54 protein-coding genes and 2 pseudogenes (1 of these 56 running past the window's edge) are annotated in these 57,671 nt (G+C 66.6%); 30 read left to right on the top strand and 26 right to left on the bottom strand.

Going from position 1 to position 57,671, the window contains the following annotated elements; all coding sequences use genetic code 11:
• A protein-coding gene (locus A5706_RS02930; protein ID WP_156766934.1) for an EAL domain-containing protein crosses the window boundary here: on the bottom strand, positions 1-830 show its 5' portion. The gene continues 442 nt to the left of window position 1, outside the view; the window shows 830 of its 1,272 coding nt (coding positions 1-830); its start codon is at positions 828-830; the stop codon falls past the left edge of the window.
• Between the two features lie 197 nt (positions 831-1,027).
• Between A5706_RS02930 and A5706_RS02925 the strand changes: the two genes are divergently transcribed.
• On the top strand, positions 1,028-1,390 hold the full coding sequence (locus tag A5706_RS02925) for a VOC family protein (protein ID WP_068126865.1): 363 nt from the start codon (positions 1,028-1,030) through the stop codon (positions 1,388-1,390).
• Positions 1,391-1,467: 77 nt separating this feature from the next.
• On the opposite strand, the gene A5706_RS02920 is transcribed toward A5706_RS02925, so the two are convergent.
• Together A5706_RS02920 and A5706_RS02915 are read right to left on the bottom strand one after the other, a co-directional pair.
• Positions 1,468-1,818, bottom strand: coding sequence for a DUF1036 domain-containing protein (locus tag A5706_RS02920; RefSeq protein ID WP_068126863.1), 351 nt, complete (start codon positions 1,816-1,818; stop codon positions 1,468-1,470).
• A 398-nt stretch (positions 1,819-2,216) separates the two neighbouring features.
• Complete coding sequence (locus tag A5706_RS02915) at positions 2,217-3,827, bottom strand: MFS transporter (protein WP_231984977.1); 1,611 nt, start codon at positions 3,825-3,827, stop codon at positions 2,217-2,219.
• A 272-nt stretch (positions 3,828-4,099) separates the two neighbouring features.
• Between A5706_RS02915 and A5706_RS02910 the strand changes: the two genes are divergently transcribed.
• The 5 genes from A5706_RS02910 (at position 4,100) to A5706_RS02895 (ending at position 8,266) form a co-directional block, all read left to right on the top strand.
• Complete coding sequence (locus A5706_RS02910) at positions 4,100-5,575, top strand: biotin carboxylase (RefSeq protein ID WP_068126860.1); 1,476 nt, start codon at positions 4,100-4,102, stop codon at positions 5,573-5,575.
• Positions 5,572-6,765, top strand: coding sequence for a serine hydrolase domain-containing protein (locus A5706_RS02905; RefSeq protein WP_068126858.1), 1,194 nt, complete (start codon positions 5,572-5,574; stop codon positions 6,763-6,765). The genes A5706_RS02910 and A5706_RS02905 overlap by 4 nt, the downstream gene beginning before the upstream one ends.
• A 183-nt stretch (positions 6,766-6,948) precedes the next feature.
• Entirely contained in the window at positions 6,949-7,344 is a 396-nt protein-coding gene (locus tag A5706_RS31970) for a thiol-disulfide oxidoreductase DCC family protein (protein WP_082964158.1), read from the top strand.
• A 62-nt stretch (positions 7,345-7,406) separates the two neighbouring features.
• Complete coding sequence (locus A5706_RS02900; protein ID WP_369831787.1) at positions 7,407-7,952, top strand: FKBP-type peptidyl-prolyl cis-trans isomerase; 546 nt, start codon at positions 7,407-7,409, stop codon at positions 7,950-7,952.
• 110 nt (positions 7,953-8,062) lie between these two features.
• Positions 8,063-8,266 carry a cold-shock protein gene (locus A5706_RS02895; protein WP_068105991.1) on the top strand — a complete coding sequence of 68 codons (204 nt, stop codon included), beginning with the start codon at positions 8,063-8,065 and terminating at the stop codon, positions 8,264-8,266.
• Between the two features lie 78 nt (positions 8,267-8,344).
• Here A5706_RS02895 and A5706_RS02890 read toward each other — a convergent pair whose 3' ends face one another.
• A complete protein-coding gene (locus tag A5706_RS02890; protein WP_068126855.1) occupies positions 8,345-8,575 on the bottom strand; it encodes a DUF167 domain-containing protein in 231 nt (76 codons plus the stop codon).
• 78 nt (positions 8,576-8,653) lie between these two features.
• On the opposite strand from A5706_RS02890, the gene A5706_RS02885 reads away from it, so the two are divergent.
• On the top strand, positions 8,654-9,502 hold the full coding sequence (locus tag A5706_RS02885) for an isocitrate lyase/phosphoenolpyruvate mutase family protein (RefSeq protein ID WP_068126853.1): 849 nt from the start codon (positions 8,654-8,656) through the stop codon (positions 9,500-9,502).
• Positions 9,503-9,544: 42 nt separating this feature from the next.
• Here the strand turns inward: A5706_RS02885 and A5706_RS02880 are convergent, their stop codons facing one another.
• From A5706_RS02880 to A5706_RS02865, 4 genes are all read right to left on the bottom strand, one after another.
• On the bottom strand, positions 9,545-9,856 hold the full coding sequence (locus tag A5706_RS02880) for a type II toxin-antitoxin system PemK/MazF family toxin (RefSeq protein WP_068126851.1): 312 nt from the start codon (positions 9,854-9,856) through the stop codon (positions 9,545-9,547).
• The gene (locus A5706_RS02875; protein ID WP_068126849.1) at positions 9,846-10,079 is read right to left on the bottom strand and encodes a hypothetical protein; all 234 of its coding nucleotides are present in this window, start codon (positions 10,077-10,079) and stop codon (positions 9,846-9,848) included. Before A5706_RS02875 ends, A5706_RS02880 begins: the two co-directional genes overlap by 11 nt.
• Positions 10,080-10,149: 70 nt before the next feature.
• Positions 10,150-10,578, bottom strand: a complete 429-nt coding sequence (locus A5706_RS02870) for a nuclear transport factor 2 family protein (RefSeq protein ID WP_068126847.1) — start codon at positions 10,576-10,578, stop codon at positions 10,150-10,152.
• A 75-nt stretch (positions 10,579-10,653) separates the two neighbouring features.
• Complete coding sequence (locus A5706_RS02865) at positions 10,654-11,046, bottom strand: hypothetical protein (protein ID WP_068126845.1); 393 nt, start codon at positions 11,044-11,046, stop codon at positions 10,654-10,656.
• Positions 11,047-11,396: 350 nt separating this feature from the next.
• On the opposite strand from A5706_RS02865, the gene A5706_RS02860 reads away from it, so the two are divergent.
• The 6 genes from A5706_RS02860 to A5706_RS02835 all read left to right on the top strand — a co-directional run bounded on the left by A5706_RS02860 (position 11,397) and on the right by A5706_RS02835 (position 20,730).
• Complete coding sequence (locus A5706_RS02860; protein WP_068126842.1) at positions 11,397-12,242, top strand: alpha/beta fold hydrolase; 846 nt, start codon at positions 11,397-11,399, stop codon at positions 12,240-12,242.
• 247 nt (positions 12,243-12,489) lie between these two features.
• Positions 12,490-15,258: a LuxR family transcriptional regulator gene (locus A5706_RS02855; protein WP_068126841.1), complete on the top strand. Its 2,769-nt coding sequence runs from the start codon at positions 12,490-12,492 to the stop codon at positions 15,256-15,258.
• A 72-nt stretch (positions 15,259-15,330) separates the two neighbouring features.
• Positions 15,331-16,029: a DUF899 family protein gene (locus A5706_RS02850; protein ID WP_068126838.1), complete on the top strand. Its 699-nt coding sequence runs from the start codon at positions 15,331-15,333 to the stop codon at positions 16,027-16,029.
• A complete protein-coding gene (locus A5706_RS02845) occupies positions 16,026-16,502 on the top strand; it encodes an SRPBCC family protein (RefSeq protein WP_068126837.1) in 477 nt (158 codons plus the stop codon). Before A5706_RS02850 ends, A5706_RS02845 begins: the two co-directional genes overlap by 4 nt.
• A gap of 256 nt (positions 16,503-16,758) precedes the next feature.
• A complete protein-coding gene (locus tag A5706_RS02840; protein ID WP_068126835.1) occupies positions 16,759-17,847 on the top strand; it encodes a diguanylate cyclase in 1,089 nt (362 codons plus the stop codon).
• Positions 17,848-17,970: 123 nt separating this feature from the next.
• Positions 17,971-20,730: an AAA family ATPase gene (locus A5706_RS02835; protein ID WP_068126833.1), complete on the top strand. Its 2,760-nt coding sequence runs from the start codon at positions 17,971-17,973 to the stop codon at positions 20,728-20,730.
• A 299-nt stretch (positions 20,731-21,029) separates the two neighbouring features.
• Here A5706_RS02835 and A5706_RS02830 read toward each other — a convergent pair whose 3' ends face one another.
• A complete protein-coding gene (locus A5706_RS02830) occupies positions 21,030-22,388 on the bottom strand; it encodes an NAD(P)/FAD-dependent oxidoreductase (protein WP_068126830.1) in 1,359 nt (452 codons plus the stop codon).
• A gap of 286 nt (positions 22,389-22,674) precedes the next feature.
• On the opposite strand from A5706_RS02830, the gene A5706_RS02825 reads away from it, so the two are divergent.
• The gene (locus tag A5706_RS02825) at positions 22,675-23,880 is read left to right on the top strand and encodes an FAD-dependent oxidoreductase (RefSeq protein ID WP_082964156.1); all 1,206 of its coding nucleotides are present in this window, start codon (positions 22,675-22,677) and stop codon (positions 23,878-23,880) included.
• Between the two features lie 15 nt (positions 23,881-23,895).
• On the opposite strand, the gene A5706_RS02820 is transcribed toward A5706_RS02825, so the two are convergent.
• Together A5706_RS02820 and A5706_RS02815 are read right to left on the bottom strand one after the other, a co-directional pair.
• Positions 23,896-24,336: a nuclear transport factor 2 family protein gene (locus A5706_RS02820; protein ID WP_068126828.1), complete on the bottom strand. Its 441-nt coding sequence runs from the start codon at positions 24,334-24,336 to the stop codon at positions 23,896-23,898.
• Positions 24,337-24,451: 115 nt separating this feature from the next.
• On the bottom strand, positions 24,452-25,687 hold the full coding sequence (locus A5706_RS02815) for an osmoprotectant NAGGN system M42 family peptidase (RefSeq protein ID WP_068126825.1): 1,236 nt from the start codon (positions 25,685-25,687) through the stop codon (positions 24,452-24,454).
• A 115-nt stretch (positions 25,688-25,802) separates the two neighbouring features.
• On the opposite strand from A5706_RS02815, the gene A5706_RS02810 reads away from it, so the two are divergent.
• Together A5706_RS02810 and A5706_RS02805 are read left to right on the top strand one after the other, a co-directional pair.
• Complete coding sequence (locus A5706_RS02810) at positions 25,803-26,582, top strand: fructosamine kinase family protein (protein ID WP_068126958.1); 780 nt, start codon at positions 25,803-25,805, stop codon at positions 26,580-26,582.
• 104 nt (positions 26,583-26,686) lie between these two features.
• On the top strand, positions 26,687-27,277 hold the full coding sequence (locus tag A5706_RS02805; protein ID WP_068126822.1) for a cyclic nucleotide-binding domain-containing protein: 591 nt from the start codon (positions 26,687-26,689) through the stop codon (positions 27,275-27,277).
• Positions 27,278-27,292: 15 nt separating this feature from the next.
• On the opposite strand, the gene A5706_RS32845 is transcribed toward A5706_RS02805, so the two are convergent.
• The gene (locus A5706_RS32845) at positions 27,293-27,718 is read right to left on the bottom strand and encodes a hypothetical protein (RefSeq protein ID WP_156766932.1); all 426 of its coding nucleotides are present in this window, start codon (positions 27,716-27,718) and stop codon (positions 27,293-27,295) included.
• 85 nt (positions 27,719-27,803) lie between these two features.
• Positions 27,804-28,682: a CoA ester lyase gene (locus A5706_RS02790; protein ID WP_068126817.1), complete on the bottom strand. Its 879-nt coding sequence runs from the start codon at positions 28,680-28,682 to the stop codon at positions 27,804-27,806.
• Between the two features lie 92 nt (positions 28,683-28,774).
• On the opposite strand from A5706_RS02790, the gene A5706_RS02785 reads away from it, so the two are divergent.
• Complete coding sequence (locus A5706_RS02785) at positions 28,775-30,007, top strand: alpha/beta hydrolase (protein ID WP_068126955.1); 1,233 nt, start codon at positions 28,775-28,777, stop codon at positions 30,005-30,007.
• On the opposite strand, the gene zwf is transcribed toward A5706_RS02785, so the two are convergent.
• Complete coding sequence (gene zwf / locus A5706_RS02780) at positions 30,004-31,503, bottom strand: glucose-6-phosphate dehydrogenase (protein ID WP_068126953.1); 1,500 nt, start codon at positions 31,501-31,503, stop codon at positions 30,004-30,006. The two genes, A5706_RS02785 and zwf, sit on opposite strands and share 4 nt — an antisense overlap.
• An 83-nt stretch (positions 31,504-31,586) precedes the next feature.
• On the opposite strand from zwf, the gene A5706_RS02775 reads away from it, so the two are divergent.
• The 3 genes from A5706_RS02775 to A5706_RS02765 all read left to right on the top strand — a co-directional run bounded on the left by A5706_RS02775 (position 31,587) and on the right by A5706_RS02765 (position 32,729).
• Positions 31,587-31,772, top strand: coding sequence for a hypothetical protein (locus tag A5706_RS02775; RefSeq protein WP_068126814.1), 186 nt, complete (start codon positions 31,587-31,589; stop codon positions 31,770-31,772).
• 97 nt (positions 31,773-31,869) lie between these two features.
• On the top strand, positions 31,870-32,451 hold the full coding sequence (locus A5706_RS02770; RefSeq protein ID WP_068126812.1) for a TetR/AcrR family transcriptional regulator: 582 nt from the start codon (positions 31,870-31,872) through the stop codon (positions 32,449-32,451).
• A complete protein-coding gene (locus tag A5706_RS02765) occupies positions 32,448-32,729 on the top strand; it encodes a hypothetical protein (RefSeq protein ID WP_068126811.1) in 282 nt (93 codons plus the stop codon). Before A5706_RS02770 ends, A5706_RS02765 begins: the two co-directional genes overlap by 4 nt.
• On the opposite strand, the gene A5706_RS02760 is transcribed toward A5706_RS02765, so the two are convergent.
• Complete coding sequence (locus A5706_RS02760; protein WP_369831786.1) at positions 32,730-34,202, bottom strand: FAD-dependent monooxygenase; 1,473 nt, start codon at positions 34,200-34,202, stop codon at positions 32,730-32,732. It lies immediately after the preceding gene.
• Positions 34,203-34,546: 344 nt separating this feature from the next.
• On the opposite strand from A5706_RS02760, the gene A5706_RS02755 reads away from it, so the two are divergent.
• Positions 34,547-35,545 (top strand): GGDEF domain-containing protein, encoded by a 999-nt coding sequence (locus A5706_RS02755; protein WP_068126950.1) that lies wholly within the window; start codon positions 34,547-34,549, stop codon positions 35,543-35,545.
• 82 nt (positions 35,546-35,627) lie between these two features.
• On the opposite strand, the gene A5706_RS02750 is transcribed toward A5706_RS02755, so the two are convergent.
• The 6 genes and pseudogenes from A5706_RS02750 to A5706_RS02730 form a co-directional block, all read right to left on the bottom strand.
• The gene (locus A5706_RS02750) at positions 35,628-36,134 is read right to left on the bottom strand and encodes a YbhB/YbcL family Raf kinase inhibitor-like protein (protein ID WP_068126948.1); all 507 of its coding nucleotides are present in this window, start codon (positions 36,132-36,134) and stop codon (positions 35,628-35,630) included.
• 206 nt (positions 36,135-36,340) lie between these two features.
• Positions 36,341-37,333 (bottom strand): amidohydrolase family protein, encoded by a 993-nt coding sequence (locus A5706_RS02745; protein ID WP_068126807.1) that lies wholly within the window; start codon positions 37,331-37,333, stop codon positions 36,341-36,343.
• Positions 37,334-37,409: 76 nt separating this feature from the next.
• Positions 37,410-38,270, bottom strand: a complete 861-nt coding sequence (locus A5706_RS02740; protein WP_068126805.1) for an LLM class F420-dependent oxidoreductase — start codon at positions 38,268-38,270, stop codon at positions 37,410-37,412.
• A 19-nt stretch (positions 38,271-38,289) separates the two neighbouring features.
• Positions 38,290-38,718: a MarR family winged helix-turn-helix transcriptional regulator gene (locus tag A5706_RS02735; RefSeq protein ID WP_068126803.1), complete on the bottom strand. Its 429-nt coding sequence runs from the start codon at positions 38,716-38,718 to the stop codon at positions 38,290-38,292.
• A gap of 171 nt (positions 38,719-38,889) precedes the next feature.
• Positions 38,890-39,042, bottom strand: a pseudogene (locus tag A5706_RS34000) (IS3 family transposase); the annotation flags it as partial.
• 185 nt (positions 39,043-39,227) lie between these two features.
• Positions 39,228-40,478, bottom strand: coding sequence for an HNH endonuclease signature motif containing protein (locus A5706_RS02730; protein ID WP_068126800.1), 1,251 nt, complete (start codon positions 40,476-40,478; stop codon positions 39,228-39,230).
• Positions 40,479-40,700: 222 nt separating this feature from the next.
• On the opposite strand from A5706_RS02730, the gene A5706_RS02725 reads away from it, so the two are divergent.
• Entirely contained in the window at positions 40,701-42,290 is a 1,590-nt protein-coding gene (locus tag A5706_RS02725; RefSeq protein WP_082964168.1) for a PPE family protein, read from the top strand.
• On the opposite strand, the gene A5706_RS02720 is transcribed toward A5706_RS02725, so the two are convergent.
• Positions 42,287-42,610, bottom strand: coding sequence for a WhiB family transcriptional regulator (locus A5706_RS02720; RefSeq protein ID WP_068126796.1), 324 nt, complete (start codon positions 42,608-42,610; stop codon positions 42,287-42,289). The two genes, A5706_RS02725 and A5706_RS02720, sit on opposite strands and share 4 nt — an antisense overlap.
• A 200-nt stretch (positions 42,611-42,810) precedes the next feature.
• Between A5706_RS02720 and A5706_RS02715 the strand changes: the two genes are divergently transcribed.
• The 5 genes from A5706_RS02715 to A5706_RS02695 all read left to right on the top strand — a co-directional run bounded on the left by A5706_RS02715 (position 42,811) and on the right by A5706_RS02695 (position 49,945).
• Complete coding sequence (locus A5706_RS02715) at positions 42,811-43,464, top strand: response regulator transcription factor (RefSeq protein WP_068126793.1); 654 nt, start codon at positions 42,811-42,813, stop codon at positions 43,462-43,464.
• Positions 43,464-44,651, top strand: coding sequence for a sensor histidine kinase (locus A5706_RS02710; RefSeq protein WP_068126790.1), 1,188 nt, complete (start codon positions 43,464-43,466; stop codon positions 44,649-44,651). Before A5706_RS02715 ends, A5706_RS02710 begins: the two co-directional genes overlap by 1 nt.
• A 67-nt stretch (positions 44,652-44,718) precedes the next feature.
• The gene (locus A5706_RS02705) at positions 44,719-45,258 is read left to right on the top strand and encodes a hypothetical protein (protein WP_068126788.1); all 540 of its coding nucleotides are present in this window, start codon (positions 44,719-44,721) and stop codon (positions 45,256-45,258) included.
• 10 nt (positions 45,259-45,268) lie between these two features.
• Positions 45,269-46,915, top strand: a complete 1,647-nt coding sequence (locus tag A5706_RS02700; protein WP_068126785.1) for an Hsp70 family protein — start codon at positions 45,269-45,271, stop codon at positions 46,913-46,915.
• Between the two features lie 123 nt (positions 46,916-47,038).
• Entirely contained in the window at positions 47,039-49,945 is a 2,907-nt protein-coding gene (locus A5706_RS02695) for a heterodisulfide reductase-related iron-sulfur binding cluster (RefSeq protein ID WP_068126783.1), read from the top strand.
• 756 nt (positions 49,946-50,701) lie between these two features.
• On the opposite strand, the gene A5706_RS02690 is transcribed toward A5706_RS02695, so the two are convergent.
• Positions 50,702-51,787 (bottom strand): PPE family protein, encoded by a 1,086-nt coding sequence (locus A5706_RS02690; protein ID WP_068126781.1) that lies wholly within the window; start codon positions 51,785-51,787, stop codon positions 50,702-50,704.
• A 197-nt stretch (positions 51,788-51,984) separates the two neighbouring features.
• Between A5706_RS02690 and A5706_RS02685 the strand changes: the two are divergent.
• Together A5706_RS02685 and A5706_RS02680 are read left to right on the top strand one after the other, a co-directional pair.
• Positions 51,985-53,273: pseudogene (locus A5706_RS02685) on the top strand (pyridoxal phosphate-dependent aminotransferase).
• 35 nt (positions 53,274-53,308) lie between these two features.
• Positions 53,309-54,598, top strand: coding sequence for a YibE/F family protein (locus A5706_RS02680; RefSeq protein ID WP_068126776.1), 1,290 nt, complete (start codon positions 53,309-53,311; stop codon positions 54,596-54,598).
• Here the strand turns inward: A5706_RS02680 and rfbA are convergent.
• Genes rfbA through A5706_RS02665 form a run of 3 tightly spaced genes read right to left on the bottom strand, consistent with a single transcriptional unit; the run spans position 54,546 to position 56,587 of the window.
• Positions 54,546-55,415 carry a glucose-1-phosphate thymidylyltransferase RfbA gene (gene rfbA / locus A5706_RS02675; protein WP_068126774.1) on the bottom strand — a complete coding sequence of 290 codons (870 nt, stop codon included), beginning with the start codon at positions 55,413-55,415 and terminating at the stop codon, positions 54,546-54,548. The two genes, A5706_RS02680 and rfbA, sit on opposite strands and share 53 nt — an antisense overlap.
• Before the next feature lie 19 nt (positions 55,416-55,434).
• Positions 55,435-55,803, bottom strand: a complete 369-nt coding sequence (locus tag A5706_RS02670) for a nuclear transport factor 2 family protein (protein WP_068102693.1) — start codon at positions 55,801-55,803, stop codon at positions 55,435-55,437.
• Positions 55,804-55,831: 28 nt separating this feature from the next.
• Positions 55,832-56,587 carry a maleylpyruvate isomerase family mycothiol-dependent enzyme gene (locus A5706_RS02665; protein ID WP_068126771.1) on the bottom strand — a complete coding sequence of 252 codons (756 nt, stop codon included), beginning with the start codon at positions 56,585-56,587 and terminating at the stop codon, positions 55,832-55,834.
• A gap of 101 nt (positions 56,588-56,688) precedes the next feature.
• On the opposite strand from A5706_RS02665, the gene A5706_RS02660 reads away from it, so the two are divergent.
• Positions 56,689-57,671: PE family protein (locus tag A5706_RS02660; RefSeq protein ID WP_156766931.1), on the top strand; the 983-nt coding region annotated here is incomplete at its 3' end.

Here is a 57,671-nt window from a genome sequence, read left to right as displayed (position 1 = left end):
ACGGCGACTGGACTGTCGCTGGGGATGCCGTGAGCAGCGCTCAGGATGGTGCACAGCGCGACATGTTCTAATTCGATACCTCGGCCCAGGCGCCGGGCAACGCTGAACCATTGCGACGGGGTCAACTCAGGCGACGCGGGAAAGCGGATCAACCCTTCGTAGGCGAACGTCGTGCCGCTCACCAAATGGACGATGGGTTGAAAAGCCGCGCTGAGAGCGTTCGGCTCGGACAACAGTGCGTCGAGTTGGCCTCGCAAGCCCTCAGTTTCGGCTGCCTCGGGCAACATCACCGAGGCGATGAATCGCGCCGTTAGGGCGCGTTGCCCGCGATCGGCGCAATCGGTCATTACGTGGGTCAGCAGGGTGGACAGTTGTGACTGAGAGCCGATCACAGCGGAGACGAATTCACTGATAGCCAGCATCGCGTCGACATCTGTTTCGGTGAACGCGCCGGGGGCCGTCGCGGCCAGCAGCAGCGAACCGATGGCGTGGTCGTTGTACATCAGGGGTATCGCCGCCCACGAGCGGGTCCCCCACTGCTTGTTCATCGCCCGAACACGTGCCGATAGTCGTCGATCTACCAGGGCATCGTCTATCAGCTTTGGGTGTTTTTCCCGCGCCGCGACGCCCTGAATACTGCTCTGTCTGGGCACCACAAAACCCGGCGTAGTGGCTAGGACACCGTATCCGGAAACGGTCACGTAAGCGTTATCAGAGGCGCGAAGCAGCGTGACGGCCGCTCCATCGGCTTTCTGCATAAACGCGCAAGCCTGCTCAGCAATGCGTCCCATCAAAGACACTGGGTCCATCGACGCGGCCAGTGACCGCACCAGGCTCTCCACATTCACCCCGATCGCAGCGGCGTGTGAGCGTTGCGGGGTTTACGATAACGGCCGTCCACCCGACGCGGGCGATATTCGAGGTCGGACCCAAGATCAGAGTTGTCGAGCAGTCGCGACCCCATGACAGCGAATGGACGACGAATGGACAAGGTACCCGGCGCAATCGAATGCGACACACTTGACACGTGACACTCCTTGGCGCCGACCCGGTCCTGGCCGTGCATGACCTCGACCGTGCGACGAAGTGGTTTGCCCGAATATTGAATTGCACAGTGACTGAGCCTGATCCCGGTAATTGGGCTTTCTGCTCCGCTGGGTCGGTGACGTTCAGGCTCGGCCGCTGTCCGGAGGCGTTGCCGGCATCGGACCTCGGTGACCACAGCTACATCGCGTATTTAAACGTTGTAGGTCTCGATGAGTACTACCGGCGCGCTGTCTCTGAGGGCGCCGACATTCTGAAGCCGCCGACGACCGAGCCGTGGGGTCTGCGCGAGATGGGTCTGCGCTCGCCTGAAGGACACCGATTTATGCTCTCCGAACGACAGTAGAGGTGAGCTGCATCCGGACTTTCGAGCACAATGGGGCTCCCGCGCGAACGCCGACCACCTCGGTGAGCTCGTTCCTTCTAAGGCACGAAGGTTAGCGTGTAGTCGTCGTTGTCGTTGATGTCGAGTTCGCGCATACCGATCTCGAATGAGTTGCTGTTTGCGGTATTCGAGCACCAGTCGAACGCGATGTACGGAACGATCTCGTCGTACGGGCCGGCCCAGTACGCGCCGTCGGCGGCTTGGGCGTAGAAGTACCAATACCTATTCACGTCTTCGAGATCGTCGCCGTAGACAATCGCCGAGCCCCCGGGATCGATCTTCCACCAGCCCGCCTTCTCCCAATCTCCTCCATCGGGACAGCCGGGGTGGTACCACTCGATCATCGTCCAGATGGTCGACGGATAGCCGTTTTTGAACCGAAGGCTCATCGCGAACCCCCTGCCCGTGGCGCACGGCGAGCCGCGCCGGCCGTGTCATCGGAATCGGATCGCGGCGCCTCGACGTGGCCGGGCGGATGCTCGCTGGCACCCGGCTTGTGGTGCGCGGCGACTACCGGCAGATCCGCCGTTGCTGCGTTGGCCAGCAGACCTTTATCCGTGTCGGTCGTCTTATCAGAGCTTGCGGGTAGTGTCATCGCATGTGCCTTTCCCCTGACGGCCGACCCACCCGCGGGCTGGCCTGATTGGATCGTGTCACTGTCGCCGGGGCGGCCGCATGCGTAGTGCGCTACCTGCTTTTCGCCCCGGCACCTGCTGTAAACCCACTCACGCGAAACTGCCAGGCGCACAGCACATAGCGCGTGCCAGTTGTCCCGGCCGCCGCGGAATCATCGAGGAACACGGACCGCGAGGTAATACTCGGGGCGCCGCTTCTTGTCGACCGTATAGCCAATGGCCTCCGCAGTGCCCTGTGAGTCATAGGCCAACCAGCGCTCCGTACGCTGACGCTCGAATTCGGTCCACGACGCCACGGTGAACCGTTCGATGAACGTGTCCGGTTCTCCCACACGCTGATACAGCTGCCAACTGTGGCCGCCCGTGCGCAGCCGCGACCGCCTGACCGCGCCCATCGCCGTCACAAAATCGTTGAGATTCTCGGCCGGTACTTCGTAACGGACACTCACTAGTACCGGCCCATCGTTGGCAGAGGGCTCTGTCATCAGCGTCGGCACCGGCAAGGTCGAGGAAACGTCGAAGACGTTCACCTTGCCGGTCGCGGGGCGCAAGGGAAACGGCCAGACGCTGAGTGCGACCGCCGCCAACAAGATGGCAGAGGCGGTCATCGCGACGTCGAGTCCCGCACGTGTGGCGACGAGCCCCCAGACATAAGAGCCGATCGCTTGCGAACCCGTGAAGACCAGAAGATAGATCGACAGCGCGCGGGCTCGAACCCATCGCGGCAAGGACAACTGTGCCGCGGCGTTCAACGTCGTGAGGGTGATCAGCCACGCCGTCCCGGACAATATGAGAAACGGCGTCGCGGCGACGAACGGCAGCCACACCGCGGCCAACGGGGCAAAACCGTAGACGACGGCGCACGCCGCCAACAACACGTTGTCCGAGAACCGCCGGCGCAGGGGCGTCGCTACCGCGACGGCCAGGACTGCACCAAGCCCGATGGCGCCCAACGCGACACCGTAACCGCTGGACCCGGTCTCCCACCGCTGTGCGGCCGCCACCGGCAACAGCGCCGTCAGGGCCGACGCGGGAAACAGGAAGAGCGCTGCGCGTAGCAGAATCCTGCGAAATATCGGCCCATGGCGGACGTATCGGAGTCCGCTGACGACGGCTTGACTGAAACGTTCACGCTCCAGGGGCGTTAGCTGCCGGGACCGCTGCCACTTCATCAGCGCGACGATGATGCCCGCAAACGACACCGCATTCGAAGCAAACGCCGCGGCGGGTCCGACGAGAGCAACAACGACGCCGCCGAGCGCAGGCCCGAGCGCACGGCCGACGTTGACCGAAACGCTGGCGAGTGTCGCGGCAGCAGATATCTGCTGACGTGCCACGACCTCGGGTTGGATCGCTTGCCAGGCCGGAGCAGTGAGGGCCGAGGCACAACCGATGGCCACGGTGAACGCCAATAGCATTGCCGGGCTGAGCCGTCCGAGGTAAGTCACCGCGGCCAGCGCCAGCGCTACCAGCACTGCATAGGACTGCAGGACGATGAGGAGGCGGCGCTGGTCGAAAAGGTCGGCGAGCGCTCCGGCGAACAACCCCAATAACAGGGTCGGCCCAAGACTCGCCGTCTGAACCAGTGCCACGACGACGTCGCTGCTGTGCGATTCCACCAGGAACCACTGGGCCGCCACGATCTGCATCCAGGTGCCGATGTTGGAGGCGAATTGGGCAATGAACAGAGCGCGAAATACGCGACTCCCCAACGGCGCCCAGGTAGACGGATGCGCTCCGTCGTCGCGTTCTTGCTGAATCACCTTGGAAGATTTGTCGGCGACCTGGACACCCCCCTCCGGTCCGGGCCACATGACGCCGCACTACCGCGAGTTTTGCACACGTGCTTAATCGCCAAGGCGGAAACGTCGATTTCAGAAAGCGTGCGGCGCGGGCTCGGGGACTCGCCACTTTCCCCGCCGATCGGCATCGAGCACACTTGTGCAATGCAGATTTGTCATGTCGTCTCGCTCGCGCCCACCACTGAGCTGCTGCCTCCGCCGTCCTCACGCCCATCCCAGGCGCCGACGTCAGCATGGGTGGTGTGACCATGCAGCCGCAGCCGCGTCGCAAGCTGAACGGCCTCTCGGATGTGCGGGCGTTTTTCCACACCAACAAGACGCCGCTTTTCTTCATCTCCCCGACCCCGTTCAACCTGTTGGGCGTGGACCGCTGGATACGAAACTTCTTCTACCTGACCTACTTTGACTCGTTCGAGGGCTCACACTCGCGCGTGTTCGTGCCCCGGCGACGCGACCGTCGTGATTTCGACTCCATGGACGAGGTATGCAGCCACCTCTTGTCCGATCCCGAGACGCTCGAGTTCATCGCGGGTAAAGGTCCCGGAGGCAAGTGCTGCTTTGTGATGATGAACGAGGAGATCCAGGCCCTCGCGCGGTCGGCGGGTCTCGAGGTCATGCATCCGCCGATCGAGCTGCGCAATCGCCTGGGCTCCAAGATCGTCATGACGCGCCTGGCCGACGAGGCGGGCGTACCCAGCGTGCCTAACACGATCGGACGGGCCGGCTCCTACGACGAATTACTGGCGCTTGCCCAAGACGCCGGCTTGGGAGATGACCTCGTCATCTCGATCGCTTACGGCAACGCCGGCAGCGGGACGTTCTTTGTGCACGGTCAGCGCGACTGGGACCAGCACGCCGGTGACCTGGTCGGGCAGGAGCTCAAGGTCATGAAGCGGATCCGCAACGTCGAAGTGTGCCTCGAGGGTGCCGTCACCCGCCACGGCACCGTGGTCGGCCCCGCGATGACGAGCCTCGTCGGTTACTCGGAGCTGACGCCGAGCCGGGGCAGCTGGTGTGGCAACGACATTTGGCACGAGGTGCTGCCGCCCGCTCAGACGCACGCCGCCCGAGAAATGGTGACAAAGCTGGGCGACGTCATGCGCCGCGAGGGTTATCTCGGCTATTTCGAGGTGGACCTTTTGCATGACCTCGACTCCGACGAGCTCTACCTCGGCGAGGTGAACCCGCGCCTGAGCGGCGCCAGCCCGATGACGAACCTGACCACCGAGGCCTACGCTGACATGCCGCTGTTCCTCTTTCACCTGCTCGAGTACATGGACGTGGAGTACGAGCTCGACATCGACGAGATCAACTCGCGTTGGGAGCGGGGCTATGGCGAGGACGAGGTCTGGGGCCAGGTGATACTCACCGAGACCTCGCCGGACATCGAGATTTTCACCGCGACGCCGCGCACCGGGGTCTGGCGCATCGACGACGAGGGCCGGGTCTCCTTTTCGCGGACCGCCAACGACTGGGCCACGCTGCTCGACGGCTCCGAAGCGTTTTACATGCGGGTCGCGGCGCCCGGCGACTTACGTTCCGAGGGCGCCCAACTGGGCGTGCTGGTCACTCGCTCGCACCTGCAGACGGATGACTATCAGCTCAGTGAGCGCTGCCAGCGCTGGGTCAAAGGCATGAAAGCGAAGTTCATCTCGACCCCCCTGACGCCGGCCGCGCCGATCGTCTCGCGGCTCGTCGCACGCGCGTGAGCCGCCCGGACGGCATCTCACTGGATAACTGGCTGGCGCCGCCCTACGCGCATTGGTCGTTTCAACACGTCGAAGACTTCGTGCCGACCGCGCGAATTTCGCGTGGGACCGGACCGGTCGCCGCGATCGCCGCCGCCCCGGCTCCCCTGTCCGAGATCCCGGTGACCACCACCAACGGGACGCCCACCACCGTCGGCGCGGTGATGGCCGCCACGGCCACCGACGGCTGGGCCGTCGCCTACCGCGGATCGCTGATTGCGGAGGAGTATCTGGACGGCATGGGGGCCGAGACCCGGCACCTGCTGTTTTCGGTGAGCAAGTCGCTGGTCGCAGCCGTCGTCGGCGCGCTCCATGGCGCCGGCGCGATCGATCTTGGTTCGCCGGTCACGAGATTCGTTCCGGCCCTGGCGAATTGCGGCTACGCCGGCGCGACGGTGCGCGACCTGCTGGACATGAGATCCGGCATCGCCTTCTCCGAAAACTACGACGACCCGGCCGCGGAGATCCACCTGCTCGACCAGGCGATGGGTTGGACGCCCAGGACTCGGCCGGACGCACCCGCCGCGCTGCAGGAGTTCCTGCTGACCTTGCGGCAGAAGTCGGCTCACGGTGGGCCCTTCCAGTACCGCTCGTGCGAAACCGACGTCCTCGGCTGGATCTGCGAAGTCGCCGCCGCCCAGCGGATGCCGGAGCTGATGTCCGAACTGCTGTGGAGCCGCATCGGCGCCCAAGACGACGCCACGATTGCCGTCGACGCGGCGGGCACTGGATTCTTCGACGGCGGCGTGAGCGCCTGCCTCACCGACATGATCCGGTTCGGGTCGCTCCTCCTGCACGACGGCGCCTCGTTGACCGGCCAGCAAGTGGTGCCGGCGGCGTGGATCGCCGATACCCTCGACGGCGGTCCCGACTCACGCGAGGCTTTCGCCGCCAGCCCCGACGACACCGAGCTGCCCGGCGGCATGTACCGCAATCAAGTGTGGCTGCCCTATCCCGACAGCAACGTCGCGCTGTGCCTGGGCATGTGCGGTCAAATGATCTACGTCAACCGCGGCGCGGAGATAGTTGCTGCCAAGCTATCCACCCAGCCTCACTCGCACGAGCCGCACATGCTGGACACGTTACGTGCATTCGATGCGGTGGCGGGCGAACTGGCCGACTCCCCCACCGCGGCTATCTCTGACGAATAAAAGTGACCCGCTCTGGCCTCCGCCGCTTGACTACCCGGCTTTCCTGGCGTTTGCGCTCCCACCACGCCCGCAGGGCGTGAACGTCGATCGGCGCGGTTGGCCTGTCAAAGGGTGCGTCGATAAGAGTTGCCAGTGACGGTCGGTACATCGCGCTCCAGGCGCCAGAGGGACACACTCAAAATTATGGATGGCGTTCTGATTTTCGATGGACACTGCGGGGTGTGCACTCGTGCGCGCAACGGCCTCCTGCGGCTCGACAGGACCGGGCGGCTGCGAACCGAGCCCATGCAGAAGCCAGGAGTGCCCGAGCGGCTAGGAGTTGCGTCCGAGCGCGTGCCGGAAACTAGCTGGTGGCTCGATTCGTCTGGCGCGGTGTTCGCAGGCGCGGAGGCGATGAACGCGGCGCTATCGACGGCGCTGGGAACGCAATTGCCGCTGCGTATCTACCGCGTGCCGGGAATCCGTTCGGTGCAAGAGGCGGTCTACCGCTGGGTCGCCGCGCACCGGTATCGATTCCGCGGAGTCACACCGTTGTGCGAATCTCAACCCGAGGAGTGCCTCGCTCCTCAAGCATCCTGATTGAAGAAACCAAGTGTGGGCCACCGGTAAGGGAGGCGGTACGCGACTGTAGCGTGACGGCCGTGAAGTCCTCCTCCATCACGCTCGCCGTTTGCGTCGCGGCACTCGTCATACCGCTGGCCGCACCGGGGACTGCAACCGCGGCCGGCTCGTGCCCGACCGCCGCACCGCCGAGCGGTGGAACTCCCGAATGGACACTGACCGGAACCACTGGCAGCGTCGCAGTAACCGGATCAACGGATACGACGGCTCCGCGGGTGAACGTGACGACGCCGTTCAGCGTGACCCAGACCCAGGTGCAGACGCTGCACGCCGGCGACGGACCGGTGGTCCCGGCGACGGCCAAGGTTTCCGTCTGCTACATGGGGGTCAACGGCCGCGACGGGTCCGTGTTCGACAGCAGCTACGAACGGGGCGCGCCGGTCGACTTTCCACTTGGCGGAGTCGTGCCGGGCTTCCAGAAGGCCATCTCCGGGCAAAAGGTGGGATCCACCGTCGCGGTGGCGATGACCTCCGCGGATGGGTACCCGAACGGTCAGCCCAGCGCCGGCATCCGGCCGGGCGACACACTCGTCTTCGTAATCAAGATCCTCAGCGCCTCGAGCTGAGCATCGATTTTCCAGCGCCGGAATCATTTTCAACAACTTCGCCAAAGCGTGCTAACCTGGTCGCTTGGATGTTTTTGGTACATCCATATTTGAATGAGGGAAGTAAGTAAATGGCACAGGGAACTGTGAAATGGTTCAACGGGGACAAGGGCTTCGGCTTCATCACCCCGGACGAGGGTGACAAGGACCTCTTCGTCCACTACTCGGAGATCCAGGGCAGCGGCTACCGCACCCTCGATGAGAACCAGCGGGTTCAGTTCGAGGTTGGGCAAGGAGCGAAAGGTCCTCAGGCAGTTGGAGTCACAGCCGTCTAGGAAACTCACAAACCTGACTGTGGGCTGGTGCGGTAATCCGCACCGGCCCACTGTAGTTTTCGAGGCTTTACCTAATGTTCAACGACTCACCCGAAAACGCTTGACCCGTGACGTCGTCCCCGATACCAATTCGACTCGGCTTCTTGGCAATTGAAGGTGCCCCGCCAGCAGGCGGGTGACCGCTTCGTTGGCCTTGCCATCAACCGCTGCCTCCCGGACGTAGATGGTCAGCTCACCGTCGGGGCCGACCTCGACGAGGGGCCCCTTGCGGCTGCCGGGCTTGACCTTGACGACGACAAAGTCGTTCATGCCGCGTAAGGCTACCGACGTTCACGCGGTTGTCGGTGGCTGCTGCTATCCCTTAAGCAGCAACAGATTGGAGTCGGGATGGACAGCGCAGCTCTGGCCCAGCGTGGCGAACGGTTCCGTCAGCTACACGACGGCGACGAGATGCTGGTGCTCCCAAATCCCTGGGACGTTGGCACCGCACGGTTGTTCGCCAACCTCGGATTTCAGGGACTGGCGACTACCAGTGCGGGACTGGCGTTTTCGTTGGGTCGGCGCGATGGCGATGGCGCGGTCAGCAGGAGCGAAACCCTCGAGCATGTGCGCACCATCGTCGACGCGACGTCGTTGCCGGTGACTGCGGATTTGGAGAACGGTTTCGGAGCGTCGCCCGAGACCGTGGCAGAGACGGTGCGTCTCGCGGGCAACGTCGGCCTGGCGGGAGCCTCGATCGAAGACGCGACGTACCGGCCTGACGACCCGATCTTCGAACGCGAACTGGCGATCGAACGAATCGAGGCCGCCGCGGAGGCGGCGCGGTCCCTGCCGTACCCCTTCACCCTGACGGCTCGCTGCGAGAACTTCATCCGCGGCCGACCCGACCTCGAAGACACGCTGTCACGTCTTCAGGCCTTCGAAGCCGCCGGCGCCGACGTGCTTTACGCGCCCGGCATTCCCGACGAAGCGGCCCTTCGCCTCGCGTGCAGCAGCGTTTCGAAGCCACTCAACTACGTTGCCGGCATCGGGCCGGCCCGTTTCACCGTCGCCGAGCTCAAGGAATTCGGGGTGCGCAGGGTGACTATCGGGACCTCGTTTTGCCGCGCAGCGCTGACCGCCGTCGTCCGTGCCGCGCGTGAGGTGCTCGACAGCGGGTCGTTCAACTATCTCGATGGCGTGTACAGCGTGGCCGAGTTCAACGCTCTCATCGATCCCCGCGTGGGCGACCGCTGACGTCGCCGGTCCAGTCGATTTCGTCAATCCCTGGCAGGGCCGCTACAGGTCGAGCACGATCCGCAGAGCGGCGTCGACGCGTCGCGACTCTTCGAGGCTGAGATAACCCACGCTGTTGCCGAGGCGACCGGGATCGACCGCCGCGGTTTGTTCGGCGAGCACCCGTGTGACTTGGCCCTCGATCTCGACTTCGGGCCGAAAGCTTGCGGCCCGAGCGGATGCGGAGGTGGGTGCTACTAGCCATGTCGACAACGGCAGTTGGTCGGATTGAATTACGACGGCGTATCGCGAGCCGGCCTGCTCGTGTCCGCGTCCCCGCCGAGGAGCATGAAGCCGGAAAACCTCACCACGCACGCAGGGTCTCCATGTCGCGCAGCACCTGCAATGCCTCGGCGCGGTCTGCCTTGTCTGCGGCGAGCTTTTCGGCTTCGGCGTGCACGGCCGCGGCGGCCTTCCGACGCGCGGCCTCGATGAGCGCTGCCCGCACAGCCGCAGAAACTGGTGTGCCATCCCTGGTCAAGAAGGCAAGCGCGCGGGACGCATCCTCGTCCGGGCGGAAGGTGATCGTGTCAGCCACAGAATCGAGTGTAATACAAAATGTAAGACACGAGCGTCGCCCCAGCGGCCTGACGGCGAAGCCGCCGGTGTCACGACTCACCGGCGCGAGCGCGCCACCATCGCCACCATATTGACGGGTGCCGAAGGAGCGTGGGCAGGATCGCGAGAGGATCGAAATACGTGACGCGTTCGATTGCCTTGCCATCGTGTAGCACGAGCCGGTTCACGTTGGGCCACTCGATGATTCGGCCCCCAATCGGGGCACGTAGCCGGAACTCGATGAACAACAGGTCGCCATCTCCGCACCAACGGTCGACGCCACCTCGTAAGTCTGGAAGGCAGCACCAGATGCGTTGGAACTCCGCTTGCGCGGCCTCGATCCCGATCATCCGACCCACGAGAGGTTGCACGAGAACCACATTGGGGTGCAGAAGTTCCGGCAGCCGCTGCGGTGACGGGTCGTGCCAGAAATCGGCGAACTTGGTGACGAACTCTTCAGGCTGGGAGTGTGGGTTCACTCCCCCACGATGCCGATCGGGGTGCTGCCATCTCGACGCGCGACACTGCCAGGAACCGCCAACCCGAAGGCGGGATTAGCCGGGCGCCGGCACCAGCGGCGGACGGCACGCGTTGGCGGTCGGATCCCACCACCAGCCGTTGTCGCATGCCAGCGGCTGCGGACCGACACCGAGCGGGCGGCACACGTTAGCCGTCGGATCCCACCACTGGCCGGCAACGCACGCTAGGGGTTGCGGCCCGACGCCCAGCGGCCGGCACGTGTCGGCCGTCGGATCCCACCACTGTCCTGCGTCGCATTGCAGCGGGATCGGCGCCCCGAGCGGTCGACAGACGTTGGCCTTCGCGTCCCACCACTCGCCGTTCGCGCAGTCGGCCCGACTCACCGCCGGCATCGCGATGGTCACGGCCGCCATCGACCCCAACGCCACGCCCGCGGCGGACACCGCACGGGTAATCCACGTCTTCATTTCGAGCCTCCCCCAGTCGACATATGCATCAATCGAACCGAGCCGAGACATCGAGGTCAAGGCCGCAGCCGGCACCGCTCCGGCGCGGCTACCGTGAATCCCGTGACCTTTGCTACCGAACGCTCGGATGACGAGGCCGACATTCGACAGCGAACTGGCCGCTGGTTCATCGCCCACGACCACGTGTCGGCTCCTCTGGATGTGCCCGACGGGCGCCGGGCTGCTGAACGTGGAGCCCTGAGGAGGACATTGGCAGTAGTTGGCAGTTCATCGGGTGGACCTGGCAGCGGCCCTGAGGTGCGATGACAGACAAGGGTCGGGACGGAACGCTCAGGGGAGGAACAACCGACATGCCGCAGCTCGCACTTCGCCAGGCCACGATCGAATACCAGGAATTCGGACCGCGGGATTCACCGCACCCGCCGGTACTGTTCGTCCACGGCATCCTGGTCGACGGGCAACTGTGGCGCGATGTCGCCGAAGGCCTGGCGCGTCGGGGCTTCCGCTGCATCGTGCCGACGTGGCCGCTGGGCTCGCACACCATCCCGGTCAATGACGCCACCGCGCTGTCGCTGCCCGGGGTTGCCGAGATGGTCAACGACGCGCTCGTCGCCCTCGACCTCTCCGATGCGACGCTGGTCGGCAGCGACACCGGAGGTGGAATATGCCAACTGGTCGTCGACGCTCATCCGGACCGAATTGGCCGTCTGGTACTCACCAACTGCGACGCCTTCGACAAGTGCCCGCCCTTCCCCTTCGACGTCGCGTTCGCGGCGCTACGGGGCCCCGCCTCGATCAAGGCGCTGGCCCAACCCCTGCGGTTCCGCGCGGTGCGACAGTCGCTGTTAGGGTTCGGCCTGCTCGTCAGCAAAGCCGATCCGGACCTCACCTTGGCCTGGTTGCAACCCTGCCTGAAGGACTCACGCATCCGCCGCGACATGGCTGCGTTGGCGCGTAGCGTGGCGCGCTTCGATCTGACCGATGTTGCCACCCGGCTCCCCCGGTTCACCAAGCCCGTCACGCTGGTGTGGGGCCAGCGGGACCGCTGCTTCACCCCCGGCCTGGGCCGGCGCCTGGCCGGGTTGTTCAGCAGCGCGAAGCTGATCGAGGTGCCCGACGCGAAAACGTTTGTCGCCCTTGATCAGCCGGATGCGGTGATCGACGCGATAGCGACGATCACCGCGGTGAGCGCGTAGCGCCGTTCGCCCGGCCCCGACGCCCGTTCACCGGCCCGGTGAACTTTCCTGATAAGCGGCGCCAAATCGCGCGCTGTCTTAGCCTGTCTAATGGATAGTCGTTCCCGCAGGGCGGCGCCGCGAGGTGCGCCGGTGAGCGGAAGGTTGCCGGGAATATGGGCGTCGGTGTCGGGCCTTGGCAACGGCAGCCGTCAAATTCCCCGCATGCCGGCGTATCGGTCTGACGGTTCGGACGCGGGGATTCGATATGGCAGAGCGAGTCGTCGGACGGCGAGCTGAAGAACAGGCCGTCATCGACTTTCTCGATCGCGTGCCGCATGAGGCTTGCGCCCTCGTCATCGAGGGCGAGCCCGGCATCGGCAAGACCACCCTGTGGTTGGACGCCGTAGACCGGGCTCGCAGCCGCGGTTTCCGCGCGCTGAGCTGTCGCGCGGCCTCCGCCGAATCCGTGTTGGCTTATACGGTGTTGGGCGATCTGCTCAGCGATGTCGACGATTCAATATTGGCCGACCTGCCGGTCCCCCAGCAGGAAGCGTTGGACGGGGCGCTGCTGCGTCGCCGAATCGAAGCACACGACATCGACCCCGGGGCGGTGGCGGCGGCGTTTGTGACCGTCATCGGCCGGCTCGCCACCGAAAATCCGCTGGTACTAGCGATCGACGACTTGCAGTGGGTCGACACGTCCAGTGCGAGCGTGGTGGCGTATGCCGCGCGGCGGCTTCCGCCCGGGGCGGCCATGGTGTGCACGACGCGTACTGAAGAGGCGGCGGCGCGCCTGCAGTTGCCCAGTCCCGATGGAGTGCAACGAATCCGACTGCGGCCGTTGACGGTTGGCGAATTGCACCAGGTCATGGTACTTCGGCTTGGTCGCTCGGTCGCCCGCCCCGCCTTATTGCGTATTCACCAGATCGCCGGCGGGAACCCGTTTTTCGCGTTGGAGTTGGCCCGGGAACTCGGCGCCCAGAGCCGCGGCACCGTGTTGAGCCTGCCGAGCAGCCTCAACGAGGTGGTCCGTTCGAGGATCGGCCGGGTCGGTGCCGAGGACGTGCTGCTGGCGATGGCCAGCCTGCCCGCTCCAACGATGCCCTTGGTCGCGCGTGCCACGGACTTGACACCGGATCAAGTGGCAGAGTTACTCGGTGAAGCCGAGATTCAAGCCGTGGTGGCCATCGAAGGAAATCAGCTTCGCTTTACGCATCCGATCCTGGCGCACGGTGTCTACGGTGGGGCGTCGGCTTACCGCCGCCGCGAAATGCACCGCCGTCTTGCCGAACTCGTTGACGAGCCCGAGTTGCGCGCCCGCCACCTTGCCCTGTCGGACGCGACCGGTGAGCCCCAAACCATTGAAGCGCTCGACGCCGCGGCGGAACTGGCGCGCAGCCGCGGAGCCCCCGCCGCCGCGGCCGAACTGCTGGAGCTGGCGATCGGTCTCGGCGGGGATACACCTGAACGCCGGATCCAATCGGCCACTTACCATTTCAACGCCGGAGACGCCGAGCGCGCCCGGGCCGTGCTGGAGGAAACGGTTGACCGACCCGCGCCGGGAAGACTGCGGGCGGCGGCCTTGCGCCTCCTGGGGCAATGGAGCCTGCTGGACGGCAGCTCGCATGAGGCCGCCGAACTGCTGGACCGCGCGCTCGGCGACGTGGGAAACGATCTCGCGTTGCGCACCCTGATCTTGGTCCCGCTGTCATTCGCGCTCCTCAATCTCGGCCAGCGCGATCGTGCCGCGCTGAGCGTCGACGACGCCGTCGCCAGCGCGGAGGCGCACGGACAACCCGACCTCCTGAGCCAGGCGTTGGGCATGCAGGTCCTGGTGCGGTTTCTGCTCGGCGCCGGCCTCGACGAGCCACGTCTGCAGCGCGCACTCGAGCTGGCGGATCCACAAGTCCCGGTCTCGGCTCAGCTCAGCCCGAGGATGCACAGCGCGATCCTGGCTGCCGGAACCGGTCGCCTCGACCGGGCGCGACTGGAATTGCAGGCGATGCGACGCAGCCACATAGAGCGCGGCGAGGAGAGCGAACTCCTGCTGTTCGCGTTCCACAGCGGTCTCAACGAGATTTGGCGCAGCGACTTCGCCGAGGCAACGCTGATCGCGGACGACGCCATGGAGCGCGCGCTACAGCTGGGCCGGGACCTACCGCTAGCGGTGGCCCTCATGCTGCGGGCCGCCATCGCGGCGTACACCGGTGCGGAGCACGAGGCCCGGCGCGACGCCGCCGAGGCCCTCGCCGTCGGCGCGCGGTGTGATTCCCCCGGCTTGGTGACGGTGTGGCCGATCACAACCCTGGGCTTTCTCGATGTCTCCGTCGGTGACTACGACGCCGCGCTGAAAACACTTGAGCCCCTGCTGGATACCTTCAAAGAGGCGCCGGAGGGCACCGAGATCTTTGTCGCGCCCTTTCTTCCTGACGCCATCGAGGCGTTGACCGGTCTGGGACGCTTCGATGACGCCGAGCCGTTGGTCGAAGCCCTTGAGCGCAACGGCCGACGATTGGATCGTCCCTGGATGCTGGCCACTGGCACGCGCGGCCGGGCCATGTTGCAGGCGGGGCGCGGCGATCTTCGGGCGGCCACCTCGAGCACCAAGCACGCCATGGCCGAGCACGAACGGCTGCCGATGCCATTCGAGCGGGCGCGCACCCAACTATTGCTCGGTCAGCTGCAACGCCGACAACGGCGTCGCGACACCGCCGCCGCGACCCTGCACCAGGTATTGGAGACATTTCGCCGGCTCGGCGCCTCGGCGTGGGCCGCCCGTGCCGAAGCCGAACTGGCACGCGGCATCCAGGGCAGAGCGCGCGGGCCGGGATTGACCGCGACCGAAGAGCGTGTCGCCGAGTTGGCCGCCTCGGGCATGACCAACCGCGACATCGCCGCCGCGCTGTTCGTCAGTCCGAAGACGGTGGAGGTCAACCTCGGTCGTGTCTATCGCAAACTCAACATCCACTCGCGCGCGGAGCTCTACCAGGCACTGCAAGCGTGGAAAGCAGATGTGCCCGATCATCAGCGATGAGTTCCGGGCGTGCCGGCAGTCATAACTCTGAGATCGGAGTAATCGACAGCGCCAAGAAAGAGGTTGAATCCCATGCCCTCCACCAACACGGCACTACCACCAATCGCTGACCAGCGGACCTGGCGCGCGGCGCTCGACGATCTGCGCAAGCGTGAGAAGGCCGCCACCCGGGAGCTTGATGCGATCGCCGCCCAGCGACGCCGGCTGCCCATGGTCCAATTGCCCGACTACACCCTGATCGGGGCCGACGGACCCGTCCGCCTGGCCGATGTGTTCGACGGCCGTTCGCAGCTCATCGTCTATCACCACATGTGGTCCGACGGCGCCGAGTGGCAGTGCGGTGGGTGCACGGGCTTCACGTCGCAGTTCACCCGGCTCGAGTTCCTCGACAATTACGACGCCCGGTTCGTCATCGTCACCAACGGACCGATCGACGAGGCACTCGCCTACAAGCGCAAGGTCGGTAACCGGATGGAGTGGTATTCGTCGTCGGAGAGCTCGTTCGGAGCCGACATGGATGCCCCGCCGGGCGGGGGCTTCGGGGTCAACGTGTTCCTTCGCGACGGCGACACCGTGTACCGCACCTGGCATACGAACGGGCGGGGCACCGAGCAGCTCAGCCACTCGTTCGGGCTGATCGACATCCTGCCGTGGGGCCGGCAGGAGGAATGGCTCGATTCGCCCGCAGGCTGGCCCTCCCGGCCGACATACTCGGGTTGGCTCGGTTCCCCCGATATCGCCGCGGCCTATGGACCCAAGGACAACGCATGACCACGACCACCGAACGCTTCGTCGTCACCCGCACCATCGCCGCGAGGCCGGACCAGATTTTCAGCGTCCTCGCCGACCCCGCCCGCCACTGCAACACCGAGCCCACCGACTGGGTCCGCGACGCGGTGGACACCAGACCGATCACCGGCCTGGGACAGATGTTCGCGATGAACATGTTCCTCACCCAGGCCGGCGGTCACTATGTCGTCCACAACCTGGTGAACGTGTTCGACAAGGACCGCGCGATCGGGTGGATCCCGGGCCAGCTCGACGAGGCCGGCAACCACAATCCCGGCGGCTGGTTCTGGCGCTACGACCTCGCACCGAACGGGGACGGCACCGACGTCACCCTCACCTACGACTGGAGCGGTACGCCGCGGGACTTCCGCGAGCGCGTCGGCGAGATGCCGATGTTCGGCGAGGACTACCTCGCCGCGTCGCTGGCGGCCCTGGAAAAATCCGTCGCGAATTGACAATCGCCGCGCAGCCCTCGGGTACGTCAAACCGGCGTTCAAGAAACCCATTTTCCGGTACGGGCGCCGAATGAAGTCGACCGGATCGAATTCTGCGGTTTTCGCTTAGACCAGGTGTTTTGGGCGCGCATTTGCGCGAGAACGGCGTTCCCGAATTGGTCTCCCCAATTCGCGCCATCCGGTTTACTTTGGTAGAAATCCAAGCCCAGTTTCAGCGACGTCGGTCGATGAATGCACACAGTTGGGAAGGCTCGCGATGAGTTGGTTGGCGGCGTCGTGGCGACGGCCTGACCACTTCGACTGGCTGACTGGTTACCTGCAGGCTCACGGACTGAGCACCCCCACGCGCCGCCTGATGGCGGGGGTTTCGGCATCGCTGGCCTTATGGCCGGCAAACGTCCTGTTGGGAGTGACGCCGTTTTTCCCGGGCCTCACGCTGGCGGTGTCGGTGCTGGCCGGATTGATGGGGCTAGTCATGGCGGCGCTCTGGCTGACCCGCTGGCCCACGCGCCGCCAATCGATCTTCTTTGCGATGACGGGCAGCGCCAGCATCGTGATCGGCTGCGTGACGCAGACCCGGCCGATGGTCGCGCTGATGGCATGCTCGGCCTTGGCCGTGTCGGGCGGTTACCTCGCGTTTTTCCACACCGCCCGATATATGGTCGTGAATTTCTTGCTGGCCGGCGCGGCGGGCGGTGTCGAGGTGGCTCGCCTGGTCATGGCTGGCGAGACGACGCTGGCCCTCACTGGCTACTTTCTGGTTCTCGAACTCAACGTGATCGTGCCCTTCGCTATCCATATCGTCGTCCGGGCGCTGGGCGTAGATCTGTTACGCGCCGACCGCGACCCGCTCACCGGTCTGCTGAATCGGCGCGCCTGCGATCGCGCCATCATCGGCCGGATGCTTGCCGGCCACGACCACATGTTCCTGGCGGTGGCGATGGTCGACCTAGACCGCTTCAAAGCGGTCAACGACAGCAGAGGACATGCCGCGGGCGACGAGGCGCTCGTCGCGGCGGCCCGCGCGATAACCGCCGTGTGCCGAGAGAGTGCGGTCGTCGGCCGCGTCGGCGGAGAGGAATTCCTGATCGCAGACGTCGTCGCGACACAACGGCCGCGGGGATGGGGTCATAAGTTCTGCAAAGCGGTTGAGGCGATTCCCGCGTCGGTAACGGCCAGCGTGGGGACCGCCACCCTGCCGTTGCGCAGCGTGGGCTGCGACGACGTCGAACAAGCGCTGCGCCAGCTGGTCGCCGATGCCGACACCGCCATGTACGAAGCCAAGAGATGCGGCGGAAACCAAGCTCGACACCACCGCTCCCCCGCGCCGGCGACGATGTCCTGACGGCAGGGCTCCCCACACCCGCCGCGAAGCCCAGATGGAGCGCCAAACGGCGCGCTCTGTCTTAGCCTGTCTAAAGGCAGTGGTGCATACGATGACGGGCGCGGCTGGGCGTGGGGATTCGACATGGCGGAGCAGGTCGTCGGACGGCGAGCTGAAGAACGAGTCATTGCGGAATTTCTCGATTGTCTGCCGCATGAGTCATGTGCACTGGTCATCCAGGGCGAGCCCGGCATCGGCAAGACGACGCTCTGGTTGGACGCGGTAGGCCGCGCCAGCGCGCGTGGGTTCCGGGTGTTGAGCTGTCGTGCGGCTTCCGCCGAGTCGGTGTTGGCCTATACCGTGTTGGCCGACCTGCTCGGCGATGTCGACGACTCGATTCGGGCGAACTTGCCTATCCCGCAACAGCAAGCCCTGGACGGCGCGCTGTTGCGTCATCGCGTCGAGGCCCACAACATCGATCCCCGAGCGGTGGCGGCGGCCTTTGTCACGGTCATCGAGCGGCTCGCCGCCGAAAATTCGGTAATCATTGCGATCGACGACCTGCAGTGGATGGATACCTCCAGCGCAAACGCGGTGTCCTATGCCGCGCGTCGGCTCCCGGCCCGGGCCGCGTTGCTGTGCACGACGCGCACCGAGCAGGCCGCTTCACGCCTGCAGCTGCTAAGTCCCGACGGGATGCTCCGAATCCGACTGCGGCCCTTGTCGGTTGGTGAACTACATCAGGTCTTGCTGCTGCGATTGGGTCGCTCGGTCGCCCGTCCCACGTTGTTGCGTATTCATGAGATCTCCGGCGGGAATCCGTTTTTCGCGTTGGAACTGGTCCGGGAACTCGGTGCCCACGGCCGCGCCTTCGAATTGGGCCTGCCTAGCAGTCTCACCGATCTAGTTGAGTCGAGGATTCGACGGGTTGGTGCCCCAGATGTGCTGCTTGCGATGGCCAGCCTTCCCGATCCGACGGTCCCGGTGGTGGCTCGCGCCACCGACTCGACGCCGGAAGAGGTAGTGCGGTCGCTCGGTGAAGCAGAGAACGAAGCCTTGGTGGCCATCGAGGGGCACCAGCTGCGATTCACCCACCCGATTTTGGCGCACGGGGTTTACAGCGCGGCAGCGCCGCAGCGGCGGCGCGAAATGCACGCGCGCCTGGCCGAACTCGTCGCCGAGCCCGAGTTGCGCGCCCGCCACCTCGCCCTGGCCGACACGTCTGGACAGCCAGAGACGGTGGCCGCCCTCGACGCGGCGGCAGACGCTGCGCGCGACAGGGGGGCACCGGCGGCTGCCGCGGAACTGCTCGAGCTTGCCATCGGCCTCGGGGCCGACGACCCGCAGCGCAAAATTCGTTGTGCAACACATTATTTCGACGCGAGTGACCCGGGACGCGCGCGGCAAATCCTCGAGGGTGTCGTGGCGGCGCTGCCCGCCGGCCCGATCCGTGCCGAGGCTCTCCATCAGCTGGGGTTGGTGCGCCTCTATGACGACAGCTTCCCCGAGGCGGCCGAGGTACTCGAGGCCGCATTACGCGACAGCGGTAATGACGCGCACTTACGGGTGAGTGTTTTGATCAGCCTATCGTTCGCCCTCCTCAACGCCGGGCGGCCGATGCATGCCTATGAGCGTGTTCAGCAGGCCGCGGCTGACGCCGAGCGCCTCGGCGTCAGGGCGCTGCTGAGCCCCGCCCTCTCGATGCGGGCGGTGATGGACTTCATGGGTGGCCAGGGCTTCGACCATTCCGCCCTGCGTCGAGCTGTCGAGATGGAAGAGCCCGGCTCCCGCATTCCTGTGCCGTTCCGGCCTCACGTGCAGATGACACTCTTGCGCGCTTGGACGGGTGAACTCGAGCAGGCGCGTGCGGACCTTGCGGAGCTAGGTCAGCAATGTCTCGTCCTTGGCGAGGAAGCTGAGCTGATCTTCGTCGCCTTTCACCTTGTTTTGGTTGACATCTGGCTCGGCCGACTGGACAGCGCGGCCAGCATCGCCGACGAGACGATGGAACGAGCGGCACAGCTCGGCGGTGACTTACCGCTGTTTATCGCGCTGACGCTGCGCGCTGCGGTCGCCGCCTACGTCGGCCGACTCGACGACGCCCATCGCGATCTGGGCGAGGCCATCGCGGCCGGCCAGCGCTGCGGCTCAACGCGTTTGGCCGAGTGGCCCCCGACATTGGCCGGGTTTGCCGAGGTGTCACGTGGTGACTATCGAGCGGCTCTCAATGCGCTCGAACCGTTGATACCGATGGTGCAGAGTTTTCCGGAGACCAGCGAGATCATCTCGTCCTCTTTCGTTCCCGAGGCCGTGGAGGCGATGATCGGCCTGGGCCGCTTCGAAGATGCCGAGCCATTGATTGAAGCCCTCGAGCGCAACGGCCGTCGGCTCGATCGTGCGTGGACGCTGGCCGTCGGTATGCGATCCCGCGCGATGCTGCAGGCGGCACAAGGCGATGTCGCCGCCGCCGCCGCGACCGCAGAGCTCGCCATGGCCGAGCACGAACGCTTGGCAATGCCGTTCGAGCGCGCCCGCACCCAGCTGTTGCTCGGTCAGCTGCAACGCCGCCAGCGGCGCCGCGATGCGACTCCGACCCTGCGCGAGGCCCTCCGGACGTTCCAGCAGCTCGGTACCACGGTGTGGGCTGCCCGCGCCGAGGCCGAATTGGCGCGTCGGGCCTCGGGCAGGCGGCGCGAGCAGGGATTAACTGCGACCGAAGAGCGTGTCGCGGAGCTGGCCGCCTCGGGCATGATCAACCGCGACATCGCCGCCGCGCTGTTCGTCAGTCCCAAGACGGTGGAGGTCACCCTCAGCCGCGTCTACCGCAAGCTCAACATCCGCTCGCGCGCGGAGCTCTACCAAGCCCTCCAGGTCTGGAGATCAGAATCGGATATGAGTAGGTAAACCCCTGATGTAAGCGGCCGCCATCGTCTATAGCGTGGCCGGGGTGGCGACCATCGACGCGGGTACACACTCATTTCTTGTCGAGTGGTATGGCCCCCGCGCGCCCGCGCACTGGATCGGCGAAACCGCTCAGCGCCTCAACGACCACGCCGCGGCAATGTCGGCCCGCGGTGGACTGGTCAGATTGCTCATGGCCGTGGCGGTTCCCGCGGACGACTACGCGTTCGGGGTGTTTGCCGCCGATTCTGCCGAGGTTGTCGTGCAAACCTGCACCGACGCCGGTGCTCCCCCGGAGCGGATCAGTGCCGCCGTCGGCTGGTGGCAAGGGCAGGATTTTCGATCGCGGACTGAGGCTTAGGGACTCGCCGCGCTGCGATGCGCGCCTGCCGAGAACGGAGCGAATCCCGCCTCCCGGCGGCGACGATCTCCTTGGCCGTTGCGATCAGCCGGTCCGGCCGATCCCGCAGTGCGCGCGCGGCGGCCCGGACGACACGGCGCGTCGTGAAGAGCTGTGATGGGCGGACTTCATGGTTAAGGACGCGAAGCAGCGTCTGTGTGGCTTCGGGATCCGCGGCGATATCCTTCATCAAGCGGGTATTGAACGGCGTCGACGCACCCGGCGTACCGAAATCGCTTGCCATCCAGTGCATTTCATAAGCGTCATCGTCGCGCCACTGCCACCACCGCTGCATTGCCTCGTCGGGAGTCGTGTCGCCCAGCCCGCCCTCAATGGAATCGGCCAGCCGACGGGCCTGGCGGAACGCGTCGCCGATGCCCTGCCCGGGCGATGGATCCTTGAAGTGGCCGGCGTCGCCGACGAGAACCCATCCGGGGCCGGAGGCCTCTCGGAAGTACCCGTGCCACTTCGTCACTACCCGGATCGGCCCGACGCGCCGCCCGTCTCCGATCACGTCGGCGAGTTCCGGCCACGCTCGCAGACCGGCGGCGAAGTTCGCGTCACGATTCGCGTGGAACTCGGCTTGCTTCGCCATATCGATCCCGATCGCGGCCATGTAGAGATCCCCGTCGGTGGGCCCGGCGAGAAAGGCCAGATCTCCGCGGCGCCCAAGCCGCGCGTGCCCTTCCCGATCGCACACCTGCTCGAAATATGCCCAGGCAAACATCTTTCCCGGCTCGGCAACGTGGTATTCGCGAGCCCCGGCCAGCGCGGCGATCGTCGAGTGGCGCCCATCGGCGCCGACCACCAACTGCGCCTTGATGGGGCCGGCGACAGTGTCCACCCCGGTGATGCGCCCGCCTTCGGTGACGAGGTTGGTGACGCGCAGACCCGTGCGGACGTCGGCGCCCGCCGCAGCCGCCGCCTCGACCAGCAACGCATCCAGCGTCACCCGCCGGACGCACAGGCCGCGGGGGGCCTTGAGCGCGGGGTCGACCGTCGCCTCGATGCGAACGGCGTCGTCGATCACCATCGTCATGCGGTCGAGCGGTACGGCGCCGGCCGCCAAGACATCGTCCAGCACGCCGAGCTGCTCGAGCACCTGCACGCCGCTGGACTGGATTATGTGGGTCGATGGCGTCTCCGACGGAAACTGCGCGCGGTCGATAAGACAGACGCTCAACCCTCTGCGCGCGAGCATCGTCGCCAGGGGCGAGCCGGCGCAGCGCGCACCCACCACCACGACATCGAATCGGTTCACATCGCTCCCCAATCGCTCCACGAACCACTGCCGTCGACGCTACCCGAAACTTAAGGAAATCGTAAGAGCCTCTTAGATAACGTTTAGATCGAGCGGGGATGCCCACGCCCCTGCGCCACCGTCACGACCATCCCGCGTGCCCGAACCCGTTCGGTGGCAATGTAATTCGTCGTCGCCTTACCGAGCGGCCCTGAGACGTGAGGCGCGGTATCGCGCCCTGCGGGGCGCGTGTAGTTCTTAGAGAAGCAGAGAGTGGCACGACGGCGTCCCCGGGTAGGGTCAGCGCATGACCGCTCTGCGAACCCAGGTCTGTGTAGCCGGCGGCGGTCCCGCCGGACTCGTTCACGCTCTTCTGCTCGCACGTGCCGGCGTCCAGGTTGTCGTCTTGGAGAAGCACAACGACTTCTTGCGCGACTTCCGCGGCGACACCGTGCACCCCACCACCCTTCGGATCATGGACGAGCTGGGGTTCATCGACGAGTTCTTGCGTCTGCCCCACACCAAAATCACGCGTGTCGCCTTCGACACCGACGGAACCCTTCGCACCTTCGGTAACTTCAGCGCGCTCAAACGGCTGGGTTTCAACCAGCCCTACATCGCGCTGATGCCGCAGTGGGACTTCCTCGACTTCCTGGCCGAAAAGGCAAGCGCCTACCCAGAATTCACTTTGATCCGCAACGCCGAGGTCAAGGAGCTGATCTTCGACGGCGGCCGGGTCACCGGGGTGCGCACACCGGAACTGGAGGTGCGTGCCGAGCTGGTGGTCGGCGCGGACGGACGCAAGTCCGCCGTGCGAGAGGCCGCCGGTCTGAACATCGCCGCCGCGCACTCCCCGATGGACGTCTTGTGGTTCCGGCTGAAATGGCGTCCCGGCGACCCACAAGAGCTCTTCGGAGTCCTCCGCAAGGGCCTGCTGATGGCCATGATCTACCGGGGGGACTATTGGCAGGTCGCCCATCTCATGCCCAAGGGAACCGATCCGCGCGACGGTTCGCTGGAGGCGTTCAAGGAACGCCTGGTCTCCGCGCTACCGCGGCTGCGCGAACACGTCAACGACCTGCACTCCTGGGACGACACCAGTCACCTCGACGTGCGCGTAGACCGCCTCGAAACGTGGTGGCGCACAGGCCTGCTCTGCATCGGCGACGCCGCGCACGCCATGTCGCCCGCCGGAGGGGTCGGCATCAACCTCGCCGTCGCCGATGCGGTCGCCGCGGCGAATATTCTGTGCGCCCCGCTTCGCGAAAAGCGGTTGACCGATGCGGATCTCGCCAAGGTTCAGCGCCGCCGCGAGCTACCCACGCGAATCATCCAGGCCGGCCAGGTCTTCATCCAGAACCGGGCTGTCGAACCCAATTTGACCGGCGACCTCTCCCCGATCAAGATTCCCAGCTTCATCGGTCGCGGTCCCTTGCAGTTCATCCCGCCGATCATCGTCGGACGCGGCTTCCGCCCCGAGCACGTGCGCACCCCGGACGTACACGCTTCCTAGGCAATCGATCGTTTTTCAGCCGGCGAGCGGGGCGAACATGTGCGCCGGGTCGATGCCGAGTTGCTGAGCGACGTGGCTGGTGTCCCAATACTCGCGCCAGTGGGTGATCGCGCCGTCGCGAACCTCGAAGAGGGCGGTGACGTTGAACGTGACCGCGACACCGTTCATCGCATTCACGTCGACCCGTTCGACCACCACCGTGTCCGCGTTCGACACGACCGTGCGAATCTCGCTCCCCTCGATCATCCCGGTCGAGAGGCTGCTGTGTTTTTCCAGCTCTGCGCGGGCGGCGTCGCGCCCCACGACCACCGGTGAGAGAGGCACATGAAGCTGCCAAACGAAGTCGTCCGCCATCAACGCGGTCATCGCGTCCACGTCCATCCGCTCGCCGTACGCCGCATGCAGGAAGTCGAGCACGAGCTGTTCGTTCTCATTTTTCGCAACGGCAGGCGGCATGGGCTTTCCTAACTCGCGATGCGCTTACGCTAAATCAACTGCTTGATTTAATCCCAGGCAAAACACGCTATCCCGTGGAGCGGGTCGGGTAAAGAGCCAGCGCGACGATGGCGACTCAGGCCTGGGGCCCCTCCGAGGGCGGCCAGTGCGCGCCCGGTGACGCATCGCCGGGTTCGGCGTGCTCGCCCCGCGACAGTGGCACCCACTGCTCGCTCGGCGCGGGCTGCTTCGAAGACGGGAAGTCACGCAGCGGACCCGACGGCTTCGCGTCCCACTTGGCGAAGGTCAGCGGCGTCCGCAGCCAGCAGTGCAGCAGGTTGTAGGCCGCCTCGAGCGAGTCGATGTGGGTGCGCTCCCACCCGTGACTGCCGTCCAGCCCGAACCCGACCAGTGCGGCCCTCGTGCCCGCACCCGCTTCGATCGCCGCGGCGGCGTCCGAGCGGTAATAGCGAAACACGTCCCGCACGAAGCGAATCCCTTGCTCCTCGGCGAGCCGGCACAGCTTCCGCGTCAGGTGGTAGTCGAAGGGGCCGTGCATGTCGGCCATGGGGATCGTGACGCCGTCTTCGATGGAGTGCTGACCGGGCGCACACACCGCGTTGTCGACCGAGATCAGCTCGGCGACGTCGGCGGGCAGACCATGGCTGGCGCCGTGGCCGACCTCCTCGGTGATGGTGACCATGATCGTGGTGCGGTGCGGCAGCACGACTTTGTTTTCCGAAAAGTGCTTGGCCAGGGTGAGCGCGATCGCGACGCCGGCCTTGCCGTCGAGGTGACGGGAGACGATGAAGCCGTCGGCGGTGAGTTCGGGGCTGGCGATCAGCGCGACGAAGTCGCCGACGTTTACGCCGAGCTTGACCAAGTCCTCCCGCGAGGACACCTTGCGATCGACGCGGACTTCGACGCTTTCCCAGTTGGTGGGTTGGGTGTCGATCTCGTCGCCGAACCGGTGCCCACTTGCCTTGAGCGGTAAGACCGTGCCGGTGATGAACTCGTCGGGGTCGTCGATGAAAATCCGCACCCGGGCGCCCGTGGCGAACCGGGCCGAAAAGGTGCCGACCGGAACCAGCTCGAGGCGGCCGTTGTCCTTGAGGCTGCGCACCATGCAACCGATGGTGTCGGCGTGAACGGCCAGCGCCCGGTCGATGGTCGCGGACTCCCCCGGCAGTTCGGCGGTCAGCGCGCCGCGGCGCGTGAGGGTGAACGGCACCCCGAAGTCGTCGAAGATGTCGCCGATCACCTGCATCACCGCGTCGGTGCGTCCCGCCGGACTCGGGGTCTGCAGCAATGCGAGCAACGTGTCGATCATCCACGCGCGGTCGGCCTCTGCCATGGCCGCGGTCTGGGGCACAGCCTCTCCTCCCGGTTCGTTCGGAATCCGGGTTCAACCTACCGGGTCGCGCGGGGGCGGAAGGTCGCAGCCGTAACTACAGTTGGAGCGCGATGAACGCGTCAGCGATTACCGGGTGAGCGACTTCGTCAAGCGCCGTCCGGGCGCACCCGCGGGCTACTTCGCGTGGGAAGCAGCGGGGCTGCGATGGCTTTCCGCCGTCGCGGGTGGCGTGCCGTGCGCGACGGTTGTCTCTTTCGGCGCCGACCACCTCACGCTGGGGCGACTGGAGTCGGTGCCTCCCAGCCAGGAAGCGGCGTACGAATTCGGTGGCCGACTCGCCGTCACGCACGACGCGGGCGCACCCGCATTCGGCGTCGGGCCTGACGACTGGGACGGTCCCGGGTTCTTCGGCCCGTTGTCCCAGCCGCTGCCCATGTCGCTGCGGAGCCACCCAAGCTGGGGTGAGTTCTACGCCGAGGAGCGGCTGGTCCCGATGGCCGAAATAGCGGCGCCGAGCCTCGATGCTTCCGTCCGCGCCACTATCGACGCCGTCGTCGCGCGTTGCCGCGCCGGCGACTACGACTCCGATGACGACTTTCCGGCGCGGTTGCACGGTGATTTGTGGAGCGGCAACGTGATGTGGACACCCGACGGTGTGGTGCTGATCGATCCGGCCGCCCATGCCGGTCACCGCGAGACCGACCTGGCGATGCTCGCGCTGTTCGGCTGCCCGCACTACGACGCGGTCCTCACCGGTTACCAGCGCGTGCGATCGCTGAAGCCGGGCTGGCGCAACAGGATCGGATTGCACCAGCTTTACCCACTGCTGGCGCATGTTGCGTTGTTCGGCGGAGGGTATGCCGCGCGGACCCATGCAGCGGCGCGCGCCGCATTGGACGCCCGTTCGAAGTAAGCCCAGCTGCCGCACCTTTTGCCGCAAAAATTTGTTTCCGGAGTTGCTGCAAATTGGAGTTAGGCTCCTCGATGTCCGGTCAGATCGCAGATTAGGAGCCCGCTATGAAAGTGGATGCGCAGGGACACGAGGAAAAAGACATCCGCCGGCTACGGGAATTCGCCACATTCGACAAGCTTTCGGATAATGATTTGCGGCGCATTGTCTCGGCGGCACATCACACCTCCACGTCCGCGCCACTGCCGCTCATTCACGAGCAGACTCCGTCGGACGCCTGCTACATCCTGCTGACCGGCGAGGCCGGCGTCTATGTCGGCCGGGACCGCGTTGCCGTGGTGGGGCCGGGCGAAGTGATCGGCGAATCCGCGCTGCGCCGTGGGAAACTGCGTTCCGCGACCGTCACGACGACCGGGCCGGCCGAGGTGCTGCGCATCGAACGCGACGATCTGGGCCGCTTGCTCGACGAGATGCCGGCACTGCGCGAAACCATGGACGCCACCGCGGCGCGGCACGCGGCCGCAGCCGCCCCCGAGCAGCCGCCGAAGCCGAAGCCGACGCACCGCAGGGTGGACGCGCAGGTCCCGACGGAGTTGGTCGAGCGGTTCGAGCAGGCCGCGGAGGGCGCCGGGGTGCGGGTTTCGGCCGCGCTCGAAGATGCGCTCACCCAGTGGATCGAGCGAAACGGCACAGGGTAGCCGGCAGACGGCCGCCTATGGGTTCACATTCGGGCAGATCTGCTTGATCCAACCGGTGATCGAGTCCCTGTTGGAGTTCAGGTCGGGGTCGTCGGGCCGGGCGCCGACGGTGGTGACGAAGTGCTCGATCGCGGCCTTCACCGGATCGGGCGGACCGTACTTCTCCAGCGTGTCGGCCCACTTGCGCGCGTTTTCCGGTTTCGCCGCCACCATCAAGTTGTCCTTGGCGAACGAGATGTCCAGGCAGGTGGATTGGTCGAGCGGCGCGGCGGGCGCGGACGAGGCGGGTGCCGTCGTCGGCTGGGACGAGGCCGCGGTCGGCGAGCTCGAGGTCGACGTCTCACTCGACGTCGATGCCGACTGAGTATTGCCGCTGGAGCAGCCCGCGGTGATGACCGCGACGGCGACCACTCCCGCGAGCACGGTTCCGTTTAGCCGCACCAGACACTCCTTTGCCCGAGGATCCATTTGCTGCGGGCACCTTACCGGCAATTCCGCGTCGACGCCGTTTGACGGCCCAATCCGGTTATGCCGATTGCATTTCGGCGATCAGGTCGCCGAGGACGAGGATGCGCTGGGCGTCGCGCACGTGCAGGCTCTCGATCATCCGGCCGTCGACCGTGATCACGCTGTTCCCTGCGGCCTGGGCCTCTTCATAGGCGGCGACGATCTTTCGCGCATCGGCCAGCTCCTCGTCGGACGGACCGAACACGTCGTTCGCCGGCCCGATCTGCGACGGATGAATGAGGGTCTTGCCGTCGAAACCGAATTCCCGGCCTTGCCGGGCCTCGGCCCGAAAGCCGGCCTCGTCGGTGATGTCGTTGAAGACACCATCCAGGACGACCTTGCCGGCCGCCCTCGCCCCCAATACGGCTAGCGACAGCGACGTGAGAACCGGAGCCCGGCCGGGCAGGTGCAATCCGTGCAGATCGTTCACCAGATCGTTGGTGCCGACCACCAACGCCGCCAACCGATCGCTGGCCGAGGCGATCTCTTCGGCTCGCAAGATGGCCCTGGGCGTTTCGATCATGACCCACAGCCGCAACGACTCCGGCGCGCCGGCCTGGTCGAGCGCGGCGATCAGCGCCCGGACCTGTTCGCCCGTCTCGACCTTTGGCACGAGCACGCCGTCGGCGGCCGAACCGGCCACGGCCGCCAGGTCGTCGTCGTGCCAATCGGTGCCCAACCCGTTGATGCGCACCACGATCTCGCGAGGGCGGTAGGCCCCGGAAGAGACGGCGTTACATACTCGCGAGCGCGAGTCGGCCTTCGCGTCGGGCCCGACGGCGTCCTCGAGGTCGAAAATGAGCACATCGGCCGGCAGCGTGCGGCCCTTCTCCAGGGCACGCGCGTTATTGCCGGGTAGGTACAGGGCGGATCGGCGCGGGCGCAGCGTCGGTGGCATGTCACGACAGTAGGGCCTGTGGGATAAGCCTCGCCCACAGTGGGAAACCCCCCCGAATGGGAATCCCCGGTGGGAACAGGGAGGAGCAGCTCATGCAGCGAGGCGAAATCCGGTCACTCGCTGACTTGGCCGGTGAGGGCACCCGCGTGTTGACCACGCTCGTGCGTGATACGCACAGCGGCATCGCGCGGCGCGTCTTCGGCGCCGTCGGTCCGGTGTCGAAACCCGTGGAGGTCGTCCACAACACGACCGCCGCGGCGACCTACTACGCCGTCGACCGCGCGCTGCGGGGCGCCCTGCGTGCCGCCGGTGAGTTGGCCGCCGAGACGCGCGGCAGCGACGAGGACGAGTCGGTCGAAGCCAATCCGAGGGTCGCCGGGGTCATTGCGGCGCTCAACGGCATCTACGGCGACGAGCTGACCGACCGCGGAAACGGCTTCGCGCTGACCATGCAGGTGCGCCACCGCGGCAAGCCGGTCGCGATGACCGGCCCCGACATCGCGGCGGCGTTCCCGCGGGCAACGGGACGGATCGCGGTCTTCGTCCACGGCTGGTGCATGACCGAGATGTCGTGGTGGCGACGCCCGCGCGACGGCGAGGAGGTGAAGTCCTACGGCGCGCGGCTGCGCGACGACCTGGGATTCACCCCCGTGTACCTGCGCTACAACACCGGCCTGCATATCTCCGACAACGGGAAAACGCTCGCTGCCCTGCTCGATCGGCTGCGCGCGCTGTGGCCGGTGCCCGTCGATGAGATCGCGCTGATCGGTCATTCGATGGGCGGCCTGGTGATCCGGAGCGCCTGCCACTACGGAACCCAGCATGAGCACGGCTGGCCGGACGCCGTTTGTCATGTCGCCTGTCTCGGCTCGCCGCACCTGGGTGCCGACCTGGAGAAGGGGGTCAACGCCGCGTCGTGGGCGCTGGCCCGGCTACCCGAAACCCGCGCCCTGTCTTCATTTCTCAACGCCCGCAGCTCGGGCACCAAGGATCTGCGGTACGGCGCGCTGCTCGACGAGGATTGGAGCGAGGGCGATCCCGACGAGTTCCTGCGGGACCGCTGCAACGAGGTGCCCTTCCTTCCCCACGCCGTCTACCACTTCGTGGCGACCAGCGCGGGCCCGGGCGCGGTCGGGGCGGTGCTCGGCGATCGCCTGGTGCGGCCGCACAGCGCGTCCGGCGCGGGCAAGTCCCGGCAGATTCCGTTCGACCCGGATCACGGGCTGACACTCACCGGCCTGCACCACTTCGATCTGCTCAACCACGCCGACATCTACGCGAAGTTGCACCACTGGCTCGATCAGCCGGTCCCACCCACCGATTAGCCTTTGGATTCGCGCCACTCTCGCTCGAACGGCAACCGCCAGGCGTTGGGCGCGATCAATTGGTGAATGGCGTTGGGGCCCCACGTGCCCTGCGGGTAGATCTTGGCCGGCGGCGGGTCGTCGAGCAGCTCCTGCGAACGCTCCCACAACGATTCGATGCCCTCGGCGGTGGTAAACAGCGTGTGGTCGCCGCGCATCGCGTCGAGAATCAGCCGCTCGTAGGCCTCCAGCACGTCGACGACGGTGTCGATCTCCTGCGACGAGAACTGCATGGACAACTTGTCCAGCTTCATGCCGGGGCCCGGCCGCTTGCCGTAGAAGGACAGTGAGACCTTCGAGTTGTCGGCGAGGTCGAAGGTAAGGTGGTCCGGACCCTGGGTGCCGACCCCCGACCCGGGCGGAAACATCGTTCGCGGAGCCTCTTTGAAGGCGATCGAAATGATGCGGATGCCCTCGGCCATCTTCTTGCCGGTGCGCAGATAGATCGGCACGCCGGCCCAGCGCCAGTTGTCGATGCCGACCTTGAGCGCGATGAAGGTCTCGGTGTCGGAGTCCTTCGCCACTCCCTTCTCGTCGCGATACCCGCTGTACTGGCCGCGCACCACGTTGGACGGCTTGACCGGCAGCATCGAGCGGAACACCTTGTTCTTTTCCTCGCTGATGGCAAAGGGCTCGAGCGCCGTCGGCGGCTCCATCACCACGAACGCCATCACCTGGAAGAGGTGAGTCACCACCATGTCCTTGTAGGCGCCGGTTTCCTCGTAGAAGTTGGCCCGCTGATCCAGCCCGAGCGCCTCGGGGATGTCGATCTGGATATGGTCGATGAAGTTGCGGTTCCAGATCGGCTCGAACAGCCCGTTGGCGAAGCGGAACGCAAGGATGTTCTGGGCGGCCTCCTTCCCCAGGAAGTGGTCGATGCGGAAAATCTGTGATTCCTCGAACGTTTCGTGCACGAAGTCGTTGAGCGCCACCGCGCTGGCCAGATCCGTGCCGAACGGCTTCTCCATCACCACCCGGGAACGGTCGACCAGATCCGCGTCGCGCAGCATGGTGATGACGTCACGCGCGGCCTTCGGCGGAACCGAAAGGTAGTGCAGCCGCCGAACGTTGGGTCCAAGGTTGGCTTCGGCCTCGGCGACCGCGGTGGCGAGCGCCGCGGATCCGGCGCCCTGTGGGACGTAGGTGATGATTTTGGCGAAGTTGGCCCACTGCTCGTCCGTCAGCTTGTGCGTGCCGAACGAATCAATCGCGTTCTTGGCCAGATCACGGAACTCGTCGTCACTCATGTCTTCCAGCGACGTCGCGACGACTTGAATGTCGGGGGCCAGTTCGGACTGATCCAAATAGGCCAGGCCCGGGATCAGCTTGCGCTTGGCGAGGTCCCCCGTCGCGCCGAACAGGACGATGACGTGGGGCTCCAGCCGTTCAGTGTCGTGGCGTCGCGGGCGTTTCTCCGGCGCCGGGTAAGAGATCGTTTGCGGTTTCTTGTCGGCCACCCTTGCGATCCTTCCATCGCAGCGCCGTGTGTGCAGCCCCATGTTGGGGTCGATCTGCGCGGTTACCAATCGCGGGGCGGGGTATGGAAAGCGATATGACGGGACCCGACCGAGACCAGCTGAGCCACGCCGAGGAGCTGGAGAACATCGTCGACGACCTCGACGAGAAGGTTGCCAACGAGCGGGAGGCCGAAGGTGTCCCCGGCAAACCCAGCGACCGCGAACGCGACGCCGCCGGGCCCGGCGGGCAGGACGAGCCGCCGGACTAGGGCCGCGGTGATTGCCCTTGAGAACCCTTGACCGCCAATCCATGCGGCCCTAACCTAATCAGGTGTACGAAACCGTTTCGTTCACAAGGAGCATCGCGTGGTCCGTGGAGACGCCCGCACCGCCGCGATTCTGGATTCGGCAATCGAGCTGATGGCGACGACCGGATACGACCGCCTCACCATTGATGCCGTCGCATCGCGCGCGAGAGCCAGCAAGGCCACGATTTACCGCCGCTGGCCCGGCAAGTCCGAATTGGTGATCGCGGCGTTGGCGCGACGTGGCGCGGCCTCGACCGCAGAGGTTGACACTGGCGACCTCCGCGGCGACCTGATTCAAGCGGTCACCCAGATGCGCGACGGACTCGCGTCCCAAGATGGTGCGGTGATTTTGGGTCTGCTCAACGCGATACGGGAAAATGCGGAGCTCGCCGAGCATGTCCGCGGTCACGTTCTTAGTGAAAAGCGAGCGGTCATCGGCCGACTCGTCGAGCGTGCGGTCAGGCGAAAGGAACTGCCCACCCGCGCGAACCACGAGTTGGCGTCCGAGATCGCCTCCGCACTGGTTTTCACGCGCATCCTGGTGACGGGCCAGCCACTTGGGGACGACGAGATCGTGCGCATCGTGGACGCGGCGTTGATGCCGGTGCTGACGTGCGATTCGAGGAGGGGCAAGTCGTGATCGGGGCGCTTGTGCTCGCTTTTGTGGGAGGCCTCCTGGGCGGCAATGCGATTCCTCACTTCATCCGCGGAATCACGAAGCAGCGCTACCCGAATGCGTGGGGTGGCGGTCCCATTCCCAATGTTGTTGCGGGATGGGTTGGTTTGGTGCTGGCCGCGGTGGCGCTGCACACGGCGTTCGAGGGGCGCGAGCCACTGTGGCCTTTCTGCGCGGCGGCGATCGGGGTGCTCTTGATCGGACTCTTTCACGCCGGGCCCGGCGCATTCGGTCGGCGATGATCATCTTCCACCAGCGGGCGGCCCGAACCAGGTCGTCAGGGCGTCGGCGAGGGGTCGCTCCCCCACCCAGGCGACGTATCCGTCGGGGCGAATCAACACCGCATCGAGGGCGGTGACGGCGCCGAGGTCCGGAAGTTCCCACACTCCAACGTATTTCGCGTCGACCAACGTGACGCGATCCCCCCAGCCGGCGATGTTGACTGCGCCGGGCTCGCCGAGGTTGAGCAGCACCGGCCGCGCGTTGTGCAGCAGTGCGAATATCCGCACCGTGCCGTCGGCGGTGACCAGGTCGAGATCGGGCATCCGGCGGCCGAGCAGCGGGTGGCCCTCGCCCAGGTCGTAGTGGATGTCGAGACCCGACATCATCGCCGCGAATCGCTGCCGCGGCTCGGCCATGCTGAGCAGGTCGGAAGTGACCTCTCGCAAGGCCTTTGTGCGGTCGTCCGGGCGAAGCAGCGCCATTTGGGCCATGGCGTTGCGCAGCACCCGCGCAGCCACCGGGTGCCGTTCGGTGTGGTAGGTGTCCAGCAGGCTTCCCGGGGCTGTTCCTTTGACTACCTGGGCCAGCTTCCATCCCAGGTTGACCGCATCCTGCATGCCGGTGTTGAGGCCCTGCCCCCCGATCGGATGGTGCACGTGCGCCGCGTCGCCGGCCAGCAGGATCCGCCCGTCGCGGTAGGTCGCCGCCTGCCGCGCCGCGTCGGTGAACCTGGAAATCCATGCGGGACTGTGGATCCCGTAATCGGTCCCGTAAACGGCGATGAGGGCCTCGCTCAGGTCGCGCAGGGTGGGTTTGCCGCCGGGCTTGACCTGCCGCTCGGTCACCATGACCCGCACCGGCCCCCCGTCCTCCATCATGCTGAGCGAATGGACGCCGAGGGCGTCGTGGCGGATGCCCCATTCCGGCGTCTCGCTCGCCTTGAAGGCCATGTCGACCTCGGCGAGGAGGTAGCTCATCGTCGGGTCCCATCCCGGGAAGTCGATGCCCGCCGATTTGCGGACCGAACTGCGTCCCCCGTCGCACCCGACGACGTATTCCGCGCGCAGGGAGTCGCCGTCGGTGAGCTCGATGTCGACGCCGGTGTCGTCTTGGGCGACCCTCGTCACCTCACGCCCGCGATAGGTCGGCACGTTCAGTTCGTCCACCCAGCCGGCCAAGATGCGTTCGATGTGGATTTGCCACAGCGCGAGCCCGTAGGGGTGCCGGGTGGGAAAGTCGCTGATGTCCAACCGAATCTGGGAAAACCCGGCGACCTGGGCCACTTGGCCCTCGGAAAGGAAACGATCGGCGATGCCGCGCTGATCGAGGACCTCGATGGTGCGCGAATGTAAGCCGCCCGCGCGCGCCCCGATGAGCTCCTGGCTGGCGCGCCGCTCCACAATGGCCACGTCGACGCCCGCCAACGCCAGCTCGCCCGCCAGCATCAGCCCGGTCGGGCCTCCCCCGACAACTGCCACCGCGTGGTCGGCCATTGCTTTCCTCAACACACTCATCTCGCCCCCCGAGTCGGTCCGCTTTCGCTTCGACCAGCGATTTTGCGGCATGACCCCGGTCTTGCCGCAAGCCCCCGGGTGCGTAATATGTTGAAGTGGGACGGATTAAAAGCCGCCCCTTCTTTTTGCATCCGATGTGGGTTTTCGATAAACCATCAACGGTCTCCTGGGATCTGAACTACGGTTCAGACGAATGGCGGTTGCGCGCTCGGAAAATGGCGGTGAAATAATCGGCCGGGCGCCCGCATCGGCGCATCTGACCAGAGAGTGACGGGATGGGTCTACGCCTGGCAGGCCCCGTGGGCCACCCCCGCCGATACAAGCTGCGGTTGCACGCCGACGCTGGAAGCGGTTTTTACGGCAAACACCAGGTCCGGCTGCTGCGGATCTACTTGGGCACCACGACATTCCTATTCGCCTACGGCGTGCTGTTCACCACCGTGATTCCGCTTCACCCCGACCGCCCCCGGGGGCATCCGGTCGGGGGCGTCGTGGCGATCGTCCTCGGTATCGCGGCGCTGGCCTGGCTGGCGGTGCGGCCCGACAAAACCGGGCCGGCGACGGCCGCGGCCATCGTGGCGACGCCGATTGTGATGGCCTTCCACATCGCGATCATCGCCGAGTTCGCCTGCCTGATCGCACCGATGTTTCTGGCGATGTACCTGCGCGCGTTCTACTCGCCGCGACGCGGCATAGTCCTGGTGGGCGTGCTCGCCCTGGCGTCCGTTGTTGGCCTGGCGGTCTCGCGCACCGCCACGCTGGACATCGATTACCTCATCTTTGTGATCGCGATCGTCGGCACCGCTGAGTCGTTCGGCCTGGTGACACGGACGCTGGTCGACGCGGCCTGCACCGATCCACTCACAGGGTGGCTCAACCGCGCCGGTTGGGAGATTGCCACCGCCGATCTGCTGGCGCGATCGCGTTCGACTTCCACCGTCATTACCGTCATCGCACTGGACATCGACAACTTCAAACGCATCAATGACACCGACGGGCACGTCGCCGGCGACCAGCACCTAATCAGCCGAGCGACCGCGTGGCGAAACGCGGCTCCCCCCAACGCCATTCTGGCCAGGCTCGGGGGCGACGAGTTCGCCGTGTGCATCGCCGAGCGCCCGGGCCCCGGTCCGACTGCGGCCGAGTTGTTCGTCGCCGCCGTGCGGCTACAGACCCCGGGTACGAGCGTCGGGACCGCATCGGCCGGCGGAGCGAGCGCCAACGTGGCCGTGCTGTGGGCGGTTGCCGACGCGAATCTGTACACCGCCAAGCAGAACAGGACTCCGCACCGCTGGGATCCCGATCTACGCCGCGCGCTGTAGACCGTGGCCGGACCCCTTGCGGTGATCAACGGCGAATGAGAGTGAGCGGTTGACGGCCGTGCGCTCAGCTGCGTGCACGTCGTCAGTCCTTTCTGGAGGTGCCTTCCAGCTTGGCGCGTCCAATCACTCGCCCGCTGATGGCATGGAGTACCTGGGTGAGTGCGAACTTCGGGGGGAGGTCGAGTTCTCGGTCGAGTGCAAAGATTTGGAAGACGTAGCTGTGCGGGCCGTGGGACCGGATGGGCATCGGACCGAACCAGCCCCGGCGAGGGCCGGCCTTGCCGAGCTTTGGTTTGGCGCCCGCGCTCGAGTCGGTGAGGCCGTCTGTCGGAATGCCGCCGAGGGCTGGGTCGATGCCGACCGCCAGTCCGTGGGTGTTGGGCCTCCCGAATGGCGAGTCGGCGTCTTCGACGATGAGCACCAGTTCGACGGTGGCCCGAGGCGGCGGTGTCCAGCGAAGGGCTGGGGAGGTGTTGTGCCCGAGGAGTCGGCCGCGGTACTGCTCCGGTATAGGACCCTTGTGGTTGAAAGCGGGGCTGGTGAGGGTGAACGTCTCGGGCGCTTGCAGGTCGGGGCGGGCCCAGACCAAGCTGTCGCGTCCTACACGCTTGTTGCGCAGTGCGAGGCCAAGAGGATTCGGCGGCATGGTGGTTCGTGGCTCCGGGTTGTGACAAGTGAGACGATGGCTTCACGCCGTGAACTGCTACGCGGCGGAACGCTTTCTTTCATTGGGCGGGGACACCGTGCAAAGGTGGCGGCGACAGCTGGTCGGTAGCGGGCACGGGCGCGTGGTGTTTAGATGCGCATCACCTGCTCGGCGTTGCGGTGGGCGATCGCGTGGTGCTGGTCATCGGTCAGGCCGGCTTGTTCCAGGAAGGTCGACACTTCTTCGCGTACGGCATAGGGGAAATCCTCGGAGTGAATAATGCGTTCGGCGCCGAGTTCGGCGAGGATGAAGTTCAGCTGGTTGCGGTTGTACATTCCTGACGGCGTCACCCATACGTGGTTGCGGTAGTAGTCGCTGATCGGGCGGTCCAGATCGTCGGTGTAGCCGAATGATGAGTCGAGCCGGTTAAGCCAGAAGGCCATCAATTCGCCCCAGTGCCCGCTGAGCAGTTTGAGGTTCGGGTGACGGTCGAGTGCTCCGGACAAGATGAGCCGCAATACGTGGATGCCGGCTTCGGCGTGCCACCCGAACGCCCCCATCGAGAAGATGAATTGCACGGTAGCGGGCCAATTTCCGGTGTAGTAAGCGGCGGTGACCTGTTTGGACGGTGGTCCTGGGTGAAGGTAAATGGGCAGGTCAACCTCTTCGGCCGCGGCCAGCACCGAGGCGAAGCGTCGATGGTCAAGGAACAGCCCGCCGCAGGTCCCCATCACTAGAGTGCCGACGAAGCCCAGTTCGTTGACGCAGCGTCGCATCTCCTCGGCTGCTGCCTCGGGGTCGTGCAAGGGAATGGTGGCAAACCCGCGGAACCGGTCGGGATGCTGTGTGATCTGCTCGGCGAGCGCATCGTTGACCTTGCGGCACAAGTCGATCGCGTCGGGGTGGTCGAGGTTGCCGGGGCTGTTTGCGCCGTGTGACACCACCTGGACGTCGATGCCGGTGCGGTCCATGTGCTCTAGACGGTTGCCCCCGAGCTGTTCGGCTGAGTTCGTGTCATACGTGAAACGACTTGGGAGATGGTCGGATTCGATGCCGACGACAGACGCCGAGCCGCTTAGCTCTAAGACGCGCGCAACCGCCTCGGGGTGGTGGAAGTGTTCTTCGACGGTGATGACACGCATCTGATCTCCTAGTGTTGTGGCGCGGTGGTGGCCAGCCGGGCGATCGCCACCATGGGGGTGTAATGCCCCAGGCCGGCTAGGTGGTCAGCCGGGGAATTACCTCGTCGCCTAGCCGTTTGACCCAGCCTGCCGGGTCGGGATTGCCCGGCCAGGGTGCGGTATTGATTGTGTCGATTCCCAAGGCGGCGTACTGGTCAAGTTTCCGCAAATAGTCGTCGACGGCGGTGAACGGATCATCGAAGTTGCCTGCGGTCAGCCGGATCTCAGAGAAATCTCGCCCAACGGTGTCGCAATGCCGGCGTAGCACGTCGAGCTTATGGGGCAGTTCCTCCAGCGGGCAGGTGCCATTCCAGACGTCGGCGTACTGGGCAACCAGGCGTAGTGTCTTCTTTTCACCGGTACCCCCGATGAGGATCGGTGGCCGGCGGATCGGCTGAGGTTGGCAGATGGTTTCGGCAAGTTGGTAGTGCTTGCCGTGATATATCCCGTCGTCCCCGCTCCACATTTGAAGACAGATTTCCAGCGTCTCCTCGAGCATCTCGAACCGATCCTTGAGCGGCGGATACGGGATTCCGAGCGCATGGTGCTCACGGTCATACCAGGCGGCCCCGATACCGAACATCGAACGGCCACCGGACAGCACGTCCAGCGTGGCAACGATCTTGGCCAACACCCCGGGATAACGATAGGTCACGCCGGTGACCAGCATCGACAAGGTGATCCGTTCGGTCAGCGCGGCGAGGTACCCCATCGAGGTGTAGCCCTCCAGGAACGGATCTGTCGCGCTTCCAAAGGTCTCCATCTGGAAGAAGTGGTCAGCGAGGGTGAACATGTCGACACCGCCGTCCTCGGCGGCCTTGACCGTCGCGGCAAGTGTCGAAGCCAATTTCTCGGGCTGGCCAGGGAGGAAATCGATGTAGTGAATACCGAACTTCATTCCTTTCAAATACCTTTCGTCAATCGGTGAGTCGTTCCAGCAAGACCAGCGCCTCGTTGATGACGTGACGTTCAGCATCGGTGTAGCGGTCCTGCATGGTCTCGGCGAGCCACTCCTGCCGTACCTGGCGGCGGTGTGCGGCCCGGGCACGGCCCGACGCTGTCAACGAAATCACCTGACGTCGACCGTCATCGGGATCGGGTGAACGCGCCAGATACCCGAGCCGGTCGAGCCCGGCAAGGGTCGCCGTCATCGACTGGGAACGCACACGTTCGGCACCGGCAAGCTCACTGGTCGATGCCGGCCCGTCTTTGTACAGCCGAATGAGCACGGACGTTTGCGAGGGGGTCAGGTCCGCTGCTGTATCGACTTCTCTAAGTCGAGTACGCAACCTGCTGAACAACACTCGCAGATTGGTAGCCGCGACAGTAGCGGACGCACTGATCATATACGTAGTTTAGACTACGTAGTCTGTACTGTCTATCTAGTCCTGAACACCTGCACGACTCCGATGCGGACGCCACCAAGAGTGGGTAGCGGCTCTCGACCGGAGAACTTTGTCAGAGCAATCGGGCAGTGGACCGCAACCCGTGAATTCTCGACAGAAAACCCCATTCGTTTACTGGTGGGCACGGGTGTCCGCGTATCGAGCCGGCGACTGGCAACCCAGGGCAGAGTGTCTGCGGTACGGGTCTTTCGGTCGCTGATGACGTCGCCCGCCCTAGGCCAGTGACCAGAAGCTGTTGATGTTGAGGCATTCATCGCGGATGCGGAGGTGCTCACTGCCCCAACGTGGGCCGCAAGACTCGCATCAACCATGGATCAACCGACTGGGGTCAGGCCAACTCGACCTGGCCGAAATTGGTGCGTACGTCGGCGTGGATCAAGATCCGGTAGCCGCGAGCGCAAACGAAATCCTCTATGCGACAACTTGTTTCAGCTCAGTTAGGGAACGGCCTAGTTATTTGTCGGTGGGGGTTGGGGTTCGAAGGGGGTGTACCACCACCAGTCGGCGCGTTCGCCGAGGGGTCCGCGGCAGGGTGGGACGGCGGGCGGCGGGCGGTTGGGTGGGCGCGCGAGTGATCCCGCGCTCAGTGGTCGGCCGTCGTCGTCGGTGACGATCAGCTGGTCGGCGGGTCCGGTGATGGTGATCAGCCCGCGGTGATGTGCCCGGTGGTGATAGGGGCATAACAGCACCAGGTTGGCCAACTCGGTGGGCCCGCCGTCTTCCCAGTGCACGATGTGGTGGGCGTGCAGGCCGCGGGTGGCGCCGCAGCCGGGTACCGCGCAGGTGGGGTGGCGGTGCTCGAGGGCGCGGCGTAGCCGGCGGTTGACGGTGCGGGTCGTGCGCCCGGCACCCAGGGGCCGCCCGTCGCGTTCGAACCACACCTCGCAGGTGGCATCACAGGTTAGGTATTGGCGTTCGGCGTCGGACAGCAGCGGACCCAGATGCAACCCGCCGACGCGGCGCTCGACATCGAGGTGCACCACCACCGTGGTGTGTTGGGCGTGCGGGCGGCGCGCCGCCTCGGCGTCCCAGCCCGCCGCCACCAGCCGCATCAACGCATCAACAGTGTTGGGCAGCGGCGGCGCCGCGTCGGAGGGGGCGTCGCCGTCGCCGCGGTCGCGCTTCCACGCCGCGAACAGCGCCTCACGATGCGAGGCCAGCGCCGCATCGAATTTCGCCGCGTCCACATGCGGGAGTTTGATCCGATAGCAGCTGCCCGCCTCGTCGGTGGTCTTGGTGAACGAGCGCCCCGCCTCGGGGCGCGGATCGCGGGCCGGGCGCGGTTCGAGCTTGATCGCGGTGCGCAGCTGAGTGACCGTGGCCACCGCGGCCAACTGCGCGTAATGCTCATCAGAACCCTCACCCGCGCGTTCGGCGATCACCCCGACCTGATCCAGCGACAACCGCCCCTGGCGCAAGGCCCCGGTGCACCGCGGAAACTCCTGCGCGCGGCCCGCCACCGTGGCGATCGTGTGGGCATTGGCCGGCGAGCAACCGGTCTTCCAGGCCACCAACGCCGGGATCGACCGCGCCCCGGTATTCCCCCACAACCCGTCGCGATCGATCTCAGCAACGATCTCCACAATGCGCCCATCAATCGCATTGCGTTGACCACACAACTCCGCCAACTCCTCAAACAACACCTCAAGACGCGTAGGCTCATTCACCACCCACGCGCCAACAGATGCGATCGAAGACATGACCCCATCATCACAGCCAGGTACGACAAGTTTTCCGCCAAGAAATCCGCCCCGGGGCCACGACCGTCGTCATTGGCCAAGCGGCACAGTCTGAATGGCCACGACACACTTGCCTCCGGGGTCACCGAGGATAAAGCCGCCGCAATCCAGGATTCCCGGCCGACTCGATGCGGTACGTTCCTGAAAGGGGAATGCGATCAGCGCTGATCGAGGGGAGCAGTGGTGAGCTTTTTGGCGTGGCCGCCTGAGGTCAATTCGGTATTGCTGCTTGATGGACCGGGTCCGGGGCCGATGTTGGAGGCGGCGGCTGCCTGGGAGGGCGTCGGCTCCGAATTGAGTTCGGCGGCCACCGCGTTCAACTCCTTGACCTCGGACCTGGCCGGCCAGGCCTGGCAAGGTCCCGCGTCGGCATCGATGACGGACGCGGCGGCCCGCTACGTGAGGTGGCTCGACGGGGCGGCCGCCCAAGCCGAACAGTCGGCGGCCCAGGCCCGCGCGGCGGCCACCGCCTATGAGTCCGCGCTGGCGACGATCGTGGATCCGGCAGTGATCGGGGCCAATCGTGGTCGATTGGTGTCGCTGGTGATCTCGAACCTGTTCGGTCAGAACGCCCACGCGATCGCGGCCGCCGAGGCCGACTACGAGCGGATGTGGGCTCAGGACGTCGCCGCGATGGGCGGGTATCACGCCAGTGCGTCGGCGACGGTCGCGCAGTTGGGCTCGTGGGAGCAAGCGCTACAAAGCCTGCCCGGTGAATTCGTCCAAGCTGTCGAAAGCGAATTCCATCACGTGGCCAACACCGTCGTCGGCACCATATTCGGGGCGCCGGCCGCTCCGCCCTTCTCGGCGACGCAGACGGGGACCTACACCGGCGGACCGTCGCTGGCCACCCGGTTCGAAGAAGCCGCGCTGTATCCGGTCAAGCCCCTCCTGGGCTTCTTCCCCGGGCTCGAGGCTCAACTTTCGTCGCCGAATTCGCCGTTCCTGCAGCTGTTCACGGGCGATAACCCGCTACTCGGCATAGGTCTGTCCAACACCCCGCCGCGGTTGCTGCCGTTGCTGCTCGGAGAAACGGTGCACCAAACCACCACACCCACCGGGATGCGCGTCGTTGAGATCACCCCGGCTCACCCGAACGGTAACTACGTGGTGGCCATTCATGGTGGCGCGTTCATCTTCGCGCCGTCGATCTTCCACTGGCTCGACTACACGGTGATGGCCTATCAGACCGGCGCGACCATCGAGGTGCCGATTTACCCGCTGCTGCAGCAGGGCGGCACGGCCGGCACGGTGGTGCCCAACATGGCCAGCTTCATCAACTCGCAGGTCGCCGCACACCCGGGACATGTCAGCGTGACCGGCGACTCCGCCGGCGGCAACCTGGCACTTGCGGCCCTCGAATACACGTTGGCCCAGAATCCGAATGCCGCTATGCCAACCTCGATGGTCCTGCTGTCTCCGTGGCTGGATGTCACGTTCAGCAACCCGAACATCGCGTTCGTCCAGGATCCCCTGCTGCCCGTCGCGCCGGGAATTCAGATCGGCAAGGAGTGGGCGGGCGGTCTTTCCACCACCAACCCCGAGGTGAGTCCGCTATACGGGAACCTCGCCGGACTCCCGCCGACGTACGTCTATTCCGGCAACCTGGATTCGCTCTCCCCGGACGTGCTCGTGCTGCAGCACAACGCCGCCCTGGCGCCAGCCCCGTTCAACTTCGTGCTGGGCAACGGCGAAATTCACGACTGGGTCATCCTCACTCCGGACGGCCCGCAGTACTGGGCGCAGATCGATCACGAACTCGGTATCGCCTAACCGGTCTTGCGGCGCTTGAGCCGGGCCGCGAGGAACTCCGACCAGGAACCCACCTCTGGGTGCTGCTTGAGCAACGCCCGTCGCTGGCGCTCCGTCATGCCGCCCCACACACCGAACTCCATATGGTTGTCGAGGGCGTCGGCAAGGCACTCGGCAACCACGGGACAATGCCGGCAGATGGCGGCTGCCTTCTTCTGTGCCGCCCCGCGAACGAAAAGTTCGTCGGGATCGGTGGCGCGGCACAACGCCTTCGACACCCACGCGATGCGGGGATCGTCCGGTTCGGCCGCCCGGCCGCTGTGGGCGGTGGTTGCATCCATGCTGGACACTCCTGTGCGCTCGATGGCCCCCCACCGGCGTCGGGCCCACGACGATTTCTCCGGGGTGGTCGCGAGCCCGACAAATGACTATCCCGGCGCGGCCTCGCGGTGTCTGTCCGGCGACCAGTCGGCGCGCGGGATGAATTACACGTCCCCCGATTGGGGGAAGCGGCGGCAAGGGCTGTGTGAAACTAATCGGCATGGTCGGCCGGGCAACGACCGAGAAAGTGCGCGTGGTCGTGGGCGAAGACCACCCGCTGTTCCGCGACGGCGTTGTGCGCGCGCTGACGTCGAGCGGTGAAGTGGATGTGGTCGCCGAAGCCGGCGACGGCCTCGCTGCCTTGGCTCTGATCAGGACCCATCTGCCCCACGTCGCGCTGCTGGACTACCGGATGCCCGGCATGGACGGTGCAAAGGTCGCGGCCGCGGTGCGGGACGACAACTTGCCTACGCGAGTGTTGCTGCTGTCGGCGCACGATGAGTCGGCGATCGTCTTTCAGGCCCTAGCGGAGGGCGCCGCGGGATTCCTGCCCAAGGAATCGACCAAGACCGAGATCGTCAAGGGCGTGCTCGACTGCGCGAAGGGCCGCGACGTCGTCCCGGCGGCCCTTGCCGCCGGCCTGGCGGGGGAGATCCGCCGCCGCGGTGAAGCCCAGCCACCGGTGCTCAGCCCCCGCGAGCGCGAGGTGCTCGATTTCATCGCCCAGGGTCGCAGCATTCCCGCGATCGCCGCGGAACTCTACCTGGCGCCGTCCACCGTGAAGACCCACGTGCAGCGGTTGTACGAGAAACTCGGCGTCGGTGATCGCGCTGCGGCCGTCGCGGCGGCCATGCGGCGCGGGCTGCTCGAATAATGGGCCGCCCCCTGGCTCGACTCATCGACTTCATCGCGGCCGAGCCCGTCCGCTTGTCGGCGCTGCTGCGCTTGCCGCTGATCGGCTTGATCGTCTTGCTGGTCTCGGTGTGGGAAGTCGAGCACTGGTTGCCGGTGGCTTACGCGGTGATACTCGGCACCTACAGCGTCGCCGCACTGGTTTGGGTGGTGGTGGTGCTGCGCGGCCCGGTGCCGCCGTGGGCCGGTTGGGTCTCGACGGGAATCGACGTGCTAACCGTGGTGGCGTTGTGCGTGGTATCGGGCGGAGCCACGGTGGCGTTGCTGCCGGTGTTCTTCCTGCTGCCGATCTCGGTGGCGTTCCAGGACCGTCCCGCGTTGGCGGCCGTGGTCGGAATCGCTACTGCCGTCGGATATCTCGGTGTGTGGATCGTCTACTCAAAGCGAGATGACACGGTTGAGCTGCCAAGCCTGGTGTACACCCACTTTGGATTGCTGCTGTGGTTGGCGGCCGCGATGACCGCCCTGTGCTATTTCCTGACCCGCGCTGCGGCGCGCGTGGCCGCGCTACTCGAAATGCGCCGCACGCTTGTCTCGGAGGCGATGCGCGCCGACGAGCGCAACGCCCGATTGCTGGCCGAAAACCTGCACGACGGGCCGCTGCAGGATCTGTTGGCGGCGCGCCTCGAACTCGACGAAGTCCGCGAACGGCACGACGATCCCGGACTGGATGCTGCGCATCAGGCGATCCAGAACACGGCAACCCGGCTGCGGAGCACCGTCACCGCGCTACATCCCCAGGTGCTCACCGAGGTGGGTCTCACCGCCGCGCTGCGCGAGCTGATTCGCGCCTACGAGCTCCGCGACAGCTTCGCGGTGGAAGCCGACCTCGAGGAGGTTGGTCGGCCACGGTCGCAGTCCCTGTTGTACCGGGCGGCCCGCGAATTGCTGGCCAACGTGTACAAGCATGCGCAGGCGAGCACCGTGCGGGTTCGCCTCGCCCAGAAGGCCGACGCCATAACGCTGAGTGTGGTCGACGACGGAATCGGGTTCGATCCGGCCATCCTGGATCGATGTGTGGCCCAAGGGCACATCGGACTCGCGTCGCTGGCGGTCCGTATCGATGCAATGGGCGGATCGATGAAGGTCATCTCGACGGTCGGCGGTGGCACCAGGGCACAGGTGACCACGCCCGCCGCCGCCGACTGAACGTCGTGATGGCCCCCATACGAACGGCCGCAGCGGCCTGGCGGGCAGCGTCAGTAACATCGGTTCCGTGGCATCCAACGGCCCACCGGACGACTTCCACAACCAGCGGACGCAGTATGCGGACTACGGCGCGCTGGGCGGGCCCCCGCCGTCGGGCGAACCTCCAGCCGGACCCGACCAGTCGGAGCAACCCGAGACGCCCGATCCCTTCGACCGGGAACCCGAGCCCACCCCGTGGTACCGCAAACCCGCCGGGATCATCGCCTGGATCGTCGCCGTCCTGATCCTGCTCGCGCTGATCGTCTACGGGCTGATGGAGCTCATCCAGGGTGGCCAGGGCACCAGCCCCGGCCCGAGCACCACGAGCAGCACCACCCCGACGACGACCACCACCACGACGTCGATGACGCCGACGACCACCGAATCGTCGGCGCCCCCGCCCACCAGCAGCGCGGTCGAGCCGCCCGCACAGCAGCCGACCCAGCAGCCCACGCGCCAGCCGACCCAGCAACAGCCGACGCACCGGCACCACATGCCCCAGCTGCCGTCGGTGATCACCATTCCCGACGGACCCGTGGTCACGCTGCCGCCGGGCCTTACGCAGTGAAGCCCGCGCGATGAGCGAGGCGCTCGGGTTGTCGATCGGGGCGGCCAACCTGGTGGCGGTCCGTTCGGGCAGCGCTCCGGTGGTCCGCAGTTCGGTCTTGACGCTGTTCGAGCACCGGCCCACCGAAATCGGCCTGCCGGAGGAAAACCCGAACCTCTCCGAGCCGGGTCTGGTGCTGCGCGGGTTCGTCGAGCGGGTCGGGGACCGCGCCCCGCTGGTGGCGGCCGACGGGACGAAGTACCTCGGCGAGGTGCTGACGGTCGAGGCGATCGAGGCCATGGCGCGAACGGTGGGCTACGGCACGCCCGTCACCGTCGCGGTGCCCGCCTACTGGTCGGAGGCGCAGACCACCGCGCTGCGCGACGAGTTTTTCGCCCAGCCGGACCTGACCCGCGGCGGTGTGGCGCCGGCCCTGATCTCCGACGCCACGGCCGCGCTCGCGACGCTGCGCGCCCAGCCGGGATTCCCGGCCGGCGTCGTCGCCGTGTGCGATTTCGGCGCCAGCGGCACCAGCGTCACCTTGATCAATGCCGGGTCGACCCTTGCCCAGATCGGTCCGTCGGTGCGCTACACCGACTTCTCCGGCGACGGGATCGACCAACTCATCCTCGATTACGTGCGGTCGGGTGGTTCCGACGCCACCAGCACCGACCTGGCCAGCACCGCCCGAATCGGCGCGCAGGCCCGCCAGCTCGCCGAATGCCGCCGGGTCAAGGAGCAGCTGTCGCGCACCGATGCTGCCGGTGACGACGTCCGGCTTACCCGCGCCGAACTCGAGCAACTCATCTCGCAACCGCTGGACGGATTCATAGGCACCGTGGAAGACACGTTGCAGCGCAACGGGATTGAGCGATCCGACCTGGCGGCCGTGGCGGCCGTCGGCGGGGGCGCCAGCATACCGTTGGTCGCCGCCCGCCTCTCGGAGCGGCTGCGGGTGCCGATCCACACCGCGCCGCAGCCCGCGCTCGCCGCCGCCGTCGGCGCGGCGGTGCTGGGCCAGCAGCAGGCCGCGGCGGGCGTAGCGACCGCCGCCAGCCCCGTCGTCGAGAACCCGACCGAATTGGTCCAGACCGCCAAGGTCGTCGACGGCGGCCCCGCCCTGGCGTGGTCGGCGGACGATGACGACGCCGCCGAGCCGGTGCCCTATGTCGGCCCAGACATGACCGGCGAATATGGCCGGGAGCCAACGAGATCGGGTGACACGGACAGCGGCCGCCTCGCCGCCGCGAGCGCGACGCTGCCGTGGTACAAGCGCACCGCGCTGGTGTTGAGCGTCGTCGGCGCGGCCGCGGCCGTGCTGCTCGCGGTGGTGTTGGCGCTGACCCTGGGCCACCCGAAAACCACCCCGACCAACAACACCCCGCCGACCGAACAAGCGCCGCCGCAAACATCGCAGACGGAAACGATCACGGAGCCGAACGGCACCACCACCGTGACGGTGCTTCCGCCCCCGCCGCCACCGCCGTCGTCGTCATCGACCGAGCCTCCGTCGACGACCACGACCAGCAGTCCGCCGCCCACGACCACAACGGCGGCGCCGACGACCACGAGTGCCCAGCCGACCACGACGTCGCAGGCGACCACCACCGCGGCGCCGACGACCACGCGACAACGGCCGCTGCCACTGCCCCTGCCGCAACCGCCGTTCGGGCGTTAGCCGCAGGCCACGGGCGCCGCCGAGCGGCGACTTAGGGCAGCCTATCTCGCACCGAAACCTACCCAGATGTCACTATGAGCAAAGCCTCGGTAGGCAACAAACTAGGAATTGGGGAGACCTTCTGTGACCACGCAAACGCTCATCAGACTGATACTCGGACTGGGCATGACCGTGGTGGTGGGCGCTTTCGCTGTGCGCCGCGTCCTGTGGCTGAACAAGCTGATCATGTCCGGCCAGCCGGCCAGCGGGCGCGCCGACCACGTGGGCGACCGAATCTGGACGGAACTCACCGAGGTGTTCGGGCAGCGCAAGCTGCTGAAGTGGTCGCTGCCCGGTCTGGCGCACTTCTTCACCATGTGGGGATTCTTCATCCTGCTGACGGTCTACATCGAGGCCTACGGCGTGCTGTTCCAGCCGAACTTCCACATCCCGATCATCGGCCGCTGGGACGCGCTGGGCGCGTTGCAGGACTTCTTCGCGCTGGCGGTGCTGACCGGCATCGTGACCTTCGCGATCATCCGGCTGCGCACCGAGCCGAGAGAGTACGGCCGCCAGTCCCGCTTCTACGGCTCACACACCGGCGGCGCCTGGCTGATCCTGTTCATGATCTTCAACGTCATCTGGACGTACGCCATCTTCCGCGGGGCCTCGGTGAATGCGCTCGGCGACGAATTCCCGTACGGCCGCGGCGCTTTCTTCAGCCACTTCATGGGCTCGCTGCTGCGGCCGTTGGGGCACAACACCAATGAGATCGTCGAGACCGTCGCCCTTATGCTGCACATCGGCGTCATGCTGGCCTTCCTGCTGATCGTGTTGCACTCCAAGCACTTACACATCTTCCTGGCGCCAATCAACGTCATCTTCAAGCGCCTGCCCGACGGGCTGGGCCCGCTGCTGCCTATCGAGTCCGACGGCAAGCCGATCGACTTCGAAAACCCGCCTGACGACGCGCAATTCGGCCGGGGCAAGATCGAGGACTTCACCTGGAAGGGCATGCTCGACTTCGCCACCTGTACCGAGTGTGGGCGCTGTCAGTCGCAGTGTCCGGCCTGGAACACCGGAAAGCCGCTGTCGCCCAAGCTCGTCATCATGGACCTGCGCGACCATTGGATGGCCAAGGCGCCATACATCCTGGGGGACAAGGAGACTCCGCTCGAGAACACCCCGGAGGGCGGGGTCGGCGAGAACCTGAGCGGTGAGAAGCACGCCGAGGAGCATCACGTCCCCGAGTCGGGCTTCGGCCGCGTGATGGGCTCGGGTCCGGAGCAGGCGACCCGCCCGCTGGTCGGCACCGCCGAGCAGGGCGGTGTCATCGACCCCGACGTGCTCTGGTCCTGCGTGACATGCGGCGCCTGCGTCGAGCAGTGCCCGGTGGACATCGAGCACGTCGACCACATCGTCGACATGCGCCGCTACCAGGTGATGATGGAGTCGGAGTTCCCCTCCGAGCTGTCGGTGCTGTTCAAAAACCTTGAGACCAAAGCCAATCCGTGGGGCCAGAACGCCTCCGACCGGACCAACTGGATCGACGAGGTCGACTTCGACGTCCCGGTGTACGGCGAGGACGTCGACAGCTTCGACGGTTACGAGTATCTGTTCTGGGTGGGCTGCGCCGGCGCGTACGACGACAAGGCGAAGAAGACCACCAAGGCCGTCGCCGAGCTGCTGGCCGTCGCGGGCGTTAAGTACCTGGTGCTGGGAACGGGCGAAACGTGCAACGGCGACTCCGCGCGCCGGTCAGGCAACGAGTTCCTGTTCCAGCAGCTGGCCGCCCAGGCCGTCGAGACCCTGGACGGGCTGTTCGAGGGCGTGGAGACCGTCGACCGCAAGGTCGTGGTCACCTGCCCGCACTGCTTCAACACGCTGGGCAAGGAGTACCGGCAGCTGGGCTCCAACTACACCGTGTTGCACCACACGCAGCTGCTCAACCGGCTGGTGCGGGACAAGAAGCTGGTGCCGGTTACGTCCGTCTCCCAGGAGATCACGTACCACGACCCGTGTTATTTGGGCCGGCACAACAAGGTGTACGAGGCCCCGCGCGAGCTAATCGGCGCGGCGGGCGCCACCCTCACCGAAATGCCGAGGCACGCCGAGCGCAGCTTCTGCTGCGGCGCCGGCGGTGCGCGTATGTGGATGGAAGAGCACATCGGCAAGCGGATCAATCACGAGCGCGTCGACGAGGCGCTGGGGACGGGCGCGGCCACCATCGCGACCGGCTGCCCGTTCTGCCGGGTGATGGTCACCGACGGCGTCAACGACCGGCAGGACGAGGCCGGCCGCAGCGGCGTCGAGGTGCTCGACGTGGCCCAGGTTCTGCTCGGGTCGATCGAGTACGACAAGGCGACGCTGCCCGAGAAGGGCACGGCCGCGAAGGAGGCCGAGAAGCGGGCGGCCGCGGCGCCCAAGGCCGCGGCGCCAGCCGCGCCCGCCGAGGCGCCCGCCAAGGCAGAGGAACCCGCGCCGGCCAAGGCCGAGCCGGAGCCGGCCAAGGCCGCGGCCCCGGCACCCGCTGTGCCCTCTAAGGGGTTGGGCATCGCGGGCGGCGCCAAGCGGCCCGGCGCCAAGAAGGCCGCGCCCGCCGCGAAAGCCCCTTCTGCGGCCGATGCCCCGGCCGCTCAGCCGGCCGCACCCGCGGCGCCGGCGAAGGGGCTGGGCCTGGCGGCCGGCGCGAAGCGACCCGGCGCCAAGAAGTCGGCGGCTCCAGCGGCCCCGGCGGCGAAGGCCCCTTCTGCGGCCGATGCCCCGGCCGCTCAGCCGGCCGCACCGGCCGAAGAGGCGAAGGCTCCCGCGGCGCCCGCCGCACCGGTGAAGGGGCTCGGCATCGCCGCCGGCGCCAAGCGACCCGGTGCCAAGAAGGCCACTGCCCCAGCCAAGGCCACCGAGGCCCCGGCCGAACAACCGGACGCCAAGGCCGAGCCCGAGCAAAAGGCGGAGCCGTCGGTGCAGCCAGACGGGGACGCGGCAAAGCCCGAAACCCCGGTAAAGGGCCTGGGCATCGCGCGCGGCGCCCGCCCGCCGGGCAAGCGCTGACCGCAGATACCGCCACCATTCGGCTCTTGTGACCTTTCGGTCACCCCATCTCGACCTGGTCGGCCACCACGACAACGTCGCTCGTGTCGCGCTGCGAGCGGCGTCGCAACGTGCGACACTTCGTCCACGCCGACAACGACGCGGTCAATAGGGGGTTACGAGAGGACGAACTGATGAAGCGGGCGATTATCGGCGTTTCGGCGGCAGCAGCGATAACACTGGCCCCCCTGTTCGTTCCAGCAGCTAAAGCACGGGCCGACGATCCCTGCGCCGGCGTCGCCGATCCCGCGGCCCGCCAGTCTTGCCTCAGCGGATTCATGCCCCACGACCCCACGCGCCGACACCTTCTGGGCGATTGCGAGGGGGCCAGCCCCCTCGACGGACAGGTGGGCCAAGTTTGTGGCTAGCTGCTAGCGCCCTCCCTCAATAAAGACCCGGTGCGTGCCACAGCAGAGATTTTGGGCGATTCTGGAGTGGCGACAATGCGGCGGCCATTTCGCGGGCGCGAAGGGACGAAGTGGTGAAGAGGGCAATGATCGGCGCGGCAGCAGCCATAGCACTGGGATCCCTGTGCATTCCACCACCGCAAGCACGCGCCGACGATCCCTGTGCCGGCATCAACGATCCCGCTGCCCACCAGGCTTGCGTCGACACACCCCCGCCCGATGACCCGCTGCCGAGATACCAAAACGATTGCCAGGCCAGCCCCTTGCACGGACAGTTGGGGCAAGTTTGTCGGGACCTCTGGCGTTCGTCTCATCCGCCTGCCGGAGGTCGCCGCATGATCGTGCCGAAGATCGGCGGTCCATAGCCCTTCTCCGTCGGCTTATCCTGCTGGGCCTTACGCGCCCCCGGTGGCATCGGCGGGACGAACATCGGGACCAGCGGAGCGCCGTCGGCTGCGGTTGCCATCAACGGTGCCGCCGAGGCCGACAGCTGGATCGGCGAGGTGACCGCCGAAGGCGGGACCACAAGGTTGCTGACGTACATTCCCGTGCCCATCGAAGCGGTGGCTGAGGTCTCGGCGGCGGGCGCGTAGGCAGCGGCAGCGTAAATGTTGGGGGACCCTCCCACGGCCTCGGGACCGGTGAGGTTGTAGGCAATGGCCAGGTTGCGGGGGGTCGCGGCCAGGACGTCTGGGAACTGACCGGGGAAGTAATCGTGGCCGCTCGTGATCAAGCCTATGAAGGACTGCGGGTTGAACAGGCCACTGCTGATCACGTTTTGCAGATAGCCGTTGACGGTCTGGACGAACGGATTGTCGAAAATACCCTGGGCGGGTGCCGCCGCCGCGGTCACGGCGGCCGTTTGAGCCGCGGCGGCTGTCGGAGTGGTCATCGGGGATGGGGCGCTGAACATCGGCATCGCCATGGTCTGCAGGCTGGTGGCCTGATAGCCGAGCATCGCGGTCGTGTTATCCGCCCACATCTGCAGGTACTGGATCTCCGTGGCGGCGATGGCGGGAAAGTTGATGCCGAAGAAGTTCGTCGCGATCAGGTCGGCGAACAGCTTGCGGTTGGCGACGACCACGCTGGGATGCACTACAGCGGCCTTCGTGGCGACGAACGAGTTGGCCATGGTGGTGGCCGCCATCGACATCTGAGCGGCCTGGGCTGCGGTGGTGTGTAGCCAGGCGATGTAGGGAAGGCTCGACAGGGTCATCGCCGTCGCTGATGGTCCCTGCCAGGGAATGCTCGCCACGGTGGAGGCGTAGTCGGCGGCGGTCTGTCCCAGCTCGGTCACCAGCTGGCGCCAGGCGTCGGCCGCGCTGAGCAACGATCCGGGCCCCGGCCCTGAATGAATCAGTGCTGATGTGATCTCGGGGGGAGCCCAGAAGTCCACGCCTACCCCGCCAAAGCTCCGAGTCGACTCTCGATGCCCCGCATCCGGGCCTCCCTCTCAGGTCACGTTCCCGTTCGGCGACGCGGCCCGATTCGTCGAAACGAGCCTATCGCTTGTTTACCCACGTCGGGAATATCGAAAAATTTCGGCCGTCGGGCAGGCGTTGATCACAGATTGAGGTCCGTCAGCAAATTTCGTTGGACAACGATGGCACCATAGGGACGTGAGTACTCACCAGCTGCCCGCGCACATCACCGGCCATCATCGGCAGCGGTCCTTCGCGCAGTCGTCCAAACTGCAGGACGTCCTGTACGAGATCCGCGGCCCGGTGCACCAGCACGCGGCGCGGCTGGAGGCCGAGGGACACCGCATCCTCAAGCTCAACATCGGCAACCCGGCGCCGTTCGGCTTCGAGGCGCCCGACGTGATCATGCGCGACATGATCCAGGCCTTGCCGTACGCCCAGGGCTACTCCGACTCGCAGGGCATCCTCCCCGCCCGGCGCGCGGTGGTCACCCGCTACGAGCTGGTCGACGGCTTTCCCCGGTTCGACGTCGACGACGTCTACCTGGGCAACGGGGTATCCGAGCTCATCACGATGACCCTGCAGGCGCTCCTCGACAACGGCGATCAGGTCCTGATCCCGGCGCCGGACTACCCGCTGTGGACGGCGTCGACCTCGCTGGCCGGCGGCACGCCCGTGCACTACCTGTGCGACGAGACCCAGAACTGGCAGCCCGACATCGCCGACCTGGAATCCAAGATCACCGAGCGCACCAAGGCGCTGGTCGTGATCAACCCGAACAACCCCACCGGCGCCGTCTACAGCCGCGAGATCCTCACCCAGATGGTCGACCTGGCGCGCAAGCACCAGCTGCTGCTGCTGGCCGACGAGATTTACGACAAGATCCTCTACGACGACGCCAAGCACATCAGCCTCGCCACGCTGGCGCCCGACATGTTGTGCCTGACCTTCAACGGCCTGTCGAAGGCCTACCGGGTGGCCGGCTACCGGGCGGGCTGGCTGGCGATCACCGGGCCCAAGGAGCACGCCAGCAGCTTCATCGAGGGGATCAGCCTGCTGGCCAACATGCGGCTGTGCCCCAACGTCCCGGCGCAGCACGCGATCCAGGTGGCCCTCGGCGGCCACCAGAGCATCGAGGACCTGGTGCTTCCCGGCGGCCGGCTGCTCGAGCAGCGCGACGTCGCTTGGACCAAGCTCAACGAGATCCCCGGGGTGTCCTGCGTCAAACCCGAGGGCGCGTTGTACGCGTTTCCCCGGCTGGATCCCGAGGTCTACGACATCGAGGACGACGAGCAACTCGTCCTCGAGCTGCTGCTGTCCGAGAAGATCCTCGTCACCCAGGGCACCGGATTCAACTGGCCGGCGCCGGATCACCTGCGCATCGTGACCCTGCCGTGGTCCCGCGATCTCGCCGCCGCGATCGAGCGGCTGGGCAACTTCCTGGCCGGCTACCGGCAGTAACGGGGTTTCCGGCGCCGCCCTCTACCCTCGACCGGGTGGCGCACTCACATTCGCACAGCCTCCGCAGCTCGCCCGGGGCCCCATCCGGGCTGGATCCGCTGCCCGCCAAGATCGTCGTCGGGCTGCTCATCGCCATCGGGGTGGCGGTGCTGGCCGGTGCGGTGTTGCTCTGGCCGAGCCGCCAGCACGTCGACATCCCCATGCCGTTCCAGAACGCCGCCGGCGGCGCGGTGAGCACACAAAAGGGCCACGTGCTGTCCAGCGCGCTGGGCGACTGCGGCAGCCCGTCGGCGGGCCAGGTGATCACGACGGCGCCGCAACCGGCGGCCCCGGGCGCCGGGCGGTGCATCCAAACGCTGATCGCCATCGACTCCGGCCCCAACGCAGGCGCCAAGACGCTGCTGGAGTCCTCCCCCGGTCCCGGCCAGCCCCACTTCGGGGCCGGCGATCGCGTCCGGCTGGTGCGGCAGGTCGACGAGCAGGGCACCACCAGCTACGCCTTCTACGACTTCGAACGGGGCTGGCCGCTGGTCGCGCTCGCCGTCGCGTTCGCGGTCGTGATCGTCGCCGTGGCCCGCTGGCGCGGGCTGCTCGCGCTGGTCGGCATCGTCGTCGCGTTCTTGGTGCTGGTCGTGTTCCTGTTGCCGGCACTGCGCGACGGCGCCCCCGCCGTCCCCGTCGCGCTGGTGGCGTCCGCGGTCATCCTCTACGCGGTGATCTACCTGGCCCACGGGGTGAGCCTGCGGACCAGCGCCGCCCTGCTGGGCACCCTGTCGGCGTTGCTGCTGGCCGCCGGATTATCCTGGGCCGCAGTCGATCTGGCCCACCTCACCGGCCTGTCGGACGACCAGAACGGCCAGGTGTCGGCGTATCTGGGCAACGTATCGATCAGCGGGCTGCTGCTCGCCGGGTTCATCATCGGTTCGCTCGGTGTGCTCAACGACGTGACCGTGACCCAGGCGTCGACGGTGTTCGAACTCGCGCACCTCGGCGGCTCCCGGCGCGCCATCTTCCTGGGCGCCATCCGGGTGGGCCGGGATCACATCGCCAGCACCGTCTACACGCTGGTGTTGGCCTACGCCGGCACGTCGCTCCCGTTGCTGCTGCTGTTCAGCGTCTCGAATCGCTCGCTGGGTGACGTGCTGATCAGCGAGAGCGTGGCCATCGAACTCGCCCGCTCCGCGGTCGGCGGCATCGCGCTGGCGGCGTCGGTGCCGTTGACGACGGCGATCGCGGCGGTGCTGGCGAAACCGGGCTTAGAGCCGGCTCCGGTCAGCGCCGCTGTTCCAGCAGCCCCAGCAGGTAGTCGCCATAACCGGACTTGACCAGGGTGTGCGCCCGCTTGGCCAGCTGCTCGTCGCTAATCCAGCCCTGTAGCCAGGCGATTTCCTCGGGCACGCTGACCTTCAGCCCCTGCCGCCGTTCCAGCGTGCGGACGTAGTCGCTGGCGTCCAGCAGCGAGTCGAAGGTGCCCGTGTCCAGCCACGCCGTCCCGCGCGCCATCACCTCGACCGACAGCCGGCCACGGTTGAGGTAGATCTGGTTGACCTCGGTGATCTCGTACTCCCCGCGCGCCGATTTCTTCAGGTTCTTGGCGATCTCGATCACGTCGTTGTCGTAGAAGTACAGGCCCGGCACCGCGTATTGGGACTTCGGGGTGGCCGGTTTCTCCTCCAGCGACAGCGCCACGCCGTCGTCGCTGAACTCGACGACACCGTAGGCCGACGGGTTGGCCACCCAGTACGCGAAAATCGCTCCGCCGCTTATGTTTTGGAAGCGGCTCAGGCTGGTGCCCAGGCCGGGGCCGTAGAAGATGTTGTCGCCCAACACCAACGCGGCCGAGTCGTTGCCGAGGTGGTGGGCGCCGAGCACGAAAGCCTGTGCCAGGCCCTCGGGTTCGTGCTGCTGGACGTAGCTGAGGTTGATGCCGAACTGCGAGCCGTCGCCGAGCAGCCGCGCGAAGCCGGCCGCATCGTGCGGGGTGGTGATCACCAGGATGTCGCGGATGCCGGCCATCATCAGCGTGGACAGCGGGTAGTACACCATGGGCTTGTCGTAGACCGGCAACAACTGCTTGCTGATGCCGATCGTGATCGGGTGCAGACGGGTGCCCGACCCGCCGGCCAGGATGATCCCACGCATAAGCGCCTCTCTGTTGGGCCTAATTGACGAGGTCGGACTCGGTGAGTTCCGTCGCGGCCAGCGCCGCTGCCAGATCCTCGTGCCGGAACACCGACGTGACGTGATCGCGGACCACCCGGAATGCCGACGCGGCGTTCGTGACCTCCCCGTCCGGAGTGCTGACCTTCTCTTCGACGACGACGACGCCGTCGTGCACGTACATGCGTCCGGGTTCGGCCGTGCCTTCGCGAGAACCGGCCCACCTGCGCAGCGCCTCATGACCCTGCGCGGCCCCGTGAGCGTCGCCGATTTCGATGTCCTCGCTGGACAAGGCCACCAGGGTTTCCAGGTCCGAGGCGTTGAGGGCGTCGTGCCACGCCAGAACGGTGGCGATCTCCGATGTGGTCATGGTCAGCAAGCTACCGTGTCCGCCCGAGTTACAAAGGCGTACGGTCCAGCCAGTTCTGCCACACGGCGTCGTCCCCGAACAGCTCGATGCCGGTGTCGGCCAGCGGGACCCGGCGCAGCAGCGCCAGCAACAGCTCGGTGGCGCCGCCGCGCAGCGCCGCGCTGCCCTTGCCGTGCTCGTGCGACCAGGTGATCGCGCCGCCGTCGACACCGATCGTCCATTCGCCGGCCTCGCCCAGCCCAGGGTCGGTGGCGTGCAGGTGCAGGGTGCTGCCCGCGTCCAGCGGCAGCGGCGCCCCGTTGCTTCCGGCCTGAATGGCCACGCGCTCAAGCCATTCCGTGATCCCGTCGGCCGCGATCTCGGCGCCCAGGGTGAATTCGCTGCCGGTCGCGATGGCGGCGTCGGCGCGGTGCACCGCCGTCTCGTGCAGCCGGCGCCGGACCCACCAGTTCGCCGGGCGCGTGCCGAGGAAGGTCCACACCGGTGTTTCCACGCCCGACAACTCGACGGCGTCCAATAGCCGCTGCGCGCCGCCGTGCAGCCAGGAGATCGCGTCGGCCGGATCCGGTCGCGGCTTGCCGCCCTCGACGGTGCGGGGATCGAGGTATTCCTGGAGTTGGTCACGCACGATCTGCGCCGCCCACCGGTCCCCGCGCCCGACGTGGCGCAACAGCTGGCTGACGCTCCAGCCGGGGCACGTCGGCACGGGCGTGGACTCGTCGACACTGCGGAAAAGCTCGGCGAAGGCCCGGTTTTCGGTGAGGAACTCGGCGGCATAGTCCACGGGCTCAGGCTACTCGCCGGCCCCGGCCGGCTTGATCCAGTGCGGCAGGCCGTCGATGCGGATAACGTCCGTCCTGTCAGCGACAGATGAAAGGCGGGGGCATGTCGTTTGTGATCGCAGGACCGGAGGCGCTGGGGGCGGCGGCTTCCGATTTGGCTCGCATCGGTGCGGCCGTGAGCACGGCCAACGCGGCCGCGGCGGCCTCGACAACGCGGGTGGTGGCCGCCGGCGCCGACGAGGTGTCGGCCGCCATCGCCTCGCTGTTTTCCGGCCAGGCACAGGACTTTCACGCGCTGACCACCCGGGCGGCGGCGGTTCACGACCAGTTCGTGCAGGCCTTGGGCGGGGGCGCGGCCTCGTATGCCGGCGCCGAGGCGGCGAACGTCCAGCAGACACTGACGAACGCCATCAACGCGCCCACCGAGGCGCTGTTCGGGCGGCCGCTGGTCGGCAACGGCGCCAATGGGGCCCCGGGAACAGGGCAGAACGGCGGCGACGCCGGAATCCTGATCGGCAACGGCGGGGCGGGCGGCTCGGGTGGGCCCTCCCACCCCAACGGCGGCAACGGCGGGGCCGCCGGGCTGCTCGGCGCGGCCGGCGCAGGCGGCGCCGGCTGGTCAGGTGCCGTCGGCGGCAACGGCGGCAACGGCGGGGCCGGCGCGCTGTTCGGCGCCGGCGGCGCCGGCGGAGCCGGCGGGTTCTCCACCGGTTTCGGTATCCCCGGCGGGAACGGCGGCAACGGCGGGACGGGCGGGATCTTCGGCGCCGGCGGCGCCGGCGGCGCGGGCGGGCTCTCGGCCAGCGGCGTCGGCGGAAACGGCGGCGCCGGCGGGAATGGCGGGGTGTTCAGCCTGGCCAGCAACGGCGGGATCGGCGGGCCCACCCAGCCCACCGGCGGTGCCGGCGGGGCCGGCGGCACCGGCGTAACCGGCGGGGGTAACGGCGGGGCCGGCGGGAACGGTGGCCTGCTCGGTGCCGGTGGGGTCGGCGGGGCCGGCGGGACCGGGCTCCATGGAAACGGCGGCGGCGGCCCCTTTGGCGGCGGTGGTCCGTTCGGCGGCGGTCACGGCGGTGGCGGCGCGAG

The organism is Mycobacterium sp. E796, assembly GCF_001672815.1.
In the GTDB taxonomy this organism is placed as follows: domain Bacteria; phylum Actinomycetota; class Actinomycetes; order Mycobacteriales; family Mycobacteriaceae; genus Mycobacterium.
Note: the sequence above shows the minus strand (reverse complement) of the source record. Positions and strands in the feature narration are given on the sequence as shown.

Bases quoted from the DNA above. Each gene is read 5' to 3' on its own strand.
- A5706_RS02825 (WP_082964156.1), top strand. From the start codon at position 22,675: ATGACCGCTCTGCGAACCCAGGTCTGTGTAGCCGGCGGCGGTCCCGCC.
- rfbA (WP_068126774.1), bottom strand. From the start codon at position 55,415: ATGCGTGGGATCATCCTGGCCGGCGGGTCGGGCACCCGTCTGCACCCG.
- A5706_RS02715 (WP_068126793.1), top strand. From the start codon at position 42,811: ATGGTCGGCCGGGCAACGACCGAGAAAGTGCGCGTGGTCGTGGGCGAA.
- A5706_RS02820 (WP_068126828.1), bottom strand. From the start codon at position 24,336: ATGCCGCCTGCCGTTGCGAAAAATGAGAACGAACAGCTCGTGCTCGAC.
- A5706_RS02835 (WP_068126833.1), top strand. From the start codon at position 17,971: ATGGCGGAGCAGGTCGTCGGACGGCGAGCTGAAGAACGAGTCATTGCG.
- A5706_RS02730 (WP_068126800.1), bottom strand. From the start codon at position 40,478: ATGTCTTCGATCGCATCTGTTGGCGCGTGGGTGGTGAATGAGCCTACG.
- A5706_RS02910 (WP_068126860.1), top strand. From the start codon at position 4,100: ATGGGTGGTGTGACCATGCAGCCGCAGCCGCGTCGCAAGCTGAACGGC.
- A5706_RS02865 (WP_068126845.1), bottom strand. From the start codon at position 11,046: ATGAAGACGTGGATTACCCGTGCGGTGTCCGCCGCGGGCGTGGCGTTG.
- A5706_RS02740 (WP_068126805.1), bottom strand. From the start codon at position 38,270: ATGAAGTTCGGTATTCACTACATCGATTTCCTCCCTGGCCAGCCCGAG.
- A5706_RS02885 (WP_068126853.1), top strand. From the start codon at position 8,654: ATGGACAGCGCAGCTCTGGCCCAGCGTGGCGAACGGTTCCGTCAGCTA.
- A5706_RS02735 (WP_068126803.1), bottom strand. From the start codon at position 38,718: ATGATCAGTGCGTCCGCTACTGTCGCGGCTACCAATCTGCGAGTGTTG.
- A5706_RS02760 (WP_369831786.1), bottom strand. From the start codon at position 34,202: ATGGCCGACCACGCGGTGGCAGTTGTCGGGGGAGGCCCGACCGGGCTG.
- A5706_RS02840 (WP_068126835.1), top strand. From the start codon at position 16,759: ATGAGTTGGTTGGCGGCGTCGTGGCGACGGCCTGACCACTTCGACTGG.
- A5706_RS02775 (WP_068126814.1), top strand. From the start codon at position 31,587: ATGGAAAGCGATATGACGGGACCCGACCGAGACCAGCTGAGCCACGCC.
- A5706_RS02890 (WP_068126855.1), bottom strand. From the start codon at position 8,575: ATGAACGACTTTGTCGTCGTCAAGGTCAAGCCCGGCAGCCGCAAGGGG.
- A5706_RS02670 (WP_068102693.1), bottom strand. From the start codon at position 55,803: ATGACCACATCGGAGATCGCCACCGTTCTGGCGTGGCACGACGCCCTC.
- A5706_RS02790 (WP_068126817.1), bottom strand. From the start codon at position 28,682: ATGCCACCGACGCTGCGCCCGCGCCGATCCGCCCTGTACCTACCCGGC.
- A5706_RS02895 (WP_068105991.1), top strand. From the start codon at position 8,063: ATGGCACAGGGAACTGTGAAATGGTTCAACGGGGACAAGGGCTTCGGC.
- A5706_RS02720 (WP_068126796.1), bottom strand. From the start codon at position 42,610: ATGGATGCAACCACCGCCCACAGCGGCCGGGCGGCCGAACCGGACGAT.
- A5706_RS02845 (WP_068126837.1), top strand. From the start codon at position 16,026: ATGACCACGACCACCGAACGCTTCGTCGTCACCCGCACCATCGCCGCG.
- A5706_RS02920 (WP_068126863.1), bottom strand. From the start codon at position 1,818: ATGAGCCTTCGGTTCAAAAACGGCTATCCGTCGACCATCTGGACGATG.
- A5706_RS02860 (WP_068126842.1), top strand. From the start codon at position 11,397: ATGCCGCAGCTCGCACTTCGCCAGGCCACGATCGAATACCAGGAATTC.
- A5706_RS02710 (WP_068126790.1), top strand. From the start codon at position 43,464: ATGGGCCGCCCCCTGGCTCGACTCATCGACTTCATCGCGGCCGAGCCC.
- A5706_RS02805 (WP_068126822.1), top strand. From the start codon at position 26,687: ATGAAAGTGGATGCGCAGGGACACGAGGAAAAAGACATCCGCCGGCTA.
- A5706_RS02850 (WP_068126838.1), top strand. From the start codon at position 15,331: ATGCCCTCCACCAACACGGCACTACCACCAATCGCTGACCAGCGGACC.
- A5706_RS02745 (WP_068126807.1), bottom strand. From the start codon at position 37,333: ATGCGTGTCATCACCGTCGAAGAACACTTCCACCACCCCGAGGCGGTT.
- A5706_RS31970 (WP_082964158.1), top strand. From the start codon at position 6,949: ATGGATGGCGTTCTGATTTTCGATGGACACTGCGGGGTGTGCACTCGT.
- A5706_RS02855 (WP_068126841.1), top strand. From the start codon at position 12,490: ATGGCAGAGCGAGTCGTCGGACGGCGAGCTGAAGAACAGGCCGTCATC.
- A5706_RS02700 (WP_068126785.1), top strand. From the start codon at position 45,269: ATGAGCGAGGCGCTCGGGTTGTCGATCGGGGCGGCCAACCTGGTGGCG.
- A5706_RS02785 (WP_068126955.1), top strand. From the start codon at position 28,775: ATGCAGCGAGGCGAAATCCGGTCACTCGCTGACTTGGCCGGTGAGGGC.